Origin of the sequence: Curtobacterium sp. VKM Ac-2922, from assembly GCF_022815645.1 — a bacterium.
Lineage (GTDB): Bacteria > Actinomycetota > Actinomycetes > Actinomycetales > Microbacteriaceae > Curtobacterium.
In genome coordinates this window covers 113,353-157,268 of sequence record NZ_JALGRO010000011.1, presented here as the reverse complement: position 1 = coordinate 157,268, position 43,916 = coordinate 113,353, and the positions used below count along the sequence as shown (strand labels likewise).

The window sequence follows — 43,916 nt, the reverse complement described above, 5'->3', positions numbered from 1 at the left end:
CCGCCGCCCCGCCCGCCGCACCGGGGGGCGCGGGGCCAGGGGGCCCCGCGCCTCCCGTCCGTCTGCTGGTCGCGTCCGGACCCGTCAGGCCTTCGTGATGAAGCCCTCCTTGACCATCCAGTCGAAGGCGACGTCGGCGGGCTCGCGCCCCTCGACGTCCACCTGCCGGTTCAGCTCCTGCAGGACGGGGTCGGTGAGCTTCGGGGAGATCTGGTCGTAGATGCCCTCGAGCTGCGGGTACTTCTGCAACGTCGCGCTGTCGAGCACCGGGGCGACGTTGTAGGCGGGGAAGAACCCCTTGTCGTCCTGCAGCACCTGCAGCCCGAGCGACTTGATCCGGCCGTCGGTGGTGAAGACCTCACCGAAGTTGCACGTGCCGCGGTCGGTCGCCGTGTACACCGTGCCGGTGTCCAGGATGTCGACGTTCCCCTTCGGGATGCCGTTGTCGCCGGATCCCCCGAGCTCGAGCCCGTACTTCGCCAGCATCGGCTTGAAGCCGTCGGCCCGCGAGTTGAACTCGGACTCCACGCAGAACGTGCGCTGGTCCTTCGGCAGGTCGGTGATCTGCGACAGCTTGGTGATGCCGCCGAGCTCCTTGACCGCCTCCTTGCGCACCGCGAACGCGTACGTGTTGTTCATCGGCGCCGGGTCGAGCCAGGTCAGACCGTTGCGGGCGTCCTCCTTGCGGACCGCCTGCCACTGCTCGGTCTTGTCCGGGATTCCTTCCTTGTGGCCCATGTAGGTCAGCCAGGCGGTGCCCGTGTACTCGTAGGTCATGTCGGCGTCGTGTCCGGTCATGAGCTGGCGGACGGCGACGCTGCCAGGCACGTTCGTCTCGTCGGTGACGTCGAACCCGGCGGCCTTCGCGGCGAGCACGCCGATCTTGCCGAGCACGAGCTGCTCGGTGAAGTTCTTCGACGTGACCGTGATGTGCGCGCCGGCGGGCAGGTCGTCGATGCGCTTGATGGAGCCCGGCCCGGCTGCGGGGACGAACGAGGCGGCCGGCTGCAGGCCGCAACCGGTCAGGGCGAGTGCGGCGGCAGCGGCGACCAGGGTCGCGGCGATACGGCGGGTGCGGGCGCGGTTCATCGGAGTCCCTTCGGTCGGGCGACGGTCTCGACGATGCGGCCGATCCAGTCGATGGACAGTGCCAGCAGGGCGATCAGGAGCGCCCCGGACACCAGCACCTTGGGCAGGAACAGGTTCACGCCCGTGGTGATGAGCAGCCCGAGACCACCGGCACCGATGAACGTCGCCAGGGCGGCCGAGCCGACCAGCAGCACCAGGGCGGTGCGGATGCCCGCGAGCATGACGGGCACGGCGAGCGGCAGTTCGACCTTCACCAGCACGGCGAACGCGCTCATGCCCATGCCCCGGCCGGCCTCGACGAGACGGGCGTCGACGCTCTCGATGCCGATGATCGTGTTGCGCAGCACCGGCAGGATCGCGTACAGGACGAGTGCCACGACGGCGGCCCAGAACGAGAACCCGAGCCAGAACGCCAGCAGGACGACCAGGCCGATGGCGGGTGCCGCCTGCCCGAAGTTCGCGACGGCCAGGATGAAGCCGCTGGCGCGCCGGAGCGGCCCGCGGGTGAGCACGATGCCGAGCGGGATGGCGATCACGAGCACGATGACCGTCGACACGATCGTCAGCAGCACGTGCTGCCACGTCAGTGCCACCAGGTCGGCGGGGTTGAGGGTCGACCGTTCCGTGGCGGTCAGGTCAGCGGTGTTCAGCCAGACGGCGAACGCACCGAGCACGACCAGGATCGCGACGGGCTGGATGACGAGCGGCTTCCACGAGCCACTGCGGCCGGAACGCTTCGTGGTGGTGACGGCGGGGTCGGTCAGGACGTCAGTCATCGACGACCTCCGCCTCGGTCGGGCGTGCGGCGGGCATCGTCTCGATCGGGTTGGTGTTCGTGCCGACCGGTGTGTACGCCTGCTCCTCGGCCGCGGCGGCGCGCGAGCGGGTGATGGCGTCCATCACGGTCTCGACGGTGATGACCCCGCGGAACGCGTCGCGGCGCCCGGTGACCAGGGCCGCACCGGCGCTCGAGACGAGCATGGTGTCGAGCGCGTCGTTCAGGGTCGCGGCCTCGCCCACCACGGGCAGGTTCGGCTCGATGCCCTCGGGGATGCGCTCCAGGCGCTCGAGCTGGCGACGCGACGGCCACCCGATCGGACGCTGACGACGGTCGACGACCACGGCGTGCCCGTGTCCGCCGGCCTCGCGCATGCGCTGCAGGACGGCCTGCACGTCTTCGCCGGGCGAGCAGGTGACGGCGTCGACGACCTCGACGTCGCGCACCCGGTTCAGCGTGAGCTGCTTCAGGCCGGCGCCCGAGCCGATGAAGTTCTCGACGAACTCGTTCGCGGGCTCGGCCAGGATGCGCTCCGGGGTGTCGTACTGCACGATGTGCGCGCCCTCGGAGAAGATCACGATCCAGTCGCCGAGCTTCACGGCCTCGTCGAAGTCGTGCGTGACGATGACGATCGTCTTGTGCAGCTCCTCCTGGATGCGCAGCAGCTCGTCCTGCAGGCGCTGGCGGGTGATCGGGTCGACGGCGCCGAACGGCTCGTCCATCAGCAGGACGGGCGGGTCGGCGGCGAGTGCGCGGGCCACGCCGACGCGCTGCTGCTGTCCACCGGAGAGTTCACGGGGGAACCGGTCGCGGTAGGTGTCCGGGTCGAGCGACACCAGGTCGAGCAGCTCGTCGACGCGGGCGGCGATCCTGTCCTTGCTCCAGCCGAGCATCTTCGGGACGATCGCGATGTTCGCCGCGACGGTCATGTGCGGGAACAGCCCGCCGGCCTGGATCACGTAGCCCATGCGCCGGCGCAGTTCGTCGCCGTCGATGGCGGTCACGTCGTCGTCGCCCACCACGATGCGACCCTCGGTGGGCTCGATCAGGCGGTTGATCATCTTGAGCGTGGTGGTCTTGCCGCAGCCCGAGGGGCCGACGAGCATGACGATCTTGCCCGCCGGGATCTCGAGCGTGATGCCGTCGACCGCGGGCTTGGACTGCCCGGCGTACCGCTTGGTGACGGTGTCGAGCAGGATGCTGCGGCCGGTGACGTCGCCGTCTGCGGTGTGGCCGTCGGTGTGGGACAGGGTTGCGTCAGTGCTGGACACGGATACCTCGCGAGGTGGTCAGACGGCCGAGGCCGAGGAGGAGCAGGTCGAGGACGAGGGCGAGCAGGATGACACCGACCACACCCACCACGACGGAGTTGAGCGCGTTGGCGCCGCCGAGTCGCGACAGGCCGGAGAAGATGAAGCCACCGAGCCCCGGGCCGAGTGCGTACGCGGCGACCGCGGCGACACCCATGACCATCTGCGCGGACACCCGCACACCGGTCAGGATGATCGGCCAGGCCATCGGCAGCTCGATCTGCACGAGCGTGCGGAAGCGCCCCATGCCGATGCCGCGCGCCGACTCGACGACGGCGGGGGAGATCTCGCTCAGCCCGACGACCGCGTTGCGCAGGATCGGCAGGGCGGCGAAGAAGGTGATCGTCACGACGGACGGCACGACGCCGAACCCGAGGGGGACGAGCAGCAGACCGATCACGGCGAACGACGGCAGGGTCAACCCGATGGTCGACACCTCGTTCGCGACGGAGCGGAACCGTGGGCTGCGGTAGACGAGTGCTGCGAGCACCACAGCGATGACGGTGGCGAGCACCGTGCACTGGACGACCAGTGAGAAGTGCTGCCACGATGCGAACCAGATCTGGCTCCATCGCTCAACGACGTACTGGAACACCGGGACGGGCTCCTTCCGGGTCGGCAGTTCTGCCCGCGGAACGGGGCACAATCGCGGCCAAAGGTAGCCATTGCATGCGGTAGTTGTACAACCGCAAAGGTCATCCGGAGTCCGACGAGCCCACTTGCTGAATTCAGGAACCCCTGATCAGATGGTGTTGCGCCGGACAACCCTGGGAGAACGGTAACGATCCCCCAGGCTCACGCGCTACAGCCCCGCGCTCCGGAGCCCCGCCCGTTCGGCGATGTCGACCAGGTGCTCGCGCCACTCCTGCCACTCGGCCGCCGACCTGTCCGCCAGGTTGCCGTCGCCGTCACCGGCCAGCCCGTCGAGCATCTCGCGCACGATGTCGGCGTGCCCCGCGTGCCGTGCGGTCTCGTAGGCCATGTGCACCAGGACCCGGTGCAGGGTCACCTCGCGGTGCTCCTCCGGCCACCACGGCACGACCCCGCGGGCGTCGAGGTCGAGCGCGGCGATGGTCGCGTCGGCGTGGGCGGCGCTGGCGTGGTGGAATGCGACGACGTCCGCGACGGTCTCGTCGAGGGTCGCGTACATGTCGGCGTCGTCGTCGGCACCCTCGCGCATCCAGGGCGGCAGGTCCGGGAACGGACGACCGAACACGGCCCCGAAGTACTCGACCTGCACCGACGCCACGTGCTTGACCACACCGAGGACGTTCGTCCCCGTGGGCGTGACCGGCCACCGTGCCTGGCGCTCGGCGAGTCCGTCGAGCTTGCCGACCAGCGCTGCCCGGTGCTTCTGCAGGTACCGGAGCAGGGTGGCCTTCACCGCCGCGGCATCGGCGAGCGCACCGGCACCCTCGTCGGTCAGCAGGGCGTTGCCGACACCGGCCAGGCTGCCCGACGGAACGGCGGACCGGACGGACGGCACGTCGTCGGGAAGTGCGGACTCTGCTGGGCTCATGCCCCCGATGGTGCCACCGTCCGCGCCCGGATGCGCTCGGACTCGGCGACCGCGACGCGCTCCGCGGTCAACAGCAGCCCCGCGACGTCGCTCGACGTCCGGGTGGGAGCGTCGTTCCAACTCGTCAGGTCGCGGACCCGACCCATCCGGATCTCGGGCGCGGGGCACCAGAGCACGGGCGTGCCCTCTTCCACCGCGAGTGCGTGCCAGACGACGTCGAGTGCACGCTGCACGGGCTGCGAGTGCACCGCGTGCGGCCCACCCGCCGCGTAGACGACCGCGCCGACCAGGCAGGCGCCGACCAGCGGGCGGCCGGCGACGTCCATCGCTGCGGCGCTCGACGCCTTGCGCGTCCGCCCCTTCTCGTCGACGTAGGCGAACCACGCGTGCTGGATCCACCCCCGCTCGATGACACCGCGGGCACCGGAGAGCAGCCGTTCCAGGTCGGCGAGCTCGAGCATCTCGGCTTCGAGGCGACGGACCCGGGCGGCGGCACGACGCGCTGCGATGCGGTCGAGCAGGCCGCGCACTCCGGTGCGGGTGGACGGGGACGGGGTGGGAGCGGCGTCGGTGTCGACGTCGTGCTGGACGCGGAACTCGAGGGTCATCAGGCCCCTCCGATCTTCACGTGCACGGATGGTGTGGAGTGACGATAACCCCGTTCGCGTCACCCGTCGAGAGCCGCCCGCAGACCGCGTGCGCCGACGGTCCGGAACGCGCTGTCGTCGCTCGTCCACAGGGCCGATCCGATGGACACGGCCCATCCCCGTGCGCGCAGTGTCGTGGCGTCGTCGACGGCGACGGCCCCCAGGAACGCGACCCGGGCCCGGTGGTCGAGCGTCAGCCAGGCGGTCGCCAGGTCGACGGCCGGGTCCCCGGCCGTCACGTCCCCGAAGTCGATCACGGCCGACAGCCGGTCGCCGTCCGCACCCGGCTCGACCAGCAAGTTGAAGGGGTGCAGGTCGCCGTGCACCCAGACGGGAGGCCCGGCGTGCGTCGGCGCGTCGGCTGCGGCCCGCCAGAGCGCGGCCAGTTCCACGGCACGGGGCACCCCGGAAGTCGCCAGGCGGTCCAGCACGGCGTCGGTCCGGGTCGCGAGCGGGACCGCACGGACCGGGTTCACCGGTGCGTCCGACGGCGCCGGGACGTGCAGCAGCCGGACGAAGTCAGCGAGCGCCCGGGCCACGCCCACGCCACCGACACGTTCGCCGGCGGGGACCCCGGCCAACCACGGCACGATGCTCCACGACCACGGGTACCCGAGCGCCGGTCGACCGGTGCGGACCGGGGCCGGCACGGGCACGACGGCGGCGACCTGCCGGGCCAGCAGCGGCAGCCAGCGCTGCTCGTGCGCGACGAGCTCGGCCGCGACGGCACGGCGGGGGAGTCGGACCGCCAGGGCCGGCCCGAGGCGCACGATCACGTTGTCCCAGCCGTTCGCGACGAGCTCGAGCGGCAGGTCGGCCAGGTCGGGGTGCTGGTCGGCCAGGAGCGAACGGACCAGGGCGACGTCGACGGTGAACTCGGCGGCGGGCGTGGGCACCGGGTCAGGGTAGCCGAGCGCTCCCCGCGAACTGGGGTGCGCCGATGATGAGCACTTCTTGCTATTTTCACAGGGTCGGCGGACGTGGATGCCATGGGGGGATCCACGTCCTCACAGGACCCACACCTGAAATACCGTATGCTGCATGTGGACAGGAGCCACATGCAGATCGCCGACATCCTCCCGGACCACGCGCCGGACGCAGCAGCACCGCGACCGCGGACCTCGCCGGACGAGCGCTCCCGCTTCGCCGTCCTCACCATCGGCACCCTCGTGACCGCCGCCGGCGTCGTGCTCGCCGTCGCCGCCCTGCTGCCGTTCCTCGCCGGCTGGGTCCTGCCCGTCGTCCTCACGGCGCTGACCGGCGTGTTCTCCGCCCTCGGCCGACGCGCTGCCGGGGCTGCGGCATCCCCGGCGGCGCGGGCGTGGGCCGCCTGGGCCGGAGTCGCCGGCTCCCTGGCGGTCGGGGGACTGGTCAACCTCGCCGGGGTGGGTGGCGCGCTGGTCGCCGTCGTCCTGGTGGTCATCGCGCTGAACGCGGCGATCGCGCTGTGGTTCCGGTCGCCCGTGCACTTCGCGGTGGTCCAGGTCCTCGCCGTGGCCTGGGGCGCCCTGGCACACGTGTACGGCATCCTGCCCGTCGCGACCCTGGTCGTCGCGTTCGCCGGTCCGTGGTGGACCCGGGTGGTCGGCACCAGCCGGACGGTCGTGGTCGCCACCACGGTGTCGCTGCCGATCGCGGTCGCCCTGCTCGTACACCCGCTCACCCACACCGGCCCGGGGGTCGACGGTGCCGACGTCGCCGTGCTGACCGGTGCGGTCGCGGTCGCGATGACGTGGACGGGCGTCATCGGTCGCGCCCGCCCGGTGTCGACGCTGTGGTCGACCGCACGTGCCACCGCGATCACGGTCCTCGCCGCGCAGGTCGTCGCGGGTGCCGTACCCGCGGTGGCGACGCTGCTCGACCCCGTCGACCCGTGGGCCGCGGTCCTGCTCGCCGTCACCGCCGTGCTGGCCTCGGGCGCGGTCGTCGCCGTCCGCCCGGTGCGCGCGGGCACGGTCACGGTCCTGGTGCTGGCGGCGGTGCAGCTCGCCGAGCTCGTCGCGGCGATCTGGTCCGGCACGGTCGCCGCGACGACGACCGGGCTGGCCGGGCTGCTGGTCGTCGTCGTGGTCGCGCTCGTCCGTTCCGGATCGGCACGGCGCCGGGCCGTGCTGACGGTCGCCGCGCTCCTGCTGCCGGTCGTGTGGGCGTCCCTCGTCGCACTGCCCGTGCCGTGGGCCGCCGGCGTGCTCGTCGTGGTCGGACTCGTCGTGGTCGTCGCGCAGATGCGGCCCGCGCGATGACCCCGTCGACGCCCGGGTCCGGCGCCGGGTCCACACGCCGCGGTTTCCTCGCCGGTGGGCTCGGCGTCGCCGCGGCCGCCACCGCGGCCGGCGCGGGGCTCGCCACCCGCCCCGGCCCGACCCCCGACCCGACCGAGGGACCCCGCCGACCGACCGTCGACACGGATGCCCTGCACCACACGGACGAGTACGACTACGTCGTCGTCGGCGCCGGAGCCGGCGGGGTGCCGCTCGCGGTCCGCCTGGCCGAAGCCGGTCACACCGTGCTGGTCCTCGACGCGGGGCCGGCGACCACGGACCCCGACGTGTACGCGGTCCCGGCGTTCCACCTGTTCGCCTCGAGCGACCCGGAGATGAGCTGGGACTTCTGGGTGCGCCACTACACCGACGCCCACGCGCACGGCACCGCCTTCGTCCCGGAGCGCGACGGCGTGCTCTACCCGCGGGCATCGACACTCGGCGGGTGCACCGCGCACCATGCGCTGCTCATGCTCGCGCCCGAGGCGGACGACTGGGACCGCATCGGGCGGATCACCCGTGACCCGAGCTGGAACGCCGCCGTGATGGCCGAGTACCAGCAGCGCGTGCGCGAGTGGCTGCCGATCGAGACGTCGCCCGCGGCGATCCTGTCCGAGGACCCGACGCTCGCCCGCATCGTCTCCGCGGCGCTCGTCGAGACCGGCCACCTCGCCCCGCCGGCCTCTGACGTCGACGTCGACCGCGGCACCGTCGGCGGCACGCTGCTGGACCCGAACGACGAGCGCGGGATCGAGGCCTACCGCGAGGGCACGTTCCTGGTCCCGCAGTCCACGCGCGACGGCAAGCGCTACGGCACCCGCGAACGCCTGCTCGAAGCCGCGCCCGCGCTCGACGGACGGCTGGCGATCCAGTCCGATGCACTCGTCGAACGCATCGTCTTCGACCGATCCGGCGGCACACCCCGCGCGACCGGGCTCGACGTCGTCGTCGCGCCGTACCAGTACGGGGCGAGTCCGCTCCGGCAGCGCCTGTCCCCGGACGAGCGGCACCGCGCGCGCCGCCGGGTGACCGCGCGGCACGAGGTCATCGTCGCCGCCGGCGCGTTCAACACCCCGCAGCTGCTCATGCTGTCCGGCGTCGGCCCGGCGGAGCACCTGCGCGCGAACGGCGTCCCCGTGGTCGTCGACGCGCCCGGTGTGGGGTCGAACCTGCAGGACCGGTACGAGATGACCGTCGTCACCGAGTACGACCGTCCGTTCTCGGTGCTCGCGGGCAAGACCTACGGCCAACCGGACGACCCGGGCATGCGGCAGTGGCGCGCGGACGACCCGAACGCGCTGTACCGCTCGAACGGCATCCTGGTGGGCATCAAGCGCCGTGTCACGGACGGCAGCGAACACCCCGAGCTGTTCGTGTTCGGCGCCCCGACGGACTTCACCGGCTACCGACCGGGCTTCGCTGCCGACGGCCTGCGCGGCGGCGACCACTTCACCTGGGCGGTCATCCGCGGGTACCAGCAGAGCATGGACGGCACCGTGCGGCTCCGGAGCGCCGACCCGACCGAGCCGCCGGACATCAACTTCCGGTACTTCGACGACGGCGGCGACTCGGCGGGCGTCCGCCAGGACCTGCGGGCCGTCAGACAGGGCCTCGAGGAAGCGCGCCGCATCAACGCCACGGCGCACCGGCTGCGGTTCGGGGACGCCGCGACCGACCGCGAGCGCTACCCCGGCGCAGGGCTGCACGACGACGCACTCGACCGCGTCATCCGCCGGGACGCCTGGGGCCACCACGCCAGCTGCACGGCGCGCATGGGGCACGACGACGACCCGATGGCCGTGCTCGACAGCGACTTCCGGGTCCGCGGCACCGACGGGCTGCGGGTCGTCGACGCCTCGTCGTTCCCGGCCATCCCGGCCCTGTTCCCCCTGATGACCGTCTTCGCGACGTCCGAACGCGCCGCCGACCGCATCCTCGCCGATGCCGCACGACCCCGAGGAGCAGAACGATGACCGATCCACAGCGACTCGCGACCGACGAGCTGCCCGAGTCCTGCGGCATCGCCGTGATCGGGTCGGGCTTCGGCGCGTCCGTCGCCGCCGCACGGCTCGCAGCAGCGGCCGGCAACGACGTCGTCGTGCTCGAGCGCGGCCGCGAGTGGGTCCCGGGCGACTTCCCGACGGACATCACCTCGATGCGGCAGGCCCTGCGTACCCGGTCGAACCCGCTCGGCCTGTTCGACCTGCAGCTCGGCACCGACGTCGACCGCCTCACCGCCAACGGCCTGGGCGGCGGGTCCCTCGTCTACGCGAACGTGCTGCTCGAGGCCCGTCCCGAGGTCTTCGACACGGTGTGGCCCACCTCCATCGACGCCGACGTCCTGCGCCCGTACGCCGACCGGGTGCGCGCCGTCCTGCGGCCCGAGCAGTTCACCGGCCCGAGCGACAAGGCGGCGCCGCTGGACCGGCTCGGTCGGTTGCACGGCCGGACACCACGCCGGCTGCCCCTGGCGGTCAAGATCACCGGTGCACCCGGTCCGAACGCGGCCGGCGTCCACCAGGCACCCTGCACCGCGTGCGGGAACTGCGTCACGGGCTGCAACGTCGGCGCCAAGACCACGATGTGGGCGAGCTACCTGCCGATGGCGAAGCGCGCCGGCGCCCGCCTGGTCACCGCCACCGAGGTGCTGCGCATCGAGCCAGGTCCGCCGGGTGGCCGTCGCTGGACGCTGCACGGCATCCGGCACGGTGTGCGGGGGCGACGACGGACGACACGGCCCTTCACGCTGCACGCCGACGTCGTGGTGCTGGGTGCGGGATCGGTCGGCACCACCACGATCCTGCTGCGGAGTGCCCGCGCCGGCCTGCCCCTGAGCGACCGACTGGGCGAGCGGTTCTCCGGCAACGCGGACTCCCTGTCGGTGTCGTACAACTCGACGAGCCGCCGGACGGGCACGGGTGCCCGCGACCAGTCGGCACCCGAGCTCGCGGTCGGTCCGACGATCACCACGGCACTCGACCTGCGCGACGGCGCGGACGGACACCTGGTGCAGGACGGCGCCCTGCCGTACCCCGTCGCCGAGGCGCTCCGACGCGTGCTCGGGCTGCGGTTCGCGCTGTCCTCGGACGCCAAGGTCTGGTGCGACCTGCGGCCGAACGGCTGCCCGCCGGGGTGCGGTGCCCTCGAGCACTCCCAGGTGTGGCTCGCGATGGGGACCGACTCGTCGGCGGGCCGCATCGGGCTCGACCCACGCGGCGCAGCCCGCATCACCTGGGCCGCGGCGGGGGAGCAGGACGTCTACCGCGACCAGCTCGCCGACCTGCGCGCGCTCTCGGAGGGCTCCGAGGCGCGCTTCGTCGGCAACCCCCGGCGCGCGCTGCTGCGGCGTGGGGTGCCGGCCGCGACCCCCATCACGGTGCACCCGCTCGGCGGCGCGGTGATGGCCGACGACGTCCGCGCCGGGGTGTGCGACGCCGACGGTCGCGTCTTCGACCCCGCCGGCGACGTCCACCAGGGGCTGTACGTCGTCGACGGCGCGCTGTGTCCGACGTCCACGGGCGCGAACCCGTCGCTGACCATCGCCGCGCTGGCGGAGCGGATCAGCGAGCGACTGGTCGAACGCCACCTGGCCCTCGCGACCGCGGGGCACGACCGGGCGACAGGCCAGCGGTGACGGCCCGCAGCACCGCCGGTGTCGCGCTCGTGGTGGCGTCGGCGCTCGCACTCGTCGCCGGCGTCGTGCCCTCGGTGGCGTCGACGCTCCGGACCGACGCGACCCTGCGGGCCGAGGCGACCGCGGGCCCCGAGCCGCGCCCCGTCCGGCTGCATCCGACGGACGGACCGGTGCCGGGCCTCCAGACCGGATCCCTGCACGTGCCGGACCTGGGCGGCGGCGCCCACCGGGTCCGGGTCGGTGTCCTCGAGCCCAGCGGCAAGCCGGTGGCCGACGTGTTGTTCCTGCACGGGCACGCCGACCGACTCGACAACCACGCGGCGCTCTTCACCGACCTGGCCGCGGCCGGGCTGCGCGTGGTGTCGTTCGACCTGCCGTCGCACGGCGAGACGGACGCCGGACCGATCGACCGGTGGTCGGACGACGACCTGGCCGCACTGGCCGCACGGGTCGTGCACGCCACCGAGCAGGACCCGGACCGGCCGTTCGTGCTGGCGGGCTGGTCGTTCGGGGGGCTGCTGGCGACGCGGTTCGCGCAGGACCCCGACGAGCGCGCCGCGTTCGGTCGCCCCGTCCGTGCCCTGGCACTCGAGTCGCCCGCGGTCGCACCGCTGACCTTCCCCGGCGGCGACGGGATCTCGCGCCTGCGCGCCCTGACCCACGACCTGCACGCCCCCGTCGCCGGTCCGCCCGACCCCGCGTCACCGTTCCTGGATCCCGTGTTCGCCGGCCGACTGCTGGCCCAGGCCGGTGTCGCGATCGCCACACCGCTGCCGGCGGGTCTGCCCACGCTCGTCGAACTCGGGGACGACGACCGCTACGTCGACGTGCCGGCGGTGACGCACTGGGCCGACGACGTGGCGCCCCGGGCCGGCGCACCCGTCCGGATCGTGCGGTGCAGTCCGGCCCGACACGGGCTCGACCTGGAGTCGTGGCCCGTCGGCCCGGCAGCACGGACGCAGCTCGTCGACTTTGTCCTCGGCGCGCTCCACCGTCCGACCAACCAGCACCAGGAGCCACACGCATGTCGATGACCCGGTTCCGCGAACGCATGGTCGGCCGTGTCGGCCCGGTCGACCGCCTGCCCTGGACCGTGCAGCCCCGAGGCCTGCGCGCCGGGGACGGGATCGTCCGGACGGCCGCGACGACCGGTGGCGCCCGACCCGCCGTCCTCGACCTGGACGACCTGCACGTCGTCGTCCACGGGCTCGACCCCGTGACGGACGGCTGGTGGGCGACGCTCACCGCCGGGACGGTGCGGGGCATCGCCGCCGTGCCGGTGCCCGTCGACTGCGGGTCGGCGGACATCCTGACCACCGCGGTCGAGGGACGTCGGATGCACTACCGACTGCTCGTCGTGCACGGCTCGCACCGGTACGTCGTCGAGGGGCTGAAGACCGTGCGCGGTGGCATCCGACGGGCCTGGGCGTCGACCACCACGCTGCACACCGTCGTGGTCCGGCTCGACCCGGAGACGACGATGCCGACCGAACCGGAGGCGCGCGCTCGCTGGCTCGACGCCGGGGGAGTCGACGGGCAGGTGGTCTGCGCAGGGGTCCTGCGCGTGCGGGGGATCCTGGCGCAGGGGCTGTCGATGCGCGGCCCGGTGGTGCCGTTCCTGCTCGGGTTCGTCCGGCGCTCGGTGCGTCCCTGACGGCCACTCCGAGCCCCTGTCCGGACTCGTGCCCTACCGTTCCGGCATGGACGGATGGCTGGCCCCGGCACGCTGGGCACGGACGGGGCGGTGGCTCCTGGTGCCGATCGCGGTGCTCGACTGGTTCACGCTCGTGCCGCAAGGGGTCTTCGTCACCGTCTTCGCCGTGGCGGTCGTGGGGCTCGCCGCCGTCGCCGCCGCGCTCGTCGTCCGGATGCTGCGCGGGCGGCGCACCACGATGGCCGCCCTCGGCGCGCTCATGCTGCTCGGTGGACTGGCCTGGTTCGCCGTCGACCCGTTCCCCGGCTCGTTCTCGCTCATCGACGCGTGGTGGCCGGACGTCATCACCCAGCCCCAGCACGTCGGCAGTGCCTACTGGCAGCTCGCCGGACTCGGCATCGAGCTCTGCGGCTTCGGCCTGCTCGGTACCCTGCTGGTCGTCGCGCTCACCCGACCGGTCGGCGGGTCAGCACCACGACGGTGACGTCGTCGTCCGGAGCGGTGGGCAGGAGCGCACGGACCCGGTCGGGCAGGTCGGCGCCCGCGGCGACCGCGAGTGATGCCACGGCGTCGATGTCGGGCAGTCCGTCCAGCGCGAAGGTGCCGCGGGTGACGACCACGAGCCGGTCGCCCGGCTCGAGGGTCAGCGCGACGTGCGTCCGCCCGGTGCCCCGCTGCAGACCGATCGGCAGGTCGGTGGTCCCCAGGACGTCGCGCGTGCCGTCGGCGCGCACGTGCAGCGCCAGCCCGTGGCCGGCATCCACGTAGACCAGCCGGCCGGAGTCGGGCTCGACCCGGGCGTGGAACAGCGACCCGACCGCGTTCGACGCCGTCAGGTCGTCGCCGATCTGGGTCTCGAGCGCCGGACCGTCCGACCCGAGCTCCAGGTCGGTGCGCGCCACGACGGCCGCCCGGATCGTCGACGCCAGCAGCGCAGCGGCACGACCGACGGCCGACACGGAACCGACCGTCAGCCGAAGGGTCCCGTCGGCGGCCGTACGCCAGTCGGCGACGTCGCCCGACGTCTCGCGCGCCGAGGAGACCACCTGCAGGTCGAGGCCGGGGAGCGACACCGGTTCGGGCGTCATGCTGGCCAGGACCCTGCGCACGCGATCCCGGTCGAGCACGTGCCCGAGTTCGCGTTCGGCCCACCGCGCCAGGTCCGCCAGCAGCTCGACGTCCGCGGCCGACAGCTCACGCGGCTCGGCGTCCATGATGCAGAGCGTGCCGACCTGGGTGCCGTCCGCCATCGCCAGCGGTGCTCCGGCGTAGAAGCGGATGCCCTGGTCGCGTACCGCCGCCATGTCCCGGAAGCGCGGGTCGAGCCGCGCGTCCGGCACCACGACCGGGCCGTCCTGCATCACGGTGACCGAGCAGAAGACCTGGTCGGCCGGGACGTCGCCGCCCTGCTCCCAGCCCTGCGCCGACTGCGCGGTCACGACGTCGTGGTGCACGAGGTTGAGGAAGCTCAACGGCACACCGAACGCCTGCTGCGTCATCCGGGTGATCCGGTCGAACCGTTCCTCGGGACCGCTGCCGAGGATGCCGAGGGCCTCGACGGCAGCGCTCCTGCTGGTGGGACTCTGATCCGTGGTGGTGGTGGTCACGCGCCCTGTCTACCCGCACCCGGCGTCAGGAACCAGTCCCGAGGGTGGGGGTCTGCCGTGAGCGTCTGCCGCGGGGTGGTCGGCGCCGCCCAGCCAGCGGCGTTGGCCAGCACCCGCTGGATGTCCGCGTGGTGGTAGACGGGGTACTCCTGGTCGCCGGGCGAGAAGTAGAACACCCGTCCGCGTCCGCGGCGGTAGGCGACGCCCGACCGGAAGACCTCGCCGCCGGCGAACGTCGACAGGAAGACCTCTTCGTCGGGCCGGGGGATGTCGAAGTACTCGCCGTACATCTCCTGACGGTCGATGACGATCGGGTGCGGGACCCCCTGGGCGATCGGGTGCTCGGGCGCGGTCGTCCAGACCAGCTCCCGCTCCCCGTCGTTGCGCCACTTGAGTGAGCACGTGGTGCCCATCAGCCGCTTGAAGGGCTTGGAGTAGTGCCCCGAGTGCAGCACCACGAGTCCCATGCCCGCGTGCACGGCATCGACCACGCGCTGCACGACCTCGTCCGAGACCTGCTCGTGGGCGACGTGCCCCCACCAGAACAGCACGTCCGTCGCGTCGATGCGTTCCTGGGTCAGGCCGTGCTCCGGGTCCTGCAGCGTGGCCGTCGTCACGTCGGCGTCGGGGTGGTGCTGGCGCAGCGCGTCGGCGACCACGGTGTGGATGCCGTTCGGGTAGTGCCCCAGGACGACGGCGTCGCCACGGCTCTCGTGCACGTTCTCGTTCCAGACGACGATGTTGGTCATGCCTGCACCTCCACTTCGTGCCCGGCAGCCGCTGACGCGTAGATCGCGTCGACGACACGGCTCCGGTGCAGTGCGAACTCCCCGTGGTGGCCGTCGTGCAGGCCGCTGCGGATCGTCGCGATGAACTCCTCGATGACACGCTGGTGGTGCCCGGACGGCACCTCGACCGCGGGACGGGTCACCGTCGGGATGCCCTGCTCGTCCGAGTACAGCGTCACGGTGCCCTCGGTCGCGTAGTCGCGCACGTACAACCGCGCGCCGCCGGTCGACCCGAGCAGCTCGACCTCGATGTCCTCGGCGTCCTTCGAGTAGCTCGCCCACGATGCCTGCAGCTGCAGGCTCGACCCGTCCTCGAACCGCAGCAGGGCGTTCGCGAAGTCCTCGACGTCGAACGGGCGGCCGGTCGGAGCCGACACCGGGCCGCGGTTGCTGCCACCGCGGCCGGCGCTGCCGAGCTCGTTGTAGGTGACGGCGCTCGCGGTCACGACGCGCGGCTCGCCCATCAGGTGCAGGGCGATGTCGAGCACGTGCGACCCGAGGTCGATGAGCGGTCCGCCACCGGCCGTCTCCTTGTTGGCGAACCAGCTGGTGATGCCCGGGATCCCGGCGCGACGCAGCCAGCTCGCACGGGCGTGGTAGACGTGGCCGAGCGGGTTCGGGCCGCCGTCGTTCCGCAGGTGGTTCGCCAGGAACTGCACGTCGGCACGGCGGCGGTGGTTGTAGGCGACCTCGAGCACGCGGTCGTTGCGGACGGCGGCGTCGACCATCTCCTGCGCCTGGTCCCCGGTCGTCGCGAGGGGCTTCTCGCAGAACACGTGCTTGCCGGACTCGAGCGCCGCGACCGCGATGGGGTGGTGCAGGGCGTTCGGGACCCCGATCGACACGACGTCCAGGTCGTCGCGCGCGACCAGGTCCTGCCAGTCCGGGTACGTGTCCGGCACGTGCCGTGTCTCGGCGAGCTCGGCCAGCCGTGCCGTCTCCTGCCCCGCCAGTGCCACCACCTCGGCTTCGGGCAGGGCCGTGTAGGCATCGAGGTGCGTGGTCCCGGCGAACCCGAGCCCCACCACCCCGACGCGGAGCGTGCGGGTCGGATCCGTCGTCGTGTTGGTCGTCATCGACATGGCTCCGACGCTACCCGAGGGTGCGGTCGAATCGATACGACCTGCGGCGTGTCACCGGCGCGGAGGATTCCCATCCGCCCTCCGGGACCATGGAGGGCATGACGCCTCGATCCCTGTTCCGCGCCCTCGCCGTGGCCGAACTCGTGACCTGGACGATGCTGCTGGTCGGCATGCTCATGAAGTACGGCTTCGGTCTGGGTGATCTGCCCGTGCGCATCGGCGGGAGCGTGCACGGGTTCGTGTTCCTGGCCTACCTGGTCGTCGCGACGGTGGTGGCGGTGAACCAGCGGTGGTCGTTCGGCGCGACGGCGCTGGGGTGGGTGAGCGCGATCGTGCCGTACACGACGCTGCCGTTCGAGGTCGGCGTCGCCCGCCGCGGCATGCTCGACGGGCCCTGGCGCCGGTCGGCGTCGGCGTCGGCGTCGGACGGGCATCGCTCGGGACCGCTCGATCGCCTGCTGTTCGTCGTGGTCGCGCACCCGTTCGTCGCAGCGCTGATCGGCGTGGTCCTGGTCGCCCTGGTGTTCGCCGTCCTGCTGACGATCGGTCCGCCGGTCCCCTCCCGCTGACCGGTCGCAACACCCCGCTCACCTCTGCCGAGTGGTCACGACCGAGCCCGGTCCCGCCCCGCCGACCGGTCGCAACACCCCGCTCACGTCTGCCGGGTGGTCGGAGACCGTCGCTGTCGCGCCTCGGCACCGACGGCTTCCGACCAGTGAGCGCACGTGAGCGGGGAGTCGTGACCGGTCGAACGGGGACGGGTCCGCGGGCGGCACGGAGGCACGCTGGGGGCGAGCTGCGATTCAGGGCGGCACCGCGGACGGACGCATGATCGCGCTCGTCTTCGCGTCGTCGGGGCGGTAGTAGCCGCCGATGTCGGCCGGGTGCCCCTGCACGGCGACCAACTCGTCGACGATCGTCTGCTCCTTCGCGCCGAGCTCGCCCGCGATGTGCGAGAAGGCGGCCGACAGCTCCGTGTCCTCGGTCTGTGCCGCCAGTTCTTCTGCCCAGTACTTGGCCAGGAAGAAGTGGCTGCCGCGGTTGTCGATCATGCCGATCTTGCGGCCGGGGGACTTGTCGTTCTCCAGGAAGGTGCCGGTGGCGCGGTCGAGGGTCTCGCCCAGGATCCGCGCGCGCGCGTTCCCCGTCACACCGGCCAGGTGCTCGAGCGACACCGCGAGCGCCAGGAACTCGCCCAGGCTGTCCCAGCGCAGGTAGTTCTGCTGCACGAGCTGCTGCACGTGCTTGGGAGCGGACCCGCCGGCACCGGTCTCGAACAGACCACCACCGCCGAGCAGCGGCACGACCGACAGCATCTTGGCCGAGGTGCCGAGTTCCATGATCGGGAACAGGTCGGTCAGGTAGTCGCGCAGGACGTTGCCCGTGACGGAGATGGTGTCCTCACCGCGGCGGATGCGCTCGAGCGACAGGCGCATCGCGTCGACGGGGGAGAGCACCCGGATGTCGAGGCCGTCGGTGTCGTGCTCGCCGAGGTAGCGGTGCACGAGCTCGATGAGCGCGGCGTCGTGCGCGCGGCCTTCGTCGAGCCAGAACACGGCCGGGGTCGCGCTGGCGCGTGCCCGCGTGACGGCGAGCTTGACCCAGTCGCGGATGGCGATGTCCTTGGTCTGGCATGCGCGCCAGATGTCGCCCTGGGCGACGTCGTGCTGGATGACGGTCTCACCGGCGGCGTTCGTGACGCGCACGGTGCCGTCGCCCGGCACCTCGAAGGTCTTGTCGTGCGAGCCGTACTCCTCGGCCTTCTGCGCCATCAGGCCGACGTTCGGCACCGAGCCCATGGTCGACGGGTCGAAGGCACCGTTGGCGCGGCAGTCCTCGATGACGGCCTGGTAGATGCCGGCGTAGCTGGAGTCCGGGATCACCGCGACGGTGTCGTGCTCGTCGCCGTCGGGGCCCCACATGTGGCCCGACGTGCGGATCATCGCCGGCATCGACGCGTCGACGATGACGTCGCTCGGGACGTGCAGGTTCGTGATGCCCTTGTCGGAGTCGACCATCGCGAGCTCCGGTCCGGCGGCGATGCCGTCGGTGAAGGCCTGCTTGATCTCGGCGCCGTTGGGCAGCGCGTCGAGCCCGACCAGGATCGAGTTCAGGCCGTCGTTCGGCGTGAGCCCGGCCGCGGCCAGGTCGGCGCCGTACTCGTCGAACACGTCGGGGAAGAACGCGCGGATGACGTGGCCGAAGATGATCGGGTCGGAGACCTTCATCATCGTGGCCTTGAGGTGGACCGAGAACAGCAGGCCCTCGTCCTGCGCACGCTGGATCTGTGCGCGGAGGAACTGCTCGAGCGGTCCGACGTGCAGGACGGTGCCGTCGATGACCTCGCCGGCGAGCACGGGGATCGACTGCTTCAGGACCTGGGTGCTGCCGTCGGTGCCGACGAACTCGATCGTCAGGGTGTCGTCAGCGGGAGCGACCCAGGTCTTCTCGTTCGAGCGGAAGTCGTCGGCGCCCATCGTCACGACGTTGGTGCGCGAGTCCGGGCTCCACTTGCCCATGCGGTGCGGGTGCTTGCGCGCGTAGTTCTTGACCGAAAGCGGCGCACGACGGTCGGAGTTGCCCTCGCGCAGGACGGGGTTGACCGCGCTGCCCTTGACCTTGTCGTAGCGGGCGCGGGCCTCGCGCTCGTCGTCGGTCGTCGGCTCGTCCGGGTAGTCCGGCAGGTCGTAGCCCTGCGACTGCAGCTCGGCGATCGCGGTCTTGAGCTGGGGGATCGACGCCGAGATGTTCGGCAGCTTGATGATGTTCGCCTCGGGCGTCTTGGCGAGGTCACCCAGTTCGGCCAGTGCGTCGTCGAGGCGCTGCTCGTCGGTGAGCCGCTCGGGGAACAGCGCGATGATCCGGCCGGACAGCGAGATGTCCCGCGTCTCGACGTCGACGCCGGCGGTGCTGGCGAACGCCTGGATGACGGGCAGGAAGGAGTGGGTGGCGAGGAACGGTGCCTCGTCCGTGAGCGTGTAGATGATCTTGGCCATGCTGGCGGGTACTCCCTTGTTCGCGCGACGGTGGCTCCACGCTACTCGTCCCGGGCGATGTCTCGACATCAAGACACCTTGTGGGAGTCAGCTCCCAGCGATCGCCCAGCGGATGCATCGGCGGCGCATGGGCCGCCGTCGTGTGATGGACGGGTCGCGAGGAGCACACCATGACTGCAACACGACGTCGACCCGAGGACTTCGGGTGGACCGCCGAGGACCTCCGTTCCGCCTGGGCCGCCGACGGCAGCGGCCCGTTCCGGTACGCCCCGGACGGCTCCGGCCCCTTCTCGTACGACCCGGACGGCAGCGGGCCGTGGCTGGTCGGGACCCCACGGATGCGGCGGATCGGGTCCGTCGCCGTCCGCGGCGCGCTGGCCGTCGCCGCGGTCGCGGTCGTCGCGGGGAGCGTCGCCCTCATCGACACGCCCATCGGTGCCACGCTGGGGGTGTGACAGAACTCCTGCTCGTCGGGCTGGTCGGCCTGCTCGTGATCGCGGGCGCCGCCGTGCTCGGACCGCGGATCGGCGTCGCCGCGCCGCTCGTGCTCGTCGTCGTGGGCATCGTCGCCAGCCTGGTGCCGTGGATCCCCGACGTCGAGATCGACCCGGAGTGGATCCTGGCAGGGGTGCTCCCGCCGCTGCTGTACGCGTCGGCGGTGTCGATGCCCACCATGAACTTCCGGCGGGAGTTCGGGGCGATCAGCGGTCTGTCGGTCGTGCTGGTCGTGGCGAGCTCGGTCGTGCTCGGCCTGTTCTTCGCGTGGGCGGTCCCGGACCTCGGTCTGGCGTGGGGCATCGCCCTCGGCGCGATCGTCAGCCCCACCGACGCCGTGGCGACCTCGATCGTCAAGCAGACCTCGGTGTCCCGACGGGTGATCGCGATCCTGGACGGCGAGTCCCTGCTCAACGACGCGACCGCACTGGTGCTGCTGCGCACGGCCATCGCCGCCGGGGCCGCGTCCTTCTCGTTCTGGGGTGCGGTCGGCGACTTCGCGTACGCGGTGGCCGTGGCGGTGGCGATCGGTCTGGTCGTCGGGTGGCTGAACCTGCGCGTCCGTGCTGCCGTCTCGAACGCCACGGTCAACACGGCGCTGTCGTTCGCGGTGCCCTTCGCGGCGTCGATCCCCGCCGAGTCCCTGCACGCGTCGGGCCTGGTCGCAGCCGTCGTCGCTGGTCTGGTCACCGGCATCCGCGCACCACGTGTCCTGCCGCCGACCCACCGGCTGTCGGACGCGCAGAACTGGGGGACCGTGGCGTTCGTGCTCGAGGGCGCGGTCTTCCTGGTGATGGGACTGGAGCTCGCATCGATCGTCGCCGACGTCCAGCACGACCACGCCGGCATCGTCCCCGCGTTGCTGATCGCCGCCGGTGCGCTCGTCCTGACCGTCCTCGTGCGCGCCGCCTACGTCGTGCCGCTGCTGTTCGGACTGTCGCGGCGCGCCCGGCGCCAGGCCGGTCTGCAGGACCGGCTCGAGGAGTACCGGGCCGCGGACCCCGACGCCGCGAGCGCCGCGCTGCAGGAGCACCGGTTCGGCCGGCGTGCGCCGAGCGAGCGCGACCTGGAACGTTTCGGCACCCGCGTCCGGCAGACCCTGGCGGACATCCGGTACTTCGCCGCGGCCCCACTGGGGTGGCGCGAGGGCACGGCCGTTGTCTGGGCGGGGATGCGCGGCGCCGTCACGGTCGCCGCCGCACAGACGCTGCCCGACAGCACGCCACAGAAGTCCCTGCTCGTCTTCGTCGCGTTCGCCGTCGCCGGCCTGTCACTCCTGCTGCAGGGCGGCACGATCGGCCCGCTGCTGCGTCGCATCAGCCCACCGACCAGCGACCAGGCGGCGCAGGACACCGAGGAGCGACGCCGGCTGATGGGGGTGATGCGAGCGGCCGCCGAGCAGGTGACCGCGGCGAGCGCCGATGCCGCGACCACGACGCCCCGCACCCGCGAGGAACTCGAGGCGACCGACCCGGCCGAGCTGCGGGCCTGGTTCGGTCGCGAGAAGGTCCGTCGACTGCAGGTGCTCGACGCGCAGCGGTCGGCGCTGCTCGACGCCCGCGACGACGGGTCGTTCGACGCCGAGGTGCTGGAGTCCGTGCTCGGCAACCTCGACGCGGAGCAGATCGCCCTGGAACTACGCGGCGGACCGACCGGCTGACCCGGCAACCGGAGCGCGCTGACCCGGCGACCGGAGCGGTCGGACCGTCTGACCGGCCGAGTCAGTGCCCGATGGTGATCCGGAACACCCGCACGCCGGCGGCCTGCAGCGCGGCGAGCCCCAGACGCAACCGCAGGGTCCGGAACGGACGCCGGAACCCGGACGGTGCGGACGCGGCGCCGATCTGGTGCAGGACCTCGGACGTCAGGGTCCGCTCGAGCTTCGGGACCAGTCGGGTCGCGCCCGAGACCGTGATGACGATGCGGACGGCGTGGGGTGCGAGCAGCGGGTCGATCAGGTCGGCCGCCTCGTGCGCACGGTGGAACGCCGGATCGTCGCCCGGTCGCCGGATCGCGATGACGGCGAGCTCGGCGTTGCCGGTCTCGGACGGGTCGGGCAGGTCGTCGACACCGATCACGCGCATGTGTGCGGCGTCGATGCCGGCACGGACCGCGGCCACACGGAGCACCGGCAGGAGCTCCTGCGTGCCCGCCAGGACGACCTCGGCGTGCTGCAGGTCGATGGGTTCGTGGCGTTCCCGGGGCGTTCGGGCCATGGGGGGTCCTTCCGCTCGCTTGCCCACGACACTACTGATCGGCGGCTGACCGGGCCGGGCCGGCTCGCTCTAGGCTGACGACATGGCGAGGACGTTGCGGACGGACCGGGGACTCGACCGGCTGGTGAACTTCTCGGACGCCACGGTCGCGATCGCGATCACCCTGCTGCTCCTGCCGCTGGTGGACGTCGCGGTGGACATCGACCGGATGTCCCTGGGGGACCTGCTCAACGAGAACGTCGGCCGGCTCATCGCGTTCTTCGTCAGCTTCATCGTGATCTCGCGGCTGTGGATGTCGCACCACGGTCTGTTCGAGGCGACGCGCACGTACTCGACGCGGGTGCTGCAGCTGAACTTCGTGTGGCTGGCCAGCATCGCGTTCCTGCCGTTCTCGTCCAACCTGATCGCGCAGACCGCGCACGACCGTGGCGTGAACGCGCTGTACATCGGCACGATCGCGATGGCGAGCCTGAGCATGACGGCCATGCAGTGGACCATCTGGCGCGATCCGGACCTGGTGCGCTCGGACGGCCGGCCGATGCTGCATCCGGTCGACGGCACCGTGACGTTCATCGCGCTCGTCGTCGCACTCGTCGGGGCCGTCATCGTGCCGTCGACCGGTCCGTTCTGGCTGTTCCTGCTGATCCCCGCGGGATGGGTGTCGTCGGCGCTGGAACGCCGGTTCCACGCGGCTGACGGCTGGCGCGCGACCCCGCCGGAAGCCGATCCGGACGACGCCTGACCCGGACCGGGGGCTGTACAACCGGACAGCTTCGTGCAGAATGGTCTGCGGCCATGACGATTCCCAGCGACGCAGACCAGCAGCACGCCACTCCGACCGTGCACCTGTCGCGTCGTGCTGCCCTGGAGGCCGAGCGCGCAGCAGCCAAGCGGACGAAGCGCGTCGCCACCACGACGGCGACCAAGACGACGGCGACGGCGACGAGGACGGCGAAGCCCACGCCCGCGCGCACCGCTCCGACGACCCGATTCACCCGGACCCCGCGCCGCACGGTGGTCGCCACCACGACCGCCACGACCACCACGGCCCGCCGCCGCCGCACCAGTCGCCTCACGCTGACCAGCGCCGCGGCCGCCGTCGCGATGTTCGCCGCGTCCGCCATGCCCGCCCACGCCAGCGTCGGCACGTCGAGCGCCACGTCGACGCTCGCGCCGATCGTCCGCACGCAGGACTTCGCCGTCACCCAGGCCGTGGCCACCGCGACCACCTCGCGGGACGGCTTCACGATCGGCGGCGGCAACCAGGTCGTCACCACCGACCCGGCCGCCGCGGTGGTCTACGGCGGCCAGGTCCGCTCCCCGTTTCCCGCCCCGGTGCGCATGAGTTCGGGCTTCGGCTACCGCTCGGCACCGTGCGCGGCGTGCTCGTCCCAGCACCAGGGCCTCGACTTCAACCCCGGCATGGGCGCGCCGATCGGTGCCGTCGCAGCCGGCACCGTCCGGGTCTCGGGCACGTACTTCTCGTACGGCAGCGCGGTGATCATCGACCACGTGATCGACGGCCGCAAGGTCTCGACGCTGTACGGGCACATGATCCCCGGGTCCTCGCCCGTCACGGTCGGACAGCAGGTCGAAGCCGGTGAGTTCATCGGCAGCGTCGGCTCGTCCGGGGTGTCCACCGGAGCGCACCTGCACCTCGAGGTCCTGATGGACGGCACGCTGCCGGTCGACCCGCGGGCGTGGATCGAGTCCCACACGGGGCGGGCGCTCTAGCCAGGACCGGGCAGCTGCGACCGGGGCCCAGACCCGGCCGTGACCGCCGGTTCACCAGCGAACACCGGCCGGTTCCCCAGCGATCACCGGCCGGTTCACCAGGAAACCTGTGCAGGATCACAGTGTGGACACCTGGATCGCCTTCGGACTCGTCGTCGTCTTCGTGCTGGTCGGCGGGGTGTTCGCCGCTGCCGAGATCGCCCTGGTGTCCCTGCGGGAGTCGCAGCTGCAGCAGCTCGAGCACCGCGGCAGCCGCGGAGCCCGGGTCGCCGCCCTCGGCCGTGACCCGAACCGCTTCCTGTCCGCCGTCCAGATCGGCGTGACCGTCGCCGGGTTCTTCTCGGCGGCCTACGGCGCGTCCTCGATCGCCCCGGACATCGCACCGCTGTTCACCGGGCTCGGGCTCGAGCAGGGTGCCGCCGAGACGGTCGCCCTGGTCGCCATGACCCTCGTCATCGCCTACCTGTCACTCGTGTTCGGCGAGCTGGTGCCCAAACGCCTGGCCCTGCAGCGCGCCGAGGGGTTCTCGATGGCGGTCGCCCCCACGCTCGACCGGTTCGCGATCCTGATGCGCCCGGCGATCTGGGTGCTGTCGAAGAGCACGGACGCCGTCGTGCGGCTGCTCGGTGGCGACCCGGACGCCCGCAGCGAGTCGATGAGCACCGAAGAGCTCCGTGGGCTGGTGTCGGACCACGACGCGATCGACGAGCAGGGGCGCCGCATCGCCCGCAGCGCCCTCGACGCCCAGGGCCGGATCCTCCGCGAGTCGATGCGCCCCTGGTACGACGTCGCGACCCTCGACGGTGGGCAGCGCATCGACGCCGCCACCGACGTCGCGCTCGACCTGGGCCACACGCGCTACGTGGTCACCGACGGCTCGCGCGACGACGTCACGGGGTTCGTGCACCTGCGGGACCTGCTGCGCCCGGCCGACCCGTCGGCGTCCATCAGCACCATCGCCCGGCCGATCGTCGCGTTCCCCGAGACCAAGTCGCTGTCGAGCACCATCGCCGAGATGCGCACGACCGGGGCGCAGATCGCCCTGGTCGTCGACGAGTACGGCGGCAGCGCGGGCATGGTCACGCTCGAGGCCCTGCTCGAGGACCTGGTCGGTCCGATCCGTGACGAGTACGACGCCCCCGTCCGTGAGACGGGCGACGTCGACGGGGCGACGGTGCTCGAGGACCTGGTCGCCGACGGCGGTCCCGCCCTGCCCGACGGCGACTACGAGACGGTCGGCGGCCTGGTGCAGGTCCACCTGGACCGGGTCCCGCAGGTCGGGGACGTCGTCGAGGTCGGTGACCACCGCCTCGAGGTCACCCGCATGGACGGTCACCGCGTGGCCCGCGTCGCGATCGCGACCGCAGCCGAACGCGTCACCAGCTGACGCACCGGACGGCACGACTCCGGTCACCACGTGCCGGACGGGTCACGCTGGTGCCTGTCGGCGGCCAGGGCGACACACGTACGCTGGTCGGCATGGGCATCGACGTACGCAACGAGATCCGCGACTTCCTGTCATCCAGGCGAGCGCGGATCACCCCCGACCAGGCCGGCATGCCGTCCTTCGGCGGCGGGGTCCGGCGCGTGCCGGGGCTGCGACGACACGAGGTCGCGATGCTCGCCGGCGTCAGCGTCGACTACTACACGCGGCTCGAACGCGGCTCGCTGAAGGGCGTCTCGGACAGCGTGCTCGAGGGCCTGGCCGGAGCGCTCCAGCTCGACGAGGACGAGCGCACCCACCTGTGGGACCTGGCGCGGCTGGCCAACTCGGGCGTGAAGATGATGCACAAGACCATGCCGACCCGGATCCGACCCGGCGTGCAACGCCTGCTCGACGCGATCACGGGCGCGCCGGCGTGGGTGCGGAACGAGCGCGGGGACGTCCTGGCGGCGAACGAGCTCGGCCGTGCGCTCTACGCGCCGATGTTCGCCGGTCCCGGTCGTCCGGTGAACTCCGCGCGCTTCACGTTCCTCGACCCGGCGGCGCGCACGTTCTTCGTCGACTGGGCCCGCACGGCGCAGGACTCGGTGGCGATCCTGCGAGCAGCGGCCGTCACGAACCCGTGCGAGCCCGGGCTCGTGACGCTCGTCGGCGAGCTCTCCACCCGCAGCGAGGAGTTCCGCACCTGGTGGGCCGAGCACGACGTCCGCCTGCACCGCACCGGCAAGAAGCGCATCGACCACCCGGTGGTCGGGGTGCTCGAGCTCGACTACGAGGCCCTCGACCTGGTTGCCGACCCCGGCCTGACGATGTTCACGTACAGCGCCGAGCCGGGTTCGGACTCCGAGCGGTCGATCGCGCTGCTGGGCAGCTGGGCCGCGACCGAGCGTGCCGAGCAGGTCGCTGCCGACGCCTGAACCGACCGCGCGCGGGATCAGACCGGCGTGTTGCCGTCGCCGTGGTCGGTGTCGCCGTCGTGCGTGCCGCCGTCGTGCGTGTCGTCGAAGTCCTGCAGGAACGCCTGTCGCTCGAGCTGCGCGATGCGCAGGACCCGTTCCCGCGCCGACAGCCGCAGGACCCGGATCGCGGCGAACGCCAGGACGATGAGCGCCACCGCCAACACGGCGAGCGCGAGCACGAAGAGTGCGTAGAAGACGACGACGATGCTGAATCCCCCGCTGATCATGCCCCCGACAGTAGCGGTCCGCGCGAGCACGCCACCGTAGGCTGAGCGCGTGAGCACTCCTGCTGACGTCACCCTCCGCCGCCCCGAGCCCGCGTTCGTCCGTGCGGTCTCCAGGGCGATCGGCCAGGTCAGCACCCTGCTGGTCGTGGGTGACCCCGGGTACGCGCCGACCGGACCCGACGCGACGGTCATCGACGGCCCGAGCCAACTGGACGAGTTCGCCGACGACTCGGTCGACGCCGCGCTCGTCGCGTTCGCGCTGGCGGACTGGCCCGACGCCGGATCAGGACTGGCCGAGGTCCGCCGGGTGACGCGCGGACCGGTGGTCGTCCTGACGCGGGATCCCGACCGCATCGCCGCACATTGGCTGGCCGAGTACGCACCCGAGGTGGCCGCTGCCGACGCCGCACGCCACCCCGCGGTCGACGGGCAGTGTGCCGCACTCGGCGACGAGGTCACGACCGAACGGCTGCCGGTGCCGTACACGAGCGTCGCCGGGTTCGCCGAGGCGTACTACGGCCGCCCGGAACGCCTGCTCGACGCGGGGACCAGGGCCGCCGACCCCGCCTGGGGCCTGGTCGACGAGCTCACCGCACGACGCTCGGTCGCCGCACTGCGCAGCGCACTCGAGACCGGCGCCTGGGACGACCGGCACGGCCCGCTGCGGGTGCGGCCGGCGTACGACGGCTCGGTCGTGCTCTTGACAAGCCGTCCTAGGCTGGAGCCGTGAAGCACCGTTCCGAGGAGGTCGTCGGCGTCCACGCCGGCATCAGGGCCTGACGCCCCTGGCTGTGTCGCCCGACACGGCCGGACTCGTCGACCCCTCTTCCGAACGCCCGTCCGGCGCGGCGCCCGTGTGCGCCCCGGACGACACCACAGAACGGCTCACACCATGCTGCCCCTCAGCGAGAAGACCATCCGCGCGTCCTTCGTCAACGCATCGCGCAAGGAGACGAGCGACATCACGATGCCGACCGACCTGGAGACCGTCGTCTGGGACGACCTGGACTTCCTCGGCTGGCGCGACCCGAAGATCGGACGACGCGCCTACGCCGTGGTTCCCACCCTCGAGGGCGACCTGATCGGGATCCTGTTCCGCCAGGCCGAGGCCTCGCCGCGGTCGCGCGCGCAGTGCTCGTGGTGCCAGGACGTCAAGCTGCCGAACGACGTCGTGTTCTACAGCGCCAAGCGCTCGGGGCCGGCCGGCCGGAACGGCAACACGATCGGCACCCTGGTCTGCCAGGACTTCCAGTGCTCGCACAACGTGCGGAAGCTGCCGCCGCCCGCCTACGAGGGCTACGACGTGCACGCCGCGCGGCTGCGGCGCATCGAGGACCTGCAGGTGCGCGCGGCGGGCTTCGCGACCGAGGTCTAGTCACACCGGATGACGGACGGGAGGCCCGGTGCCAGCTGGCACCGGGCCTCCCGTCCTGTGGTCGGTTGCGTCTACCGGCCGATGGTGGACATGTCGGGGTAGCGGTCACCGGTCGGGGCGGGCAGCGCCGACAGGCGCGCGACCTGGTCGGCGGTGAGGGTCAGCTCGGTCGCGCCGACGTTCTCCTCGAGGCGGGTGACGCGCTTGGTGCCGGGGATCGGGACGACGTCGTCACCCTGCGCCAGCAGCCACGCGAGCGCGACCTGGGCCGGGGTGCCGCCCACCTCGTCGGCGACCTGCTTGACCTCGTCGACGATGCGCATGTTGGTCGCGAAGGCCTCCTGCTGGAACCGGGGGTTGTCCAGGCGGAAGTCGCCGGAGTCCAGGTCCGAGGGCTTGGTGATCGCGCCGGTCAGGAACCCGCGGCCCAGCGGCGAGTACGGCACCAGGCCGATGCCGAGTTCGCGCAGGGTGTCGAGCACGTCGCCCTCGGGGTCGCGCGTCCACAGCGAGTACTCGCTCTGCAGCGCGGTGATCGGGTGGACGGCGTGCGCCTTGCGGATCGTCGCGGGGCCGGCCTCGGACAGGCCGATGTGGCGGATCTTGCCCTCTTGCACGAAGCCGGCGAGCTGGCCGATGACGTCCTCGATCGGGACGTTCGGGTCGACGCGGTGCTGGTAGTACAGGTCGATGTGGTCCGTGCCGAGGCGGCGGAGCGATCCCTCGAGGGCCTCGCGCACGGACTCGGGAGCGGAGCTGATGCCGCGCTGCGAGGCCGGCTCGGCCTCACCGGGCTGGTGGGTGATCAGGCCGAACTTCGTCGCGATCACGACGTCGTCGCGGCGGTCGGCGAGCGCCCGCCGCAGGAGTTCCTCGTTCGTGTAGGGGCCGTACGCCTCGGCGGTGTCGAAGAGGGTGACGCCCAGGTCGATCGCACGGTGGATGGTGCGCACCGACTCGTCGTCGTCCGTCCCGGCGCCCGTGTAGAAGGCGCTCATCCCCATCGTCCCGAGTCCGAGGGCACCGACGTCCAGGTCACTGAGCTTGCGTGTCTGCATGACTCCGGTCTACTCCGGGGTGAGCGGTTGGAGGGAGGCACCGGCCGTACCCGTCAGGTTCGGCGTGGTTTGGTGCGGATCCTCCAAGGCTCTGGAGCCGACGGCTGCTGCTCTGGTCTGATCGGGAGCGTGAACCTGTACTTCCGACTGCTGCTCCTGCGCCTGCGGACCCGGCGAGCGCGCCCACTGTCGCTGTGGGGCGAGGCGCGGACGCCGTTCCGGGTGACGCTGACCGACCTGGACCCCCTGCGGCACGTCAACAACGGCAAGTACCTGTCGATGCTCGACCTGGGGCGGATGGACCTGATGCTGCGGTCCGGATTCTGGCAGTCGCTGACGGATCGCGGCTGGTACCCCGTCGTCGGAGCGCAGACCATCACGTACAAGCGGTCGCTGACGCTCGGGCAGCGGTTCGAGCTCGTCACCCGGGTGCTCGGCGTCGACGAACGCGCTGCGTACATGGAGCAGACGTTCCTGCGCCGCGGCGCCGTGGTGGCCCGGGCCGTGGTGCAGGCACGCTTCCTGCGGACGAGCGGTGGGACGGTGCCGGCGGCCGAGCTGCTGGACGCCCTCGGCGGCGCTCCCGACGACCGGGAACTGCCCGCGTGGGTGCACGACTGGGCCGGAGCCGTCCGGATCAGCTCGACCGGGGCGTAGACAGGTTCCGTGAACGAACCATCGAGCAGCACCACCCGCCGCAGCCTGCTGGTCGGTGGTGTCGGCGTCGGGCTGGCGGGGGTGCTCGCCGCGTGCAGCGGACCCGCGCCGGCTCCGACCCGTTCGCCGTCGGCATCGGGGTCACCGTCCGGTGGTCCGTCCGGGTCGGCATCGCCGTCGACCGGCCCCGGACCGACGACCTGGGACGCGCTCGCCACGACGGTCGCCGGCACGCTGCTGCGATCCGGCTCGAAGGACTGGGACAGCGCCCGGGTGCTCGAGAACCCCCGGTACGACGACGCCGACCCGCAGGGCATCCTGCGCGTCGCGAACGTCGACGACGTCATGGCGGGCCTGGCCTTCGCCCGCAACACGAACACCCCCGTGGCCCTGCGCGCCGGCGGGCACTCGTACACGGGGTGGTCGGCCGGCGGAGCGCCGGGGACGGACGTCCCGCGGTCGCTCGTGATCAGCACGTCCGAGCTGAACGGCATCCAGGTGTCGGGGGACTCGGTGACGATCGGCCCGGGCGCACGGTTGGCCGACGTCTACGCCACGCTGGCGAAGGCCGGGCGGGCCATCGGCTCGGGCTCGTGTCCGACGGTCGGGATCGGCGGCCTGACCCTCGGCGGCGGCGTCGGCGTGCTCGTGCGCTCGTTCGGCCTGACCGCGGACCAGCTCACCGGCGTCACGATCGTGACGGCGGACGGCGCCGTGCACCAGGCCTCGTCGACGAGCGACCCCGATCTGTTCTGGGCCAGTCGGGGCGGTGGCGGCGGGACGGTCGGCGTCGTGACGTCGATGACCTTCACGACGCAACCCGCGCCCGACGTCCTGCTCTTCACCATCGTCTTCCCGTGGTCGGCCGCACGGGCGGTCGTACGCGCTTGGCAGGATTGGGCACCGAAGGCGGACCCGAAGCTCTGGTCGACGCTGAAGCTGTTGGCCGGGTCACGGCGCGACACGCCGACCGTCACCATCACCGGCACGTGGACCGGCGAGAAGTCAGGGGCTGACACCTCCGTCGACGGTTTCATCGCGGCGGTCGGCGTGACGCCGACGACCCACACGGCGACGGAACTGACCTACGGCCAGGCGATGGCGCAGCTGGCAGGGAAGCCGCAGCGGGTGTCCGAGGCAGCGACCTCGTCGATCGGCACCGCGGCGCTGACCGACGCGCAGATCGACCAGCTCGTGCAGCACGCAGCGGCGGCCGGCGACGTCTCCGGCATTCGGGAGGGCGGCGTCGCACTCGACGCGCTGGGTGGCGTGGTGGCGGACGTGGGGCGGACCGACACCCCGTTCCCGTGGCGTTCGGCGCTGTGCACGGTGCAGTACACGGCGGTGTTCGCCGACGGCAGCGACACGGGGCCCTTCGACGCGTACGTCCGGGGCTTCCGGTCGGCGATGCAGCCCGCGTGGGGCGACGCCGCGTACGCGAACTACTGCGACGCGGCGATCACCGACCCGACGGCGTACTTCGACGTCAACACCTCGCGCCTGCACCGCATCGCCGAACAGGCCGACCCGCACGGTGTGTTCGCCCAGCCGCACTGGGTCTGAGGCCGGCGGCCCGGGCGGCCGGCGCCGTTCGCGGCCGGGGCGGCCGGGCGGCGGGCCTCCGGCGCGCTTCGCACAACGGAGAGCACGGAGCACCACGGCGATCCGTGGTGCTCCGTGCTCCGTGTCCTGCGGGCGTCGATCAGCCGCGGCGGAAGTACCCGTTCGACGACGGCAGGAACATCAGCACCGTCGCGATGACGACCGCGATCAGGCCGATCGTGCCCAGGACGCTGAACGCACTGACGACACCGAGCACCTGCAGGATCGCCAGGACCAGCAGCACGATGCGGGCCCAGTTCCGACCGTCGCGCATGCGGAAGACGATGAACAGCTCGACGATGGCGATGATGATCGCGATGACCGCACCCGCGACGAGTGCGCCACCCATGCCGTTGGTCTGGTCACCGAGCGAGAAGAACCCGACGATGCCGCTGATGATCCCGACCAGGACCGTGATCAGCCAGAGGACGTACGAGACGGTGACCGTGGTCGGACGACCGGAAGATGCGCTCATGATGTGTGTTCCCTTCGTGGCCCCTGTGGACCGGATGTACACGACCGTAGTCGTGCCACACCATGCGTGTCCGTGCCGCCCTACGATGTGCGCATGGTGGCAGCGGAGCTGGTCGTCGACGATGCGGTCGCGTGGCGCGACTGGCTGCTCGCGCACGACACCGAACCCGACGGCGTGTGGCTCGTGCTCGCGAAGAAGGGCACCACCGAGCCGACGACGCTGACCTACGCCCAGGCGCTCGACGAAGCCCTGTGCTCCGGCTGGATCGACGGGCAGAAGCGCTCCCGCGACGCACAGACCTTCCTGCAGATGTTCACCCCGCGGCGCAAGGCCTCGCTGTGGTCCGAGCGGAACATCGGCCTGGTCGCACGACTGGTCACCGAGGGCCGGATGCGTGACCGGGGACAGGCCGAGATCGACCGCGCCAAGGCCGACGGACGCTGGGACCGGGCCTATGCCGGAGCCGCGACGGCCACCGTGCCCGACGACCTGCAGGCGGCGCTCGATGCCGACCCGTCAGCGACAGCGCTCTTCGTCGAGCTCGACCGGACGAACCGGTACGCCGTGCTGCACCGGGTGACGACGGCGCCCAGCCCGACGGCACGGGCGAACCGCATCGCGAAGCTGGTCGGCATGCTCGGTCGCGGCGAGACCCCGTACCCGCGCCCGACACGCTGACCAGCACCCACACGCACGACACCGGGGGACGCCGAGCGCAGGCGGCGTCAGCCCGGTCGGCGTAGACCGGACGTCATGACGAACTCCGACACCACGACCCGTCCCGCAGACGCCTCCGGCACGTTCCGGATCGGCGGCGACCTCGAGGTGAACCGCCTCGGCTACGGCACCATGCAGCTCACCGGCCCCGGGGTGTGGGGACCGCCGAAGGACCACGACGAAGCCGTCCGCGTGCTCAAGCGTGCCGTCGAGCTGGGCGTCAACTTCTTCGACACCGCCGACAGCTACGGCCCGTACGTCGCCGAGGAACTGCTGCACGAGGCCCTGCACCCGTACGGCGACGACGTCGTCATCGCCACGAAGGCCGGACTGACCCGCACGGGCCCGAACAAGTGGCCGCCGGTCGGCCGCCCCGAGTACCTGCGTCAGGAGGCCGAGATGAGCCTGCGCCGTCTGGGACTCGAGCGCATCGACCTGTTCCAGCTGCACCGCATCGACCCCAAGGTCCCGATGGAGGACCAGGTCGGCGAGCTGAAGAAGCTGCAGGACGAGGGCAAGATCCGGCACATCGGTCTGTCCGAGGTGTCCGTCGACGAGGTCAAGGCCGCGCAGCAGATCGCCACGATCGTCTCCGTGCAGAACCTGTACAACCTGCAGAAGCGCGACGCCGAAGAGCTCCTCGACTGGTCGACCGAGCAGGGCATCGGCTTCATCCCGTGGTTCCCGCTCGCCACGGGCGGTCTGACGGGCGACCGTTCGCCGCTGACCGACCTGGCCCAGCGCAAGGGTGCGACCCCGGCACAGCTCGCGCTGGCGTGGCTGCTCAAGCGCTCGCCGGTCATGCTCCCGATCCCGGGCACGTCGAGCGTCGACCACCTCGAGGACAACCTGGCCGGTGCGACGATCGAGCTGACGGACGACGAGTTCGAGGAGCTCTCCGGCCTGCGCCGCTGACACCCCTCACACGCAGAACGACTCGGCGGTGACCTGCACTCCGGTGCGGTCACCGCCGATCTGCATGCGCTGCACGGCGGCATCGGTGTCGATCGGCCACCGCGTGTCCGTCCCCATCGCCCGGTCTGCCGCGGTGTAGCCCGCGTGTTCCCATCCGCGCAGGACCCGGGTCGCGACGTCCTGCGGCCGAGCGGTCGGCAGGGTCAGCGTGCCGGTCCATCGGCTACCGCCGGACGGACACGCGACCTGCCGCAGGGCGACCGGTGGAGCGGGAGCAGCCGCGGGCGTCGGTGACGACAGGTCGTCGAGCGGACCGGCCCAGCGCACCGTGTCCTGGAGCATCGCCCGCGTTCCGTCCTGCACCGCCGCGGCGTCGAGCGTCGTCGTGTCGACCGGGTGCGGCCCGGACGCGGCGGGCCAGTCCGCCCAGGGGTCCGGCGTCGATGCGGGTGTCTGCCGTGGTGGTGCGGTGTCCGGCACCAGGGACAGGTCCGGCCCGCCGCTGCCGGACGACACCACCGCGACCGCGAGCGCGCAACCGACGATCGCCGAGACGACGCGGAGGACCGGGGCGTCCAGTCCCAGTCCGCGGCGGTCCGCACGCACCCACGCGACGACCGCCAGCGACAGCCCGAGCGCCGCCGGCAGCACCGGGACCGGCCACGGCGGCAACCCCGCGCCGGACACCCACCACGCCGCGGGGGCGGCGCAGGCCGTTGCCAGGGCGAGGGACGAGGCGGTGAGGAGCCGGGCCTCCAGGACGGTGAACGGTCGGATCCACCGGCGGCGACTGTCGGTGACCAACCCGTGGACGGCGCAGACCGCGGCGTTCACGGTGACGCCGACGAACCCGAGCCTGAAACCCAGGAACTGGCCACCGTCGTAGCGGCCCCACTCGTTGTCGGCCGGTGTCGGGTACTGGGACCAGTGGATCTCGGCGGAGCCGACGAGCAGCCCACCGACCGCCGCCAGGAACACCAGCCACGTCCACCGCGGCGCCCGGGACACGCGGATCGCCGACGCGACGAACAGCACGGCCACGGGGAGCAGCAGGCTCAGGGCCAGGCCGGCCATGCCGTCGAAGCGCTGTGGGTCCATGCCGCGACGCTAGGGCGAGCACACCGGGCGAGCAGTCCGGAGGGTGCCAGCTGTGTCCGACGACACAGGCGCGTCAGCGCCGCCGGAACAGGTCCGCGATCGCCCACGGGCCCGGTGCGAGCCGGACGGCCGCCTCGGCGCGGACGCGGTCCTCGCGCTCGCGGTCACGGGTCAGTTCGGCGATCTCCGTCGTGGCCGTCCACCACATCGCGACCCGGCCGAGCAGCCCCCGCGGCAACGTGCGGGCGTGTGTCGGGGTGGGAACGGTGGCGGTGTCGTCGTGCATGCCCACCACGGTACGAGTGCCGTGCTCGACTGGGGATGCTCTGTCGGTACACGGCTCGGCACCGCTACCGTCGAAGCCATGCAGCGACGCACCCTGGCCAGCACCGGCCGCGAAGTCTCCGTCATCGGTCTCGGCACCTGGCAGTTCGGCGGTGACTGGGGTCCCGTCTCCGAGCAGGACGCCTTCGCCGTGATGGACGCCTCGGCCGAGGCCGGCGTGACCCTGTTCGACACCGCCGACGTGTACGGCGACGGGGTCAGCGAGCAGCTGATCGGCCGCTGGCTGCAGGCGAACCCCGACTCCGGTGTGACCGTCCCGACGAAGATGGGCCGTCGCGCCGACCAGGTGCCGTCGAACTACTCCGCGGCGAACTTCCGGACGTGGGTCGACCGCTCGCGCGCGAACCTGCAGCAGGACACCCTCGACCTGGTGCAGCTGCACTGCCCGCCCACCGCCGTGTTCGACGACGACGCGGTCTACGACGCGCTCGACGCGCTGGTCGCCGACCGCTCGATCGCTGCGTACGGCGTCAGCGTGGAGACCGCCGACCAGGCGCTCCAGGCGATCCGGCACCCGGGCGTCGCGAGTGTCCAGATCATCCTCAACGCCTTCCGGCTCAAGCCGCTCGACGCCGTGCTGCCCGCGGCGAAGCAGGCCGGGGTCGCCGTCCTGGCGCGCGTCCCGCTGGCATCGGGGCTGCTGTCGGGCAAGTACACGACCGACACCGAGTTCGCCCCGCAGGACCACCGCACCTACAACCGCAACGGCGAGGCCTTCGACCAGGGCGAGACGTTCAGCGGCGTCCCGTTCGAGGACGGCGTCCGTGCCGCGCAGGAGTTCGCGGCCGCACTGCCCGACGGTGTCTCGGTGCCGCAGGCCGCGCTCGCGTGGATCGTGGCACAGGACGGCGTCACCGCGGCGATCCCCGGCGCGCGGAACGCCGAGCAGGCCCGGTCGAACGCCGCAGCGGGGTCGCTCGACCTGGACACGGTGCCCGGCCTCGACAGCACGGTGCACGACCTGTACGACCGCTGGTTCCGCGCGACGGTGCACGAGCGCTGGTGATCCTGCGCGCTGAGACCGTTTCGTGACGTCGTTCCCAGCAACGGCTCTCAGGGGTCTCAGGCAGCGGGGTGCGTTCCCGACGATCGCACGGCCTGACGGCCCTGGCGCGGCCCTACGGTGATCCGAGCAGTTGCAGGATCGTTCGGGAGGGCCGCCATGCGTCCGCGTCACATCGTCACCGTCGCGTCACTGGTCGCGGCCCTCGTCGCGGTCCCCACGGTCGTCGCGCTCGCGTCGCACCCGACGGTCGCCACCACGGCGACCGCCCAGGCCGCCCGCATCGCCGCCGCGCAGATCCGCGAGCTCCAGCACACCCCGCACCAGGTCCTGACCGGCGTCGTCGGCGCGGACGTCGGCGGCGCGGTGACCTTCGCGTACGCCGGCGACTCGATCACGGCGCGACCGGGATCGTGGCTGCGTGACCTGGCAGCCGACACGACCGACACCGGCGTGCACGCGCTCGGCGGCTACGCGCACAGCGGGAACCGCACGGACCAGGTGCTCGCGCGCATGCCCGCCGTGCCGGGGGCCGACGTGCTCGTGGTCGAGCTCGGCACGAACGACGTCAACCAGGGGGTCCCGACCACCCGGATCCTGCGCAACATCGACACCCTCGTAGCGCACCAGAGCGCGCCGCACGTGCTGCTGATCGCCGCACCGCCGTCGAACCACACGTCCAGCCTGTGGGGCGTCGACCGTCGCACCGAGAACCGGGTGCTCGACCGTGCGCTGGCGGCGGACGCGCAGCAGCACGGCTGGTCGTACGCCGACCCCTTCGCTGCCGACCGGGCGTCCGACGACGGCTGGCTGCCGGGCACCTCGGCCGACGGCATCCACCCGACGACAGCAGCGAACGTGGCCATCGCCGGCGAGTTCGCCACGGCCATCCGCGCCGCTGCGGGACGCGGCACGACCGGCAACGACACGGGGACCGCTGGCGACACGTCCGTCAGCGAGACCGCGGTCACCACGAACTGACGCCGCCGACCCGGTCACCGGGCCGACGGCGTCGGACGTTCAGCGGTTCAGCGGTTCAGCGGGACGTCAGCACCTTCTGCGTGCCGGCGATCACCGCGGCGTCCTCGGCGAGCGCCACGAGCGGGTCGTGCAGGCCCGTCGCACCGCCGACGGCCTTGCGTGCCGCGAAGCCGACGTAGCTGCCGATGACGGCCCCGACCGCGCCGAGCACGGCACCCTCGACACGGCGGTCGCGCCGGCCCGTGGTGCCGATCGCGAGTCCGACGAACGCTCCGGAGACGGCACGACCGAGCAAGCCCGTCGCCGCGGTGCGGTTCGGTGTCATCGGGAGCTTGTCGCCGATGAGCTCACCGACCGCGCCGGCGACCAGCAGTCCGCGGCCGAGGGGCGTGCGGAACACCGGCCAGTCCTGCCACGACCCGGACAGCTCGCGGCGGTCGCGGTTCAGCGCCAGCAGCGCGAGCGGGGTCGCGCTCCGTCCTCCGGTCAGGATCCCGAGCAGCAGGGCCTTCGTCCCGGTGTGCTTCGTGTACTTCGCCATGGTGTCTCCTCACACGTCGTGCCCGACGCTACCCACCGTGCCTGTCCACCCGTCAGGCCAGGCCGCGCACCACCCCGCCGACCTCGCACCAGGCGCAAGAGCACCGTGCGAGGTTCACCGCCCGTGCGACCTTCGCCGCCCGGTGCGGGCGTACATCCGCGCACCACCCCGCCAACCTCGCACCGGCCGCCAACCTCGCACCGTGCGGCACCCGCCAACCTCGCACCAGGTGCCAACCCCGCACCGTGCGGCACCCACGAACCCTGCACCGTGCGGGTGTAGAACTGGGGTCTCGACCGGACAGGACCCCGACGTGATCGACGAGCAACAGCAGCAGCCGGACCGGCTCTGGCACGTGGGTGTGATCGACGAGGCCGGACGGCTCCGTCTGCTCGGTGCCGCGATCGCCGGTGCCGCGTTCGCCGTCGTGCTCGTGATGCTCGTGCTGTCCTCGTGGACCACCGCGACGACCGGCGTGCTGGTGTCGGTCGGCATCCCCTCCGCGGTCCTCGGCGCAGCGATCGGTGTCGGTCTGACCCTGCGGTCGTGGCGTCTCGAGGGCGGCTACGAACGCGCGACGATCGCACAGCGCTGGGTCTCCGACGGCGAGGTCCCGCCCGACGTGCCCCCGACCGAGTGGGTGCCGCTGCTGCAGGCCCAGGCCGAACGGCAGCTCGGCGGCTGGGGCAAGATCGTCCTGAGCGTCTTCTGGCTCGCGATGACGTGGTCGATGCGCGCCCAGCACGGCGACCTGATCACCGGGCTGCTGATGGGGCTGTGGGTCGGCCTGGGGCTGTGGAGCGCGATCGTCGTGATCCCCCGCGCCCGTGCGGCTGCGGCGATGCTCAGGCGGCCGTTCCCCGCCTGACCGGACCACCGTGTAGGCAGGGTGCATGACACCCCCGAAGCACCCCTTCCGTTCCCGTCGCGCCCTGGTCACCGGAGCCAGCGGCGGCATCGGCGAGGCCCTCGCGCTCGGACTCGCCCGCGCCGGCAGCGACGTCGTCCTGGTCGCGCGGTCCGCCGACCGACTCGAGGCCCTCGCGGCCCGCATCCGACGTGACCATCGCGTCCGCGCCGAGGTGCTCGTGGCGGACCTGGCGACCGACGCCGGCGTCGACGACGTCATCGACGCGATGCAAGGCACGCGCGTGGACATCCTGGTCGCGAACGCCGGTGTCGGTGCGCACGGGCCGTTCGTCGACACGACGGACGAGCGCATCCGGACGCAGCTCGCACTCAACTGCACCGCGCTGACCCGTCTGGTGCACGCGTTCCTGCCCGCGATGCTCGAGCGCCGTGTCGGTGGCGTGATGACGATCGCGTCGACCGCGTCGTTCCAGCCGACGCCGGGCATGGGTGTCTACGGCGCGACGAAGGCGTTCGTGCTCTCGCTGACCGAGGCGCTCTGGCAGGAGACACGGGGTTCCGGCGTCCGGGTGCTGGCGCTGTGCCCCGGTCCGACCGACACCGGGTTCTTCGACGCGGCCGGTGGCGGCAACGTCATGCAGAGCGGCCGGCAGAGCGCCGAGCAGGTCGCCGCCGTCGGCCTGCGGGCCTTCGGTCGTGCCGGTGGACCGACGGTCGTGTCGGGTGTCGGCAACGCGGTGATCGCGAACGCGCACCGGTTCGTGCCGCGTGGGCTGATGGCGCGGATGTCCGCCATGGTGACGGCCGAGCACTGAACCCGGCCACCGCCGGACAGGAGGCCCGGTGCGGGCCCGCCACGCGCCTCCCGTCTGCGCAGCTCAGGCGGTGATCTGCGCGTACAGCGCGGCTGGGTCGGCCGCCAGGGACGCCTTGACCATGGCACTCCAGTCGTCGACGACGACCTCGAACGCATCGCGCTCGACGCCGTCGAGCGCGGCAGCGGCGACCTCGGCTGGGTCGACCATGGGGCCGTCGAAGCCCGCCATCATGTCGGTGTCCGCCGCTCCGAGGTGCAGCGCCTGCACGCTGATGCCCCTGGGCGCGAGTTCCAGACGGACGGCGTTCGTCATGTTCCACTCCGCCGCCTTCGCGATGGCGTAACTGCCCGAGCCGGGGTACGAGAACCACGACAGCGCCGACAGGACGTTGACGATCGTGCCGCCGCCGTTCCGCTCGATCGCGGGCGCGAAGGCCCGGGTCGTCGCGAGCGTGCCCCACAGGTGCGTGTCCAGCTGGCGGCGCAGGTCGTCGAGGTCATCGGTCAGCAAGGACGACTGCGTCGAGATGCCGGCGTTGTTCACCAGCAGGGTGACGTCGCCCGCGCGTTCAGCCGCCGCGGCGACCGAGGCGGCGTCCGTGATGTCGAGGGGCAGCACCTCGACACCCGGGACGTCGATGAGTTCAGGCCGGCGAGCGGTCGCGTAGACCTTGGCCGCACCGCGCTCGAGCAGCGCGGTGACGAACCGGCGTCCGATGCCGCGGTTCGATCCGGTGACGAGTGCGACCGATCCGGTGATGTCCATGGTGTCCTCCTGTCGACCGGGCCTCTCCCGGTCCGACTCGGGTACGCTAAGACCTCACATGGACGTCAGGGGCAAGTCGTGATCGACGAACGGATGCGCATCGGGGACCTGGCGGCCCGCGCCGGTGTGAGCGTGCGGTCGCTGCGGTACTACGGAGAGCAAGGGCTGCTGCTGCCCGATCGCACGGCGTCCGGGCAGCGGACCTACGACCTCCAGGCCGTCGACCGGGTGCTCCTGGTCCAGCAGCTGTACGCCGCGGGACTGGCAAGTAGGACGATCGCGCAGCTGCTGCCGTGCGTCGACGCCGGCGTGGCCACGGCGGAGAGCGCCGCGCTGCTGGTCGGCGAACGCGACCGCATCAGCTCGCAGATCGCCCAGCTGCAGGCAGCCCGAGACCGCCTGGACGACGTCATCCACATCAGCGAGCACCCGACACCGGAACACTGCCCGGCACTCCGCTGAGTGGTCAGCGCTGACGACCTCCGGTTCGATGACACGTCTCAGTACACCCTCGCGAGCCCGAGCGACAACCCCAGCGCTACCCTTCGCGCCGCTTCGCCGCGCGCGTCTCCTTCCGCGCAGCGCGCCGTGCTCGCCACTCGGCGTCCTGCTGGTCCTGCAGCGGACTGCGCTGCATCGACCCGTGGACGGCCAGCAGGATCATGACAACGACCAGGATCAGGACGATCGGTACCAAGAACGACAATGCGACCACGGCAGCCCCCTCCGGCTCGGTGTGATCGGAGCGTAGCGGTCAGTCGGCGTCGCCGACCAGTGCCCGCTGCCGCTCGTACTGCTCGCGCGTCCGGTGCCCACCCATCGCGCGGACGACACCGCCGGCGGCGTCCCGCGTCAGCAGCGTCCATGCACCGAGCGCCACGGCCAGCGTGGGGATCCCGGCGGCGACACCGACCACGAGCTGTCGACCGAGGTCGCTGCGCCACGGCACGCCGCTCAGCTCGAGCGCGCCGAACACCACCGCCGCGACGACGATCGCGATCGGCATCGTCCACAGCCGCCGCACGGTGCTTCGTCGAGCAAGACCGAGTTCGGTCGATGTCGCGAGCGGCAGGGTCGATCCGACGTGGGCTCGCGGTTCGCCGCCGACGATCCGCGCGGAGCGCTCCGTCGCGGGGACCCACACCACGTCGTCCAGGTACTCGACCTCGCCGTCGACCACGAACCAGCCGCCCTCGAACTCCTCGGTGACCGCCGTGCTGTCGTCGTGCTCCACGAGCACGATGCTTGCAGCTGCGGCGGATCCTGTCGCGCCCGCATGCGGGGCACACGGGCCACACGTCGGACTGGAAGCCCCGTGCGGGCCCGCCACGCGCCTCCCGTCAGTCGGGTGGTTCGTCCTCGGACGCCCCGAAGTCGGTCACCCGCTGCCGGAAGACCCAGACCTGCAGCGCGAGCAGCTCCACACCGACGAATGCCAGGACCATCCACGCCCACCCTTCGACCGGGTGCCCGCCGCCGATCATGACCACCCCGACGAAGGCCAGCGCGGCCACGAACAGCCCGGTGACCACGAACCCGACCACCGCAGCGCGTGGATGGACGTTCGCCACGAGACCCTCGTCGCGCATCCAGCCCGCATCGCGGGCCCGCCAGAGCAGTCCGACGGTCATGCCGAGCAGCATCACGATGCTCACCACGAGCAGGACGACGGCAGGCATGCTCCGAACCCTAGTCAGGGCATTGAGTGTCCACCGGTCCTGCGCCAGGATCGGACCATGAGCGGAGAGCAGGCAGCGGGGCCGCGCGTGATCGCGGTGAGCCGGGACGGTGACCACCACTTCAGCAAGCCGGTGGTCGACGAGGTCGTGCTCGTCGAGGGCTGGGGCATCGAGGGGGACGCCCATGCCGGCACCACCGTGCAACACCGCTCCCGGGTCGCGCGCGACCCGTCGCAGCCGAACCTGCGCCAGGTGCACCTGATCCACGCCGAGGTCTTCGACGAGGTCGCCGCGGACGGGTTCCACGTCGAGCCCGGCCAGATGGGCGAGAACATCACGACCCGCGGGATCGACCTGCTCGGCCTGCCCGAGGGGACGGTGCTGCATCTCGGCGACGCCGCCCGGGTCCGGGTCACGGGGCTGCGGAACCCGTGCCAGCAGATCAACGACTTCGAGCCCGGACTGCTGCGCGCTGTGCTCGGGCGGGCCGAGGACGGCACGGTCGAGCGCAAGGGCGGCGTGATGAGCGTCGTCCTGGCCGGCGGGGCCGTGCGACCGGGCGACGAGATCCGCATCGAGTTGCCCGCCGGTGACCCGCAGCCGCTGCAGCCGGTGTGACGGTGCGGTAGCGTCCGCTCATGGACAGCATCACGTGGTTGACCATCGCCTGCATCGTCGTCGCCGTGCTCAGCTGGGTGGCGCACTTCATGGGCTGGATCGGCGGCACCCGACGAGGTGACGTGCCGGACCCCTCCGCCACCATGCAGGGCAGCACCTGGACACCCCCGCCGAGTGACCCCGGCGCCGGGCACCACGGCTGACCCGTCACGCCCCCGGCTCGGGCCCGCGGAACGGCGCCAGCACCCGCGCGGACCGTCGGAACTGCATCAGCAGCGCGACGACGCAGAAGCCGAGCCCACCGCCCACGGTGTTCCAGAGGAAGTCGTTGACGTCGGCGATGTGCCCGCCTGCCGCCACCTGCGCCGTGGCGAACTGCGTGATCTCGATGCCGGCACTGATCGCCGCAGCCGTCACCACCACCCGCCACCACGTCGGCCGGGCCAGCACCAGGGAGACCAGGACACCGAGCGGCACGAACACGAGCATGTTCATCACCGCGTCCCCGACCTCGTAGTCCACGAAGGGCACGACGACCAGCGGCAGGGGTTTCGGGTCCGAGCTCGCCACCGGGTGCAGGAAGACCGGGAACACCGTGTTCGCCAGGATCCCCGCCGCGTACACGGCGAGCGCTGCAGCCACTGCCACGCGCGGGAGCGTGCACCGTCGCCGGACGACCAGCCGCACCGTCAGCAGCGCGAAGACGACGACTCCGACCGGGATGACGACCGGCAGCGCGGGCACCTCACCGAACACGACGGTCCGCTTCGACCGGGGGACAGGGCGGGACGGGAACGAGCACATCGCATCGTCCCACGAAGCCGGCAGGAGCAGAGTGGGGTGGTCCCGCCATCATCATCCGCGTCAGGAGCACCATGCCGCACCCGAACCGCGCCCTCGTCCTGGTCGACGTCCAGCAGGAGTACTTCGACGGTCCGCTCACGATCCGGTTCCCGGACCCGGCCGACTCGCTGACGCGCATCGTCGCCGCGATCGACGCAGCCGCAGCGAACGAGGTCCCCGTGGTCGTCGTGCAGCACGACGGCGGTGCCGGTGCCCCCGTCTTCGATCCGACGAGCCAGCGCTACGCCCTGCACCCGGACATCGAGCGACGTCGCACGTCGGCCTGGAAGGCGCTCACCAAGCAGTACGGCTCGGTCTTCGCCGGCACCGACCTGCACGACTGGCTGCGCGAGCACGGCATCGACACGGTCACGCTCGTCGGCTACATGACGAACAACTGCATCCTTGCATCGGCGGTCGAGGCCGAGGGGCTGGGCGTCGCCGTCGAGGTGCTCTCCGACGCGACCGGCGCGATCCACATCAGCAACGCCGCGGGTTCCGTGGACGCCGAGACGGTGCACACGACACTGATGGCGTTGCTGCACTCGAACTTCGCTGCCGTCGCGTCAACTGACACGTGGGTTGCCGCCGTGGGCGGCGGCGCGACGCTGCAGCCGGACGACCTGGTGAGCTCGGCGACCGCGGGAGCCGCGCGCGCGTCAGTGTGACGACGCCGGTCGGCGTGACGCGCCGGTGGCCGTGATGCTCTGGTCGCGGTGACCGTCGGACAGGAGGCGCGGTGCGGGCTGGCACCGGGCCTCCTGTCCGGTGTCAGCCGCGTCGGCTGGAGATCAGGCCACCCGCGACGAGCGCGATGGCCGCGACGAACATGATGAGGCTGATGGGGGTGAAGCCGTCGAACATGGCTGGGTCCTTCGTCGTCGAGGTCCGCAGGATCAGCGGACCGCTCCGTCGTACGCCGACAGACCACGAGATCCCGGAGGACCGGACGCGGGTGCTCTCAGGCTCCGGTGCCGAGCCCGTTCCGCGCTCGGAGCCTTCCCGCGACCGACGCACCGGTCGTCAGCACGCGCCGAACCTCACGCACCCGTAGGTTCGGTGCATGACCGACATCGACTGGAACTCCGGCACCTGGACGACCGCACCCGCCCACGT

At 72.1% G+C, this 43,916-nt stretch carries 51 protein-coding genes (1 of these 51 running past the window's edge); 28 read left to right on the top strand and 23 right to left on the bottom strand.

Annotated features, from left to right (window positions below; all coding sequences use genetic code 11):
- Positions 1-84 precede the first annotated feature (84 nt).
- From MT346_RS13975 to MT346_RS13945, 7 genes are all read right to left on the bottom strand, one after another.
- A complete protein-coding gene (locus MT346_RS13975; RefSeq protein ID WP_243563689.1) occupies positions 85-1,089 on the bottom strand; it encodes a glycine betaine ABC transporter substrate-binding protein in 1,005 nt (334 codons plus the stop codon).
- On the bottom strand, positions 1,086-1,865 hold the full coding sequence (locus MT346_RS13970) for an ABC transporter permease (RefSeq protein WP_243563688.1): 780 nt from the start codon (positions 1,863-1,865) through the stop codon (positions 1,086-1,088). The genes MT346_RS13975 and MT346_RS13970 overlap by 4 nt, the downstream gene beginning before the upstream one ends.
- Positions 1,858-3,138 carry an ABC transporter ATP-binding protein gene (locus MT346_RS13965; RefSeq protein WP_243563687.1) on the bottom strand — a complete coding sequence of 427 codons (1,281 nt, stop codon included), beginning with the start codon at positions 3,136-3,138 and terminating at the stop codon, positions 1,858-1,860. Before MT346_RS13965 ends, MT346_RS13970 begins: the two co-directional genes overlap by 8 nt.
- Positions 3,125-3,772: an ABC transporter permease gene (locus tag MT346_RS13960; RefSeq protein WP_243563686.1), complete on the bottom strand. Its 648-nt coding sequence runs from the start codon at positions 3,770-3,772 to the stop codon at positions 3,125-3,127. The genes MT346_RS13965 and MT346_RS13960 overlap by 14 nt, the downstream gene beginning before the upstream one ends.
- A gap of 207 nt (positions 3,773-3,979) precedes the next feature.
- Positions 3,980-4,696 carry a DinB family protein gene (locus MT346_RS13955; protein ID WP_243563685.1) on the bottom strand — a complete coding sequence of 239 codons (717 nt, stop codon included), beginning with the start codon at positions 4,694-4,696 and terminating at the stop codon, positions 3,980-3,982.
- Complete coding sequence (locus MT346_RS13950; protein WP_243563684.1) at positions 4,693-5,304, bottom strand: hypothetical protein; 612 nt, start codon at positions 5,302-5,304, stop codon at positions 4,693-4,695. The genes MT346_RS13955 and MT346_RS13950 overlap by 4 nt, the downstream gene beginning before the upstream one ends.
- 59 nt (positions 5,305-5,363) lie before the next feature.
- Positions 5,364-6,239 (bottom strand): aminoglycoside phosphotransferase family protein, encoded by an 876-nt coding sequence (locus MT346_RS13945; protein ID WP_243563683.1) that lies wholly within the window; start codon positions 6,237-6,239, stop codon positions 5,364-5,366.
- Positions 6,240-6,401: 162 nt separating this feature from the next.
- On the opposite strand from MT346_RS13945, the gene MT346_RS13940 reads away from it, so the two are divergent.
- The 6 genes from MT346_RS13940 to MT346_RS13915 are packed head-to-tail and all read left to right on the top strand — an operon-like array spanning position 6,402 to position 13,376.
- Positions 6,402-7,586, top strand: a complete 1,185-nt coding sequence (locus MT346_RS13940; RefSeq protein ID WP_243563682.1) for a hypothetical protein — start codon at positions 6,402-6,404, stop codon at positions 7,584-7,586.
- Complete coding sequence (locus MT346_RS13935) at positions 7,583-9,577, top strand: GMC family oxidoreductase (RefSeq protein ID WP_243563680.1); 1,995 nt, start codon at positions 7,583-7,585, stop codon at positions 9,575-9,577. The genes MT346_RS13940 and MT346_RS13935 overlap by 4 nt, the downstream gene beginning before the upstream one ends.
- Positions 9,574-11,238 carry a GMC oxidoreductase gene (locus MT346_RS13930; RefSeq protein WP_243563679.1) on the top strand — a complete coding sequence of 555 codons (1,665 nt, stop codon included), beginning with the start codon at positions 9,574-9,576 and terminating at the stop codon, positions 11,236-11,238. Before MT346_RS13935 ends, MT346_RS13930 begins: the two co-directional genes overlap by 4 nt.
- Positions 11,235-12,272: an alpha/beta hydrolase gene (locus tag MT346_RS13925; protein ID WP_243563678.1), complete on the top strand. Its 1,038-nt coding sequence runs from the start codon at positions 11,235-11,237 to the stop codon at positions 12,270-12,272. The genes MT346_RS13930 and MT346_RS13925 overlap by 4 nt, the downstream gene beginning before the upstream one ends.
- Positions 12,263-12,892, top strand: a complete 630-nt coding sequence (locus tag MT346_RS13920; protein ID WP_243563677.1) for a hypothetical protein — start codon at positions 12,263-12,265, stop codon at positions 12,890-12,892. Before MT346_RS13925 ends, MT346_RS13920 begins: the two co-directional genes overlap by 10 nt.
- Before the next feature lie 46 nt (positions 12,893-12,938).
- The gene (locus tag MT346_RS13915) at positions 12,939-13,376 is read left to right on the top strand and encodes a hypothetical protein (protein ID WP_243563676.1); all 438 of its coding nucleotides are present in this window, start codon (positions 12,939-12,941) and stop codon (positions 13,374-13,376) included.
- On the opposite strand, the gene MT346_RS18455 is transcribed toward MT346_RS13915, so the two are convergent.
- From MT346_RS18455 to MT346_RS13900, 3 genes are read right to left on the bottom strand one after another with little or no spacing between them, the layout of a single operon-like run.
- The gene (locus MT346_RS18455; protein ID WP_243563675.1) at positions 13,339-14,499 is read right to left on the bottom strand and encodes a PP2C family protein-serine/threonine phosphatase; all 1,161 of its coding nucleotides are present in this window, start codon (positions 14,497-14,499) and stop codon (positions 13,339-13,341) included. The two genes, MT346_RS13915 and MT346_RS18455, sit on opposite strands and share 38 nt — an antisense overlap.
- Positions 14,496-15,248 carry a ThuA domain-containing protein gene (locus MT346_RS13905; protein WP_243563674.1) on the bottom strand — a complete coding sequence of 251 codons (753 nt, stop codon included), beginning with the start codon at positions 15,246-15,248 and terminating at the stop codon, positions 14,496-14,498. The genes MT346_RS18455 and MT346_RS13905 overlap by 4 nt, the downstream gene beginning before the upstream one ends.
- Positions 15,245-16,369, bottom strand: a complete 1,125-nt coding sequence (locus MT346_RS13900) for a Gfo/Idh/MocA family protein (RefSeq protein ID WP_243563673.1) — start codon at positions 16,367-16,369, stop codon at positions 15,245-15,247. The genes MT346_RS13905 and MT346_RS13900 overlap by 4 nt, the downstream gene beginning before the upstream one ends.
- Before the next feature lie 98 nt (positions 16,370-16,467).
- On the opposite strand from MT346_RS13900, the gene MT346_RS13895 reads away from it, so the two are divergent.
- The gene (locus MT346_RS13895) at positions 16,468-16,938 is read left to right on the top strand and encodes a DUF3817 domain-containing protein (RefSeq protein WP_243563672.1); all 471 of its coding nucleotides are present in this window, start codon (positions 16,468-16,470) and stop codon (positions 16,936-16,938) included.
- Between the two features lie 234 nt (positions 16,939-17,172).
- Here the strand turns inward: MT346_RS13895 and MT346_RS13890 are convergent, their stop codons facing one another.
- Positions 17,173-19,365 (bottom strand): NADP-dependent isocitrate dehydrogenase, encoded by a 2,193-nt coding sequence (locus tag MT346_RS13890; RefSeq protein ID WP_243563670.1) that lies wholly within the window; start codon positions 19,363-19,365, stop codon positions 17,173-17,175.
- Between the two features lie 170 nt (positions 19,366-19,535).
- On the opposite strand from MT346_RS13890, the gene MT346_RS13885 reads away from it, so the two are divergent.
- A complete protein-coding gene (locus MT346_RS13885) occupies positions 19,536-19,820 on the top strand; it encodes a hypothetical protein (protein ID WP_243563669.1) in 285 nt (94 codons plus the stop codon).
- A complete protein-coding gene (locus MT346_RS13880) occupies positions 19,817-21,520 on the top strand; it encodes a sodium:proton antiporter (RefSeq protein WP_243563668.1) in 1,704 nt (567 codons plus the stop codon). Before MT346_RS13885 ends, MT346_RS13880 begins: the two co-directional genes overlap by 4 nt.
- A gap of 61 nt (positions 21,521-21,581) precedes the next feature.
- Here the strand turns inward: MT346_RS13880 and MT346_RS13875 are convergent, their stop codons facing one another.
- Complete coding sequence (locus MT346_RS13875; protein WP_243563667.1) at positions 21,582-22,076, bottom strand: hypothetical protein; 495 nt, start codon at positions 22,074-22,076, stop codon at positions 21,582-21,584.
- Between the two features lie 82 nt (positions 22,077-22,158).
- Here MT346_RS13875 and MT346_RS13870 point away from each other — a divergent pair, with 82 nt between their 5' ends.
- The 4 genes from MT346_RS13870 to MT346_RS13855 all read left to right on the top strand — a co-directional run bounded on the left by MT346_RS13870 (position 22,159) and on the right by MT346_RS13855 (position 26,171).
- Positions 22,159-22,818: a TMEM175 family protein gene (locus tag MT346_RS13870; RefSeq protein ID WP_243563666.1), complete on the top strand. Its 660-nt coding sequence runs from the start codon at positions 22,159-22,161 to the stop codon at positions 22,816-22,818.
- 53 nt (positions 22,819-22,871) lie between these two features.
- Positions 22,872-23,810, top strand: a complete 939-nt coding sequence (locus MT346_RS13865) for a M23 family metallopeptidase (RefSeq protein ID WP_243563665.1) — start codon at positions 22,872-22,874, stop codon at positions 23,808-23,810.
- 124 nt (positions 23,811-23,934) lie between these two features.
- The gene (locus MT346_RS13860) at positions 23,935-25,197 is read left to right on the top strand and encodes a hemolysin family protein (protein WP_243563663.1); all 1,263 of its coding nucleotides are present in this window, start codon (positions 23,935-23,937) and stop codon (positions 25,195-25,197) included.
- Between the two features lie 92 nt (positions 25,198-25,289).
- Positions 25,290-26,171 carry a helix-turn-helix transcriptional regulator gene (locus MT346_RS13855; protein ID WP_243563662.1) on the top strand — a complete coding sequence of 294 codons (882 nt, stop codon included), beginning with the start codon at positions 25,290-25,292 and terminating at the stop codon, positions 26,169-26,171.
- Between the two features lie 17 nt (positions 26,172-26,188).
- Here the strand turns inward: MT346_RS13855 and MT346_RS13850 are convergent, their stop codons facing one another.
- Positions 26,189-26,440 (bottom strand): hypothetical protein, encoded by a 252-nt coding sequence (locus tag MT346_RS13850; RefSeq protein ID WP_243563661.1) that lies wholly within the window; start codon positions 26,438-26,440, stop codon positions 26,189-26,191.
- 49 nt (positions 26,441-26,489) lie between these two features.
- On the opposite strand from MT346_RS13850, the gene MT346_RS13845 reads away from it, so the two are divergent.
- Complete coding sequence (locus tag MT346_RS13845) at positions 26,490-27,170, top strand: SAM-dependent methyltransferase (RefSeq protein ID WP_243563660.1); 681 nt, start codon at positions 26,490-26,492, stop codon at positions 27,168-27,170.
- A gap of 162 nt (positions 27,171-27,332) precedes the next feature.
- Positions 27,333-27,815 carry an FBP domain-containing protein gene (locus MT346_RS13840; protein WP_243563659.1) on the top strand — a complete coding sequence of 161 codons (483 nt, stop codon included), beginning with the start codon at positions 27,333-27,335 and terminating at the stop codon, positions 27,813-27,815.
- Positions 27,816-27,886: 71 nt separating this feature from the next.
- Here MT346_RS13840 and MT346_RS13835 read toward each other — a convergent pair whose 3' ends face one another.
- Positions 27,887-28,873: an aldo/keto reductase gene (locus tag MT346_RS13835; RefSeq protein WP_243563658.1), complete on the bottom strand. Its 987-nt coding sequence runs from the start codon at positions 28,871-28,873 to the stop codon at positions 27,887-27,889.
- 129 nt (positions 28,874-29,002) lie between these two features.
- Here MT346_RS13835 and MT346_RS13830 point away from each other — a divergent pair, with 129 nt between their 5' ends.
- Both MT346_RS13830 and MT346_RS13825 read left to right on the top strand, forming a co-directional pair.
- A complete protein-coding gene (locus MT346_RS13830; RefSeq protein ID WP_243563657.1) occupies positions 29,003-29,530 on the top strand; it encodes an acyl-CoA thioesterase in 528 nt (175 codons plus the stop codon).
- Between the two features lie 9 nt (positions 29,531-29,539).
- Positions 29,540-31,093, top strand: a complete 1,554-nt coding sequence (locus MT346_RS13825; protein ID WP_243563655.1) for an FAD-binding oxidoreductase — start codon at positions 29,540-29,542, stop codon at positions 31,091-31,093.
- Positions 31,094-31,232: 139 nt separating this feature from the next.
- On the opposite strand, the gene MT346_RS13820 is transcribed toward MT346_RS13825, so the two are convergent.
- Positions 31,233-31,607 (bottom strand): hypothetical protein, encoded by a 375-nt coding sequence (locus MT346_RS13820; RefSeq protein WP_243563654.1) that lies wholly within the window; start codon positions 31,605-31,607, stop codon positions 31,233-31,235.
- Positions 31,608-31,700: 93 nt separating this feature from the next.
- Between MT346_RS13820 and MT346_RS13815 the strand changes: the two genes are divergently transcribed.
- Complete coding sequence (locus MT346_RS13815) at positions 31,701-32,285, top strand: YdeI family protein (protein WP_243563653.1); 585 nt, start codon at positions 31,701-31,703, stop codon at positions 32,283-32,285.
- A 75-nt stretch (positions 32,286-32,360) separates the two neighbouring features.
- Positions 32,361-33,239, top strand: coding sequence for an aldo/keto reductase (locus MT346_RS13810; protein WP_243563652.1), 879 nt, complete (start codon positions 32,361-32,363; stop codon positions 33,237-33,239).
- A gap of 6 nt (positions 33,240-33,245) precedes the next feature.
- Here MT346_RS13810 and MT346_RS13805 read toward each other — a convergent pair whose 3' ends face one another.
- A complete protein-coding gene (locus MT346_RS13805; protein ID WP_243563651.1) occupies positions 33,246-34,337 on the bottom strand; it encodes a hypothetical protein in 1,092 nt (363 codons plus the stop codon).
- Positions 34,338-34,410: 73 nt separating this feature from the next.
- Positions 34,411-34,623, bottom strand: coding sequence for a hypothetical protein (locus tag MT346_RS13800; RefSeq protein ID WP_243563649.1), 213 nt, complete (start codon positions 34,621-34,623; stop codon positions 34,411-34,413).
- Positions 34,624-34,701: 78 nt separating this feature from the next.
- Here MT346_RS13800 and MT346_RS13795 point away from each other — a divergent pair, with 78 nt between their 5' ends.
- Complete coding sequence (locus MT346_RS13795; RefSeq protein WP_243563648.1) at positions 34,702-35,688, top strand: aldo/keto reductase; 987 nt, start codon at positions 34,702-34,704, stop codon at positions 35,686-35,688.
- Positions 35,689-35,844: 156 nt separating this feature from the next.
- Positions 35,845-36,666, top strand: coding sequence for an SGNH/GDSL hydrolase family protein (locus MT346_RS13790; protein ID WP_243563647.1), 822 nt, complete (start codon positions 35,845-35,847; stop codon positions 36,664-36,666).
- Positions 36,667-36,721: 55 nt separating this feature from the next.
- Here MT346_RS13790 and MT346_RS13785 read toward each other — a convergent pair whose 3' ends face one another.
- Entirely contained in the window at positions 36,722-37,207 is a 486-nt protein-coding gene (locus tag MT346_RS13785) for a DUF4126 family protein (RefSeq protein ID WP_243563646.1), read from the bottom strand.
- A gap of 313 nt (positions 37,208-37,520) precedes the next feature.
- On the opposite strand from MT346_RS13785, the gene MT346_RS13780 reads away from it, so the two are divergent.
- Positions 37,521-38,075, top strand: a complete 555-nt coding sequence (locus tag MT346_RS13780; RefSeq protein ID WP_243563645.1) for a hypothetical protein — start codon at positions 37,521-37,523, stop codon at positions 38,073-38,075.
- A gap of 25 nt (positions 38,076-38,100) precedes the next feature.
- A complete protein-coding gene (locus MT346_RS13775) occupies positions 38,101-38,892 on the top strand; it encodes an SDR family oxidoreductase (RefSeq protein WP_243563643.1) in 792 nt (263 codons plus the stop codon).
- A gap of 63 nt (positions 38,893-38,955) precedes the next feature.
- Here MT346_RS13775 and MT346_RS13770 read toward each other — a convergent pair whose 3' ends face one another.
- Positions 38,956-39,660, bottom strand: coding sequence for an SDR family oxidoreductase (locus tag MT346_RS13770; protein ID WP_243563642.1), 705 nt, complete (start codon positions 39,658-39,660; stop codon positions 38,956-38,958).
- A gap of 78 nt (positions 39,661-39,738) precedes the next feature.
- On the opposite strand from MT346_RS13770, the gene MT346_RS13765 reads away from it, so the two are divergent.
- Positions 39,739-40,122, top strand: a complete 384-nt coding sequence (locus MT346_RS13765; protein ID WP_243563641.1) for a MerR family transcriptional regulator — start codon at positions 39,739-39,741, stop codon at positions 40,120-40,122.
- Between the two features lie 76 nt (positions 40,123-40,198).
- Here the strand turns inward: MT346_RS13765 and MT346_RS13760 are convergent, their stop codons facing one another.
- The 3 genes from MT346_RS13760 to MT346_RS13750 all read right to left on the bottom strand — a co-directional run bounded on the left by MT346_RS13760 (position 40,199) and on the right by MT346_RS13750 (position 41,339).
- Positions 40,199-40,375, bottom strand: coding sequence for a hypothetical protein (locus MT346_RS13760; protein ID WP_243563640.1), 177 nt, complete (start codon positions 40,373-40,375; stop codon positions 40,199-40,201).
- A gap of 39 nt (positions 40,376-40,414) precedes the next feature.
- The gene (locus MT346_RS13755) at positions 40,415-40,894 is read right to left on the bottom strand and encodes a hypothetical protein (protein WP_243563639.1); all 480 of its coding nucleotides are present in this window, start codon (positions 40,892-40,894) and stop codon (positions 40,415-40,417) included.
- A 106-nt stretch (positions 40,895-41,000) separates the two neighbouring features.
- Complete coding sequence (locus tag MT346_RS13750; RefSeq protein ID WP_243563638.1) at positions 41,001-41,339, bottom strand: hypothetical protein; 339 nt, start codon at positions 41,337-41,339, stop codon at positions 41,001-41,003.
- A 57-nt stretch (positions 41,340-41,396) separates the two neighbouring features.
- Here MT346_RS13750 and MT346_RS13745 point away from each other — a divergent pair, with 57 nt between their 5' ends.
- Together MT346_RS13745 and MT346_RS13740 are read left to right on the top strand one after the other, a co-directional pair.
- On the top strand, positions 41,397-41,957 hold the full coding sequence (locus MT346_RS13745; RefSeq protein WP_243563637.1) for an MOSC domain-containing protein: 561 nt from the start codon (positions 41,397-41,399) through the stop codon (positions 41,955-41,957).
- Between the two features lie 20 nt (positions 41,958-41,977).
- Complete coding sequence (locus MT346_RS13740; protein ID WP_243563635.1) at positions 41,978-42,160, top strand: hypothetical protein; 183 nt, start codon at positions 41,978-41,980, stop codon at positions 42,158-42,160.
- Positions 42,161-42,164: 4 nt separating this feature from the next.
- On the opposite strand, the gene MT346_RS13735 is transcribed toward MT346_RS13740, so the two are convergent.
- Positions 42,165-42,713 (bottom strand): VanZ family protein, encoded by a 549-nt coding sequence (locus MT346_RS13735; RefSeq protein ID WP_243563634.1) that lies wholly within the window; start codon positions 42,711-42,713, stop codon positions 42,165-42,167.
- A 119-nt stretch (positions 42,714-42,832) separates the two neighbouring features.
- Here MT346_RS13735 and MT346_RS13730 point away from each other — a divergent pair, with 119 nt between their 5' ends.
- Positions 42,833-43,468: an isochorismatase family protein gene (locus MT346_RS13730; RefSeq protein ID WP_243563632.1), complete on the top strand. Its 636-nt coding sequence runs from the start codon at positions 42,833-42,835 to the stop codon at positions 43,466-43,468.
- A gap of 395 nt (positions 43,469-43,863) precedes the next feature.
- Positions 43,864-43,916: the 5' portion of a DUF1349 domain-containing protein gene (locus MT346_RS13725; protein ID WP_243563631.1), read on the top strand. Its footprint extends 535 nt past the window's final position; the window shows 53 of its 588 coding nt (coding positions 1-53); the start codon lies at positions 43,864-43,866; its stop codon lies off the right edge, out of view.

What these genes read in the sequence shown, in the direction of transcription:
- MT346_RS13875 (WP_243563667.1), bottom strand. Translation starts at nt 22,076, where the DNA reads ATGGCCCGAACGCCCCGGGAACGCCACGAACCCATCGACCTGCAGCAC.
- MT346_RS13785 (WP_243563646.1), bottom strand. Translation starts at nt 37,207, where the DNA reads ATGGCGAAGTACACGAAGCACACCGGGACGAAGGCCCTGCTGCTCGGG.
- MT346_RS13795 (WP_243563648.1), top strand. Translation starts at nt 34,702, where the DNA reads ATGCAGCGACGCACCCTGGCCAGCACCGGCCGCGAAGTCTCCGTCATC.
- MT346_RS13975 (WP_243563689.1), bottom strand. Translation starts at nt 1,089, where the DNA reads ATGAACCGCGCCCGCACCCGCCGTATCGCCGCGACCCTGGTCGCCGCT.
- MT346_RS13935 (WP_243563680.1), top strand. Translation starts at nt 7,583, where the DNA reads ATGACCCCGTCGACGCCCGGGTCCGGCGCCGGGTCCACACGCCGCGGT.
- MT346_RS13750 (WP_243563638.1), bottom strand. Translation starts at nt 41,339, where the DNA reads ATGCCTGCCGTCGTCCTGCTCGTGGTGAGCATCGTGATGCTGCTCGGC.
- MT346_RS13955 (WP_243563685.1), bottom strand. Translation starts at nt 4,696, where the DNA reads ATGAGCCCAGCAGAGTCCGCACTTCCCGACGACGTGCCGTCCGTCCGG.
- MT346_RS13745 (WP_243563637.1), top strand. Translation starts at nt 41,397, where the DNA reads ATGAGCGGAGAGCAGGCAGCGGGGCCGCGCGTGATCGCGGTGAGCCGG.
- MT346_RS13865 (WP_243563665.1), top strand. Translation starts at nt 22,872, where the DNA reads ATGACGATTCCCAGCGACGCAGACCAGCAGCACGCCACTCCGACCGTG.
- MT346_RS13885 (WP_243563669.1), top strand. Translation starts at nt 19,536, where the DNA reads ATGACTGCAACACGACGTCGACCCGAGGACTTCGGGTGGACCGCCGAG.
- MT346_RS13790 (WP_243563647.1), top strand. Translation starts at nt 35,845, where the DNA reads ATGCGTCCGCGTCACATCGTCACCGTCGCGTCACTGGTCGCGGCCCTC.
- MT346_RS13730 (WP_243563632.1), top strand. Translation starts at nt 42,833, where the DNA reads ATGCCGCACCCGAACCGCGCCCTCGTCCTGGTCGACGTCCAGCAGGAG.
- MT346_RS13775 (WP_243563643.1), top strand. Translation starts at nt 38,101, where the DNA reads ATGACACCCCCGAAGCACCCCTTCCGTTCCCGTCGCGCCCTGGTCACC.
- MT346_RS13810 (WP_243563652.1), top strand. Translation starts at nt 32,361, where the DNA reads ATGACGAACTCCGACACCACGACCCGTCCCGCAGACGCCTCCGGCACG.
- MT346_RS13740 (WP_243563635.1), top strand. Translation starts at nt 41,978, where the DNA reads ATGGACAGCATCACGTGGTTGACCATCGCCTGCATCGTCGTCGCCGTG.
- MT346_RS13805 (WP_243563651.1), bottom strand. Translation starts at nt 34,337, where the DNA reads ATGGACCCACAGCGCTTCGACGGCATGGCCGGCCTGGCCCTGAGCCTG.
- MT346_RS13930 (WP_243563679.1), top strand. Translation starts at nt 9,574, where the DNA reads ATGACCGATCCACAGCGACTCGCGACCGACGAGCTGCCCGAGTCCTGC.
- MT346_RS13840 (WP_243563659.1), top strand. Translation starts at nt 27,333, where the DNA reads ATGCTGCCCCTCAGCGAGAAGACCATCCGCGCGTCCTTCGTCAACGCA.
- MT346_RS13915 (WP_243563676.1), top strand. Translation starts at nt 12,939, where the DNA reads ATGGACGGATGGCTGGCCCCGGCACGCTGGGCACGGACGGGGCGGTGG.
- MT346_RS13800 (WP_243563649.1), bottom strand. Translation starts at nt 34,623, where the DNA reads ATGCACGACGACACCGCCACCGTTCCCACCCCGACACACGCCCGCACG.
- MT346_RS13900 (WP_243563673.1), bottom strand. Translation starts at nt 16,369, where the DNA reads ATGTCGATGACGACCAACACGACGACGGATCCGACCCGCACGCTCCGC.
- MT346_RS13835 (WP_243563658.1), bottom strand. Translation starts at nt 28,873, where the DNA reads ATGCAGACACGCAAGCTCAGTGACCTGGACGTCGGTGCCCTCGGACTC.
- MT346_RS13950 (WP_243563684.1), bottom strand. Translation starts at nt 5,304, where the DNA reads ATGACCCTCGAGTTCCGCGTCCAGCACGACGTCGACACCGACGCCGCT.
- MT346_RS13940 (WP_243563682.1), top strand. Translation starts at nt 6,402, where the DNA reads ATGCAGATCGCCGACATCCTCCCGGACCACGCGCCGGACGCAGCAGCA.
- MT346_RS13895 (WP_243563672.1), top strand. Translation starts at nt 16,468, where the DNA reads ATGACGCCTCGATCCCTGTTCCGCGCCCTCGCCGTGGCCGAACTCGTG.
- MT346_RS13855 (WP_243563662.1), top strand. Translation starts at nt 25,290, where the DNA reads ATGGGCATCGACGTACGCAACGAGATCCGCGACTTCCTGTCATCCAGG.
- MT346_RS13770 (WP_243563642.1), bottom strand. Translation starts at nt 39,660, where the DNA reads ATGGACATCACCGGATCGGTCGCACTCGTCACCGGATCGAACCGCGGC.
- MT346_RS13920 (WP_243563677.1), top strand. Translation starts at nt 12,263, where the DNA reads ATGTCGATGACCCGGTTCCGCGAACGCATGGTCGGCCGTGTCGGCCCG.
- MT346_RS13850 (WP_243563661.1), bottom strand. Translation starts at nt 26,440, where the DNA reads ATGATCAGCGGGGGATTCAGCATCGTCGTCGTCTTCTACGCACTCTTC.
- MT346_RS13870 (WP_243563666.1), top strand. Translation starts at nt 22,159, where the DNA reads ATGGCGAGGACGTTGCGGACGGACCGGGGACTCGACCGGCTGGTGAAC.
- MT346_RS13890 (WP_243563670.1), bottom strand. Translation starts at nt 19,365, where the DNA reads ATGGCCAAGATCATCTACACGCTCACGGACGAGGCACCGTTCCTCGCC.
- MT346_RS13815 (WP_243563653.1), top strand. Translation starts at nt 31,701, where the DNA reads ATGGTGGCAGCGGAGCTGGTCGTCGACGATGCGGTCGCGTGGCGCGAC.
- MT346_RS13970 (WP_243563688.1), bottom strand. Translation starts at nt 1,865, where the DNA reads ATGACTGACGTCCTGACCGACCCCGCCGTCACCACCACGAAGCGTTCC.
- MT346_RS13820 (WP_243563654.1), bottom strand. Translation starts at nt 31,607, where the DNA reads ATGAGCGCATCTTCCGGTCGTCCGACCACGGTCACCGTCTCGTACGTC.
- MT346_RS13905 (WP_243563674.1), bottom strand. Translation starts at nt 15,248, where the DNA reads ATGACCAACATCGTCGTCTGGAACGAGAACGTGCACGAGAGCCGTGGC.